This window comes from Christiangramia sediminicola (genome assembly GCF_031344135.1).
GTDB classification, from domain to species: domain Bacteria; phylum Bacteroidota; class Bacteroidia; order Flavobacteriales; family Flavobacteriaceae; genus Christiangramia; species Christiangramia sediminicola.
The window spans coordinates 230,687-288,357 of sequence record NZ_JAVJIU010000003.1 but is presented as its reverse complement, the minus strand read 5'-3'; the positions used below and the strand labels follow the sequence as shown (position 1 = coordinate 288,357).

At 38.5% G+C, this 57,671-nt stretch carries 45 protein-coding genes (2 of these 45 running past the window's edge); 38 read left to right on the top strand and 7 right to left on the bottom strand.

Features of this window, described 5'->3' with window-relative positions:
• On the top strand, positions 1–1,207 hold the 3' portion of the coding sequence (locus RE431_RS08560; protein WP_309561567.1) for a solute:sodium symporter family transporter. It extends 383 nt beyond the left edge of the window; the window shows 1,207 of its 1,590 coding nt (coding positions 384–1,590); its start codon lies beyond the left edge, outside the window; its stop codon occupies positions 1,205–1,207.
• 72 nt (positions 1,208–1,279) lie between these two features.
• On the opposite strand, the gene RE431_RS08555 is transcribed toward RE431_RS08560, so the two are convergent.
• Together RE431_RS08555 and galK are read right to left on the bottom strand one after the other, a co-directional pair.
• Entirely contained in the window at positions 1,280–2,329 is a 1,050-nt protein-coding gene (locus RE431_RS08555) for a UDP-glucose--hexose-1-phosphate uridylyltransferase (protein ID WP_309561566.1), read from the bottom strand.
• A gap of 3 nt (positions 2,330–2,332) precedes the next feature.
• Entirely contained in the window at positions 2,333–3,496 is a 1,164-nt protein-coding gene (galK, locus tag RE431_RS08550) for a galactokinase (protein ID WP_309561565.1), read from the bottom strand.
• A 110-nt stretch (positions 3,497–3,606) separates the two neighbouring features.
• On the opposite strand from galK, the gene RE431_RS08545 reads away from it, so the two are divergent.
• From RE431_RS08545 to RE431_RS08535, 3 genes are all read left to right on the top strand, one after another.
• On the top strand, positions 3,607–4,311 hold the full coding sequence (locus RE431_RS08545; protein WP_309561564.1) for an NUDIX hydrolase: 705 nt from the start codon (positions 3,607–3,609) through the stop codon (positions 4,309–4,311).
• Between the two features lie 77 nt (positions 4,312–4,388).
• Positions 4,389–5,282: a hydroxypyruvate isomerase family protein gene (locus RE431_RS08540; protein ID WP_309561563.1), complete on the top strand. Its 894-nt coding sequence runs from the start codon at positions 4,389–4,391 to the stop codon at positions 5,280–5,282.
• A gap of 21 nt (positions 5,283–5,303) precedes the next feature.
• Positions 5,304–7,883 carry a cellulase family glycosylhydrolase gene (locus RE431_RS08535; protein ID WP_309561562.1) on the top strand — a complete coding sequence of 860 codons (2,580 nt, stop codon included), beginning with the start codon at positions 5,304–5,306 and terminating at the stop codon, positions 7,881–7,883.
• A 74-nt stretch (positions 7,884–7,957) separates the two neighbouring features.
• On the opposite strand, the gene RE431_RS08530 is transcribed toward RE431_RS08535, so the two are convergent.
• The 5 genes from RE431_RS08530 to RE431_RS08510 form a co-directional block, all read right to left on the bottom strand.
• Positions 7,958–10,513, bottom strand: a complete 2,556-nt coding sequence (locus RE431_RS08530) for an adenosylcobalamin-dependent ribonucleoside-diphosphate reductase (RefSeq protein WP_309561561.1) — start codon at positions 10,511–10,513, stop codon at positions 7,958–7,960.
• 370 nt (positions 10,514–10,883) lie between these two features.
• Positions 10,884–12,341: an alpha-amylase gene (locus RE431_RS08525; protein WP_309561560.1), complete on the bottom strand. Its 1,458-nt coding sequence runs from the start codon at positions 12,339–12,341 to the stop codon at positions 10,884–10,886.
• Between the two features lie 65 nt (positions 12,342–12,406).
• Positions 12,407–13,552, bottom strand: a complete 1,146-nt coding sequence (locus RE431_RS08520; protein WP_309561559.1) for a SusE domain-containing protein — start codon at positions 13,550–13,552, stop codon at positions 12,407–12,409.
• An 18-nt stretch (positions 13,553–13,570) separates the two neighbouring features.
• Positions 13,571–15,181 (bottom strand): RagB/SusD family nutrient uptake outer membrane protein, encoded by a 1,611-nt coding sequence (locus RE431_RS08515; protein ID WP_309561558.1) that lies wholly within the window; start codon positions 15,179–15,181, stop codon positions 13,571–13,573.
• 26 nt (positions 15,182–15,207) lie between these two features.
• On the bottom strand, positions 15,208–18,138 hold the full coding sequence (locus tag RE431_RS08510) for a SusC/RagA family TonB-linked outer membrane protein (protein WP_309561557.1): 2,931 nt from the start codon (positions 18,136–18,138) through the stop codon (positions 15,208–15,210).
• 223 nt (positions 18,139–18,361) lie between these two features.
• Here RE431_RS08510 and RE431_RS08505 point away from each other — a divergent pair, with 223 nt between their 5' ends.
• From RE431_RS08505 to argH, 34 genes are all read left to right on the top strand, one after another.
• A complete protein-coding gene (locus RE431_RS08505; RefSeq protein ID WP_309561556.1) occupies positions 18,362–19,390 on the top strand; it encodes a LacI family DNA-binding transcriptional regulator in 1,029 nt (342 codons plus the stop codon).
• Positions 19,391–19,517: 127 nt separating this feature from the next.
• Complete coding sequence (locus tag RE431_RS08500; RefSeq protein WP_309561555.1) at positions 19,518–21,038, top strand: MFS transporter; 1,521 nt, start codon at positions 19,518–19,520, stop codon at positions 21,036–21,038.
• Positions 21,025–21,690 (top strand): beta-phosphoglucomutase, encoded by a 666-nt coding sequence (gene pgmB, locus RE431_RS08495; protein WP_309561554.1) that lies wholly within the window; start codon positions 21,025–21,027, stop codon positions 21,688–21,690. Before RE431_RS08500 ends, pgmB begins: the two co-directional genes overlap by 14 nt.
• Entirely contained in the window at positions 21,690–23,996 is a 2,307-nt protein-coding gene (locus RE431_RS08490) for a glycoside hydrolase family 65 protein (protein ID WP_309561553.1), read from the top strand. Before pgmB ends, RE431_RS08490 begins: the two co-directional genes overlap by 1 nt.
• Positions 23,997–24,048: 52 nt before the next feature.
• A complete protein-coding gene (locus tag RE431_RS08485) occupies positions 24,049–25,908 on the top strand; it encodes a glycoside hydrolase family 13 protein (RefSeq protein WP_309561552.1) in 1,860 nt (619 codons plus the stop codon).
• A gap of 17 nt (positions 25,909–25,925) precedes the next feature.
• Complete coding sequence (locus tag RE431_RS08480; RefSeq protein ID WP_309561551.1) at positions 25,926–27,371, top strand: alpha-amylase family glycosyl hydrolase; 1,446 nt, start codon at positions 25,926–25,928, stop codon at positions 27,369–27,371.
• A gap of 125 nt (positions 27,372–27,496) precedes the next feature.
• Complete coding sequence (pfkA, locus tag RE431_RS08475; protein ID WP_309561550.1) at positions 27,497–28,483, top strand: 6-phosphofructokinase; 987 nt, start codon at positions 27,497–27,499, stop codon at positions 28,481–28,483.
• A 16-nt stretch (positions 28,484–28,499) separates the two neighbouring features.
• A complete protein-coding gene (gene gap / locus RE431_RS08470; protein WP_309561549.1) occupies positions 28,500–29,498 on the top strand; it encodes a type I glyceraldehyde-3-phosphate dehydrogenase in 999 nt (332 codons plus the stop codon).
• A 77-nt stretch (positions 29,499–29,575) separates the two neighbouring features.
• Positions 29,576–30,436 (top strand): BadF/BadG/BcrA/BcrD ATPase family protein, encoded by an 861-nt coding sequence (locus RE431_RS08465; RefSeq protein WP_309561548.1) that lies wholly within the window; start codon positions 29,576–29,578, stop codon positions 30,434–30,436.
• Between the two features lie 149 nt (positions 30,437–30,585).
• Positions 30,586–32,124 (top strand): YifB family Mg chelatase-like AAA ATPase, encoded by a 1,539-nt coding sequence (locus RE431_RS08460; RefSeq protein ID WP_309561547.1) that lies wholly within the window; start codon positions 30,586–30,588, stop codon positions 32,122–32,124.
• Between the two features lie 118 nt (positions 32,125–32,242).
• Positions 32,243–33,406, top strand: a complete 1,164-nt coding sequence (locus tag RE431_RS08455; protein ID WP_309561546.1) for a DUF2891 domain-containing protein — start codon at positions 32,243–32,245, stop codon at positions 33,404–33,406.
• Entirely contained in the window at positions 33,403–34,623 is a 1,221-nt protein-coding gene (locus tag RE431_RS08450; protein WP_309561545.1) for an Nramp family divalent metal transporter, read from the top strand. The genes RE431_RS08455 and RE431_RS08450 overlap by 4 nt, the downstream gene beginning before the upstream one ends.
• Positions 34,624–35,364 carry a 5-oxoprolinase subunit PxpA gene (pxpA, locus tag RE431_RS08445; protein ID WP_309561544.1) on the top strand — a complete coding sequence of 247 codons (741 nt, stop codon included), beginning with the start codon at positions 34,624–34,626 and terminating at the stop codon, positions 35,362–35,364.
• On the top strand, positions 35,364–36,095 hold the full coding sequence (pxpB, locus tag RE431_RS08440) for a 5-oxoprolinase subunit PxpB (RefSeq protein ID WP_309561543.1): 732 nt from the start codon (positions 35,364–35,366) through the stop codon (positions 36,093–36,095). Before pxpA ends, pxpB begins: the two co-directional genes overlap by 1 nt.
• Entirely contained in the window at positions 36,085–36,948 is an 864-nt protein-coding gene (locus RE431_RS08435) for a 5-oxoprolinase subunit C family protein (protein ID WP_309561542.1), read from the top strand. Before pxpB ends, RE431_RS08435 begins: the two co-directional genes overlap by 11 nt.
• 255 nt (positions 36,949–37,203) lie before the next feature.
• On the top strand, positions 37,204–37,590 hold the full coding sequence (locus RE431_RS08430; RefSeq protein WP_309561541.1) for a hypothetical protein: 387 nt from the start codon (positions 37,204–37,206) through the stop codon (positions 37,588–37,590).
• Positions 37,591–37,722: 132 nt separating this feature from the next.
• The gene (locus RE431_RS08425; protein WP_309561540.1) at positions 37,723–38,346 is read left to right on the top strand and encodes a hypothetical protein; all 624 of its coding nucleotides are present in this window, start codon (positions 37,723–37,725) and stop codon (positions 38,344–38,346) included.
• A gap of 70 nt (positions 38,347–38,416) precedes the next feature.
• Entirely contained in the window at positions 38,417–39,223 is an 807-nt protein-coding gene (locus tag RE431_RS08420; protein ID WP_309561539.1) for a sensor histidine kinase, read from the top strand.
• Entirely contained in the window at positions 39,198–39,830 is a 633-nt protein-coding gene (locus tag RE431_RS08415; RefSeq protein WP_309561538.1) for a response regulator transcription factor, read from the top strand. Before RE431_RS08420 ends, RE431_RS08415 begins: the two co-directional genes overlap by 26 nt.
• Positions 39,831–39,914: 84 nt before the next feature.
• Positions 39,915–41,438, top strand: a complete 1,524-nt coding sequence (locus RE431_RS08410; RefSeq protein ID WP_309561537.1) for a GNAT family N-acetyltransferase — start codon at positions 39,915–39,917, stop codon at positions 41,436–41,438.
• A gap of 373 nt (positions 41,439–41,811) precedes the next feature.
• The gene (ilvD, locus tag RE431_RS08405) at positions 41,812–43,485 is read left to right on the top strand and encodes a dihydroxy-acid dehydratase (RefSeq protein ID WP_309561536.1); all 1,674 of its coding nucleotides are present in this window, start codon (positions 41,812–41,814) and stop codon (positions 43,483–43,485) included.
• An 11-nt stretch (positions 43,486–43,496) separates the two neighbouring features.
• On the top strand, positions 43,497–45,230 hold the full coding sequence (gene ilvB, locus RE431_RS08400) for a biosynthetic-type acetolactate synthase large subunit (protein WP_309561535.1): 1,734 nt from the start codon (positions 43,497–43,499) through the stop codon (positions 45,228–45,230).
• Positions 45,230–45,769 carry an acetolactate synthase small subunit gene (gene ilvN, locus RE431_RS08395; RefSeq protein ID WP_309561534.1) on the top strand — a complete coding sequence of 180 codons (540 nt, stop codon included), beginning with the start codon at positions 45,230–45,232 and terminating at the stop codon, positions 45,767–45,769. Before ilvB ends, ilvN begins: the two co-directional genes overlap by 1 nt.
• The gene (ilvC, locus tag RE431_RS08390; protein WP_309561533.1) at positions 45,766–47,241 is read left to right on the top strand and encodes a ketol-acid reductoisomerase; all 1,476 of its coding nucleotides are present in this window, start codon (positions 45,766–45,768) and stop codon (positions 47,239–47,241) included. Before ilvN ends, ilvC begins: the two co-directional genes overlap by 4 nt.
• The gene (gene ilvA / locus RE431_RS08385; RefSeq protein WP_309561532.1) at positions 47,241–48,515 is read left to right on the top strand and encodes a threonine ammonia-lyase IlvA; all 1,275 of its coding nucleotides are present in this window, start codon (positions 47,241–47,243) and stop codon (positions 48,513–48,515) included. The genes ilvC and ilvA overlap by 1 nt, the downstream gene beginning before the upstream one ends.
• Positions 48,516–48,850: 335 nt before the next feature.
• Entirely contained in the window at positions 48,851–49,489 is a 639-nt protein-coding gene (locus tag RE431_RS08380) for a GNAT family N-acetyltransferase (protein WP_309561531.1), read from the top strand.
• Between the two features lie 9 nt (positions 49,490–49,498).
• Entirely contained in the window at positions 49,499–50,686 is a 1,188-nt protein-coding gene (locus RE431_RS08375; protein ID WP_309561530.1) for an argininosuccinate synthase, read from the top strand.
• Entirely contained in the window at positions 50,683–51,648 is a 966-nt protein-coding gene (gene argC, locus RE431_RS08370; RefSeq protein ID WP_309561529.1) for an N-acetyl-gamma-glutamyl-phosphate reductase, read from the top strand. The genes RE431_RS08375 and argC overlap by 4 nt, the downstream gene beginning before the upstream one ends.
• Positions 51,649–51,729: 81 nt before the next feature.
• Complete coding sequence (proC, locus tag RE431_RS08365) at positions 51,730–52,524, top strand: pyrroline-5-carboxylate reductase (protein ID WP_309561528.1); 795 nt, start codon at positions 51,730–51,732, stop codon at positions 52,522–52,524.
• A gap of 2 nt (positions 52,525–52,526) precedes the next feature.
• On the top strand, positions 52,527–53,684 hold the full coding sequence (locus tag RE431_RS08360) for an aspartate aminotransferase family protein (RefSeq protein WP_309561527.1): 1,158 nt from the start codon (positions 52,527–52,529) through the stop codon (positions 53,682–53,684).
• Between the two features lie 66 nt (positions 53,685–53,750).
• A complete protein-coding gene (locus tag RE431_RS08355; RefSeq protein ID WP_309561526.1) occupies positions 53,751–54,692 on the top strand; it encodes an N-acetylornithine carbamoyltransferase in 942 nt (313 codons plus the stop codon).
• Positions 54,686–55,486 (top strand): acetylglutamate kinase, encoded by an 801-nt coding sequence (gene argB, locus RE431_RS08350; RefSeq protein WP_309561525.1) that lies wholly within the window; start codon positions 54,686–54,688, stop codon positions 55,484–55,486. The genes RE431_RS08355 and argB overlap by 7 nt, the downstream gene beginning before the upstream one ends.
• Entirely contained in the window at positions 55,486–56,553 is a 1,068-nt protein-coding gene (locus RE431_RS08345) for a M20 family metallo-hydrolase (protein ID WP_309561524.1), read from the top strand. Before argB ends, RE431_RS08345 begins: the two co-directional genes overlap by 1 nt.
• An 80-nt stretch (positions 56,554–56,633) precedes the next feature.
• Positions 56,634–57,671: the 5' portion of an argininosuccinate lyase gene (gene argH / locus RE431_RS08340; RefSeq protein ID WP_309561523.1), read on the top strand. 240 nt of this gene lie beyond the right edge of the window; only the first 1,038 of its 1,278 coding nucleotides appear in the window; its start codon is at positions 56,634–56,636; its stop codon lies off the right edge, out of view.

The window sequence follows — 57,671 nt, the reverse complement described above, 5'->3', positions numbered from 1 at the left end:
GATCATTTTCCTTCCTATTGTATTGTATTCAGGAAGTTTAGCGATTAGTACGATGTTCGATGTTCCGGAGATGCTTGGTGTTAGTGAAACTACTTCATTATGGATCTGCGTTTGGGGAATCGGTATTATCGGATCCATTTATGCGATCTTCGGAGGTTTAAAGGCTGTTGCGGTTTCAGATACCATTAACGCTATCGGGTTATTGATTGGGGGTCTTATGATCCCTGTATTCGGACTTATGGCGATTGGAGACGGAGATATGCTAACCGGTCTTACGACACTTGTTGATTCCAATCCTGAAAAATTTGATTCTATTGGAGGTCCAGATGCGTCAGTACCTTTTTCAACAATATTTACTGGAATGATGCTGGTACAATTGTTCTATTGGGGAACTAACCAGGCTATTATTCAAAGAGCACTTGCAGCCAAGAACCTTAAAGAAGGTCAGAAGGGATTAATGCTTGCGGCTTTCATTAAGATATTAGGACCAATCATCGTAGTGCTTCCAGGTATCATTGCCTGGCATATGTTCCAGGGAGATCTTGATAATGCAGACCAGGCTTATCCTGCGTTGGTAAATGAAGTCCTTCCGCCGGTACTTGTCGGGTTCTTTGCCGCGGTACTTTTCGGAGCGATCTTAAGCTCATTCAACTCAGCCTTGAACTCTTCAGTTACTCTTTTCGGAATCGATATTTATAAGCATCATTTTAACCCAGAGGCATCAGAAAGAGAAGTTGTAAAGAAAGGGAAGACCTTTGGTATTTTTATCGCGATCGCATCAATGTTTATCGCACCGCTTATAGCTAATGCTCCGCAAGGACTATTCGGATATCTTCAGGAAGTTAACGGGTGTTATAGTATTCCAATTCTAACAATTGTAGTAGTAGGATATCTTTCTAAAAAGATCCCGGCTATTGCGGCGAAAGTTGCACTATTTAGTGGTGTAGGGTTATACCTGGTATATCTTGGTTTAAAATATTTCATCGTAGGCGAAGACGCTTTACCACATTACCTTCATGTAATGGCTATTCTGTTTGTAATGAATATCGCTATCATGTGGATCATTGGAAGAGTGAAGCCAAGATCTACCGATTTTGTACTTGAACATACTAAGCAGGTAGATATCAAACCGTGGAAGTTTGTACTTCCGGTTGGATTGGTAATCTGCGCTCTGGTGATCTTTGTGTACGTATATTTTGCACAATAATTATCAATCTTTATATCATAAAAAATCCGCTCCAAAAAGGGCGGATTTTTTATTTAATCTCATCTGGAAATTTTAATCTGAAGAAGCTTCGGAATAATGTGTTTCAGACAATTCATTAAGTCTTTTTGCTGCTTGTTCTGCGGTGATGTCGCGTTGAGGTCCGGCAAACATTTCGTAACCTACCATGAATTTCTTTACCGTTGCTGAACGCAATAGTGGCGGATAAAAACTCATATGAAAATGCCATTCGGGATACTCCTCACCATCTGTCGGAATTTGATGAATTCCTGAAGAGTAAGGGAAGGAGGTTTCAAAAAGATTGTCATATTTAATGGTAAGTTTTTTCAATATTTCAGCATAAGCTTTTTCCTCAGATTCTGAAAGCTGACCAATATGTTGAATATGTCTTTTAGGAATGATCATAGCCTCAAATGGCCAGACCGCCCAGTATGGAATTAATGCTACAAAATGATCATTTTCTTCCAGGATTCGCTCTCCAGCTTCCAATTCCTGTTCTAAGTAATCTGAAAGAATACTTCTTTTGTGCTGTTCCCAGTAATCCTTAAATCTTGTAGATTTTTTCAGGATCTCGGTTGGAATAGAAGACTGAGACCAGATCTGTCCGTGAGGATGCGGATTGCTACAGCCCATAATGGCTCCCTTATTTTCAAATATCTGCACGTAATTAATACCTTCGGTAGATCCCAATTCTTGATATTCCTTTTTCCACATTTTAATCACTTTCGTGATATCTTCAACTTTCATTAGCGGAAGGGTAAGGGAGTGATCTGGAGAAAAGCATACAACCTTACAAATGCCTTTTTCGCTTTCAGCTTTAAGTAACCCATCCTGGAAATCAATTTTAGGAGCATCTGGCAATAAAGATGAAAAGTCGTTTACAAATGAATATGGTTCCTTGTAATCTGGATTTTTCTCGCCACTGGTGCGTTCATTTCCGGGGCATAGGTAACAGGAAGGATCATACTTCTCAGTTTTCAGAGTTTTGCTCTCTTCAGTTTTACCCTGCCATGGCCTTTTGGTTCTGTGGGGAGAGACCAGGATCCATTCTCCGGTTAGAATATTATATCTTCTGTGTGGCGTATTATTCAGTTGGGTATTCATCAACTATTCTTTAAAAATTTTGGTTCCTTCATCTGGCTGAACAATTATCGCATCAAGCTTTATATTGAACTTTGCGAAATATGCAGCGGAAACTTCGTCTATGTACTCATCGATCTTATCTTCTTCAATAAGATTAATGGTGCAGCCACCAAAGCCGCCGCCCATCATTCTGGAACCGTATATAAAATCTTTATCCCTGGAATAATCAACCAGGAAGTCAAGTTCCTTACAACTCACTTCGTAGTTATGTTGTAAACCTTCATGAGAACCATACATTAGCTCTCCAAATTCTTTCAGGCTACCAGATTTCAAAGTTTCAGCTGCCTTAAGAACGCGCTCATTCTCTTTTAGAACATAAAGACATCTTTCGTACATTTTCGCCTTTAGCTTGTCTTTAAATTGGTCTAATATTTCGAAATTTAGATCTCTGACCGATCTAATTTCTGGTAATTCTTTTTGAATGATCTCAACGGCTGCTTCGCATTCTGCTCGCCTGGAATTATAATCGCTATCGGCGATACTATGAGAGACATTTGTATTCAAAAGCAATAGCTTGCAATTTCTGAAATCTGCAGGAATGAATTCCGCTTTCAGATCTCTGCAATCCAGAAGTATGATATGATCTGGCTTGCTCATAACAGAAGAATATTGATCCATGATCCCACAATTGGAACCTACAAAGTCATTTTCAGCTTTTTGAGATAATTTTACTATTTCCAGATCTTCCAGACCAAGGTCGAATAAGGCATTAAGTCCGCTAGCCAATCCACATTCTAGAGCAGCAGAAGAACTTATGCCGGCACCAAGTGGAAGCTTACTTTCAATAATACAGTCAAAACCTTCTAATTTCGCGCCATTATCCTGTAGCTCTTTTACAACTCCCAGAATGTAGTTTTCCCAACCTTCAGCTTTGGTAAACGCTTTATCCAGGTGAAACTCGAATCCTTTACCAAAAGTTTCGCTATATACCCGACAGTAATTATCTGTTTCATTCTTCTGAAACCTAAGAATGATCCTTTTATCTATGGCTGTGGGCATTACAAAACCTTCGTTATAATCTGTATGCTCACCTATCAGGTTAATTCGGCCAGGAGATTCTACTCTAACAGCATAACCGGTATCTTTAAAGACCGAAGGTTTAGTTGAAATAGCTCTGATATTCGTCAAGACTTAGTATTTTTATAATGTAATTCAAATATAATAAATGTAAAAAATACATTCATTATTTATTGAATAAATTTTTAGAATATATATCTTTATAAAAACCAGTACTGAGGATGACTCAAATTACCAATGATCTTTACCAGGTAAAAGAAAAAATGTATGTCGCAACCGATTGTATTATTTTCGGTTTCCATCAGGGCAAATTAAAACTTCTGGTTTTTAAAAGAAAATTGGAACCTTTACAGGGAGAATGGTCTTTAATTGGCAGTTTTGTTCAGCTGGATGAAGATCTTGAAGTTGCGGGACAAAGAGTCTTAAAGGAAACTACCGGGTTGGAGGATGTCTTCATGCAACAGCTTAAAACCTATGGAAGAAAAGATCGTGATCCCGGTTATCGCTGTATTTCCATTGCTCAATACGCCTTAATTAGGATTGATGAGTACGATGAAAAATTAGTGGAAGAACATGGAGCCAGATGGTATGAAATTGATGATCTGCCGGTTCTCATTCTGGATCACAACGAAATGGTTCAGGATGCCTTACTTCAATTAAAACATAATGCCAGGTATAAGCCAATAGGCTTTGAACTATTACCTGAGAAATTTACGATACCGCAATTACAGAGTCTTTACGAAGCGATTTACCAGCGAGAACTTGATGCACGTAATTTCAGAAAGAAAGTATTGTCTCTAAATGTCATCGAGAAACTTGATGAGAAAGATAAAACAACCAGTAAAAGGGGAGCCTTTCTTTATAAATTCAATTATGATAATTATCAGAAACTTTTAAAATCGGGTTATAACTTCGAGATAGCCTGAATTTATTAGCCAAAAGTTTTTCTGTTTATTAATTGTAATATTTACGTTTATTATTATTTTTAGAAAAATATTCAATCATGTCTGATAAGATCAATAGAAGGAAATTGCTTAAAAATCTGGGACTTGGTGCTGGAATTGTTAGCCTTGGTGGAGTAGGAGATATCGTAGCTGGAAATGGCAAATTCGAAATTCTTAAGGCAAATTCTTTTTCGGGTAAAATCAATCATTCCGTTTGTAGATGGTGTTACCAGGACATTCCACTTCAGGATTTCGCTAAAGCCTGTGCTGAAATGGGAATCAAAGGTATTGATCTTTTAAAACCTTCAGAATGGGAAACTGTTGAAAAGGAAGGACTTGTTTGTTCTATGGCAACAGATGATTTTGCAAGTATAACAGATGGTTTTAACGATCCTGCAAATCATGCTTCACTTCAGGAGAAATATAAAGGTCTTATTAAGAAGGCTTCAGAACATAATATAAAAAATGTGATCTGTTTTTCAGGTAATAGAAACGGGATGGATGAAGAAATGGGTATTAAAAATTGTGTTACCGGGTTAACGCCGTTACTTGAATATGCTGAAGAACTCGATGTGAACCTGGTAATGGAATTGCTTAATAGCAAGGTAGATCATGCAGATTATATGTGTGATCATACCGAATGGGGAGTAAAACTTGCCAAAGCCTTAGGTAAACCAAATTTTAAACTGCTTTATGATATCTATCATATGCAGATCATGGAGGGGGATGTGATCAGGACGATTCGGGAAAATCACGAATATATAAATCATTATCACACTGGGGGAAATCCGGGTAGAAATGAGATCAATGATTCACAGGAGCTTAATTATCCTGCGATTATAGAAGCGATATATGACACTGGATTTGACGGATTCGTGGCTCAGGAATTTATTCCGACTTATGACGACAAGCTTTCTGCACTTCAGGAAGGTATCAACATCTGCGATATTTAATTAAAACTTATTCAAAAACTTATGAAACTGAAATTGAATTTTAGTCAGATTCTCATTGCATTTTTTTTAATCTCTGGCTTTTCAAATGCGCAGTCTACCTCGAAAAATGATGTTTATGTGGATGATGAAGGAATTATGCGCTGGAGTGGAAATGATGAAGAGGTACATGGATTTGGCGTGAATTATTCAGCTCCCTTTGCACACGCCTATAGATCTGCTCAAAAAAAAGATCTTGATATTAAAGCTGAAATTGATAAAGACATTTACCATTTTACGAGATTGGGTTTTGACTTATATCGCCTGCATGTCTGGGATACCGAAATAAGCGATGAGAAAGGAAATTTACTGGAGAATGAAAATCTTGAAACTTTTGATTATTTACTTAGTGAACTAAAAAAGCAAGATATCAATTTCGTGATCACACCCATCGCCTATTGGGGAAACGGCTGGCCAGAGCCTGATGAAGACACCCCGGGATTTTCAAATAAATATGGAAAGGAGAAAAGCCTTACCAATCCTGAGGCGATTAAGGCACAGCAGAATTATCTCGAACAGTTCTTGAATCACGTGAATCCGTATACCGGTATTGCTTACAAGGACGAACCTAATTTGATCGCTTTTGAAGTAAGCAATGAACCGCATCACCGGGGCAAACCAAACGAAGTCAAGGATTTTATCAATAAGATGGTGGCTGCAATGAGAAAAACAGGCACTGAGAAGCCTATCTTCTATAATGTGAGTCATAGCGTTCAGCTGGCAGAGACCTATTTCACTTCAAACATCCAGGGTGGAACATTTCAGTGGTATCCAACAGGACTCGGGTTTCAAAAGGAACTGGAGGGAAATCTTCTACCAAATGTGAATGATTATAATATTCCATTTAATGATGTGATCGAAAGGAATAAAAAAGCGAAACTGGTTTATGAGTTCGATGCTGCCGATGTGAATAAATCTTATATGTATCCTGCGATGGCGAGAAGTTTTAGAGAAGCCGGAATTCAGATCGCCACACATTTCGCTTATGATCCAACTTTTCTGGCCTATGCTAATACCGAGTATAACACGCATTACATGAATTTGAATTATACTCCGCATAAAGCTTTGGCATTAATGATTGTCTCCAGGATTTTTCATGAGGTCCCTATGAGAGAAGATCTGGGAACTTATCCTGAAAACCTGGAATTTGACAATTTTAAGATCAGCTATGAAGGCGATGTGGCTACTTATAACTCTGAAAACAGTTTTATTTATACGAATTCAAATAACATCAGTCCAAAATCTAAATCAAAACTGGAAAAGATCGCTGGTCATGGAAATTCTGAATTGGTAAAATATGACGGGAAAGGAGCCTATTTTCTGGATAAGCTTGAAGAGGGAATCTGGAGACTTGAGGTAATGCCAGATCCAATTCTGATTCAAAATCCTTTTGGAAGCAATAGCCTTGATAAAACGGTTTCTATCATTAGCTGGAAAGAAAATAAAATGGAGCTGAATTTGACTAATCTTCCTGAAAATTTTCAAATTACCGGGTTAAATGATGGGAATGCTACAGAATTAAATGCTAATAAAAAAAGCTTTAAGATCGCCCCCGGAACTTATTTGCTAAAATCCCCAGTAAAAGATTTCGATGTTGATTCTTATAATAACGATTGGAACTTCAAGATCAGGGATTTTGAAGCTAAAGAAAGCACGGTTGATAAAACATATATGATCCACGAGTCTGCAAAGAGTATTTCTGAAGATTCTAAATTGAATATTAAGGCGACGATAGTTTCGAATGAGAATATTGAAAAAGTGCAAGCCTGGTTCCAGAATGGTAATATCTATGAGTCAGTTGAATTAAAAGCCGACAATAATTATGATTATAATGCCGAAGTTCCTGAAAATCTCATCAAAAACGGGTTTCTCAATTATAGAATCATTGTTTCTACTGGAGAAAATGAGTTCACATTTCCTGGTGGAGTAGAGGGAAGCCCATCTGACTGGGATTATCATTCAGGTGATCAATATGAAGTTAGAGTTTTGAAAAAGAACACTCCGGTTTCTATATTTAATCCTGCGACAGATTCTGATAACATGGTGATTGGTTGGTCGCCAAAGAATAATCTTATTCCGCTAAATGAAAATGAGGCTGAATTCCAGGTTAAAATAGATAGCATTTTCAAAGAAGATGCAGAAAATACTAATGCAGAGCCCATCTATGATTACTCTTTCAGATATAATTTTCAGAAGAAGATCGCTAACAGAGATTTGAATGGAAGAGAAAAACTTGTTATACATGCCAGAGCTCTCGGTGATACTTCAGAAAAGCTGCAGGTAGCTCTGGTGATGAATAATGGTGTGTCATTCGGGAAAACGATAGATCTAACGACGGATGTGCGGGAGATCGAAATTGATCTTTCAGAATTAAAACCGGTTAAAACGGTAACATTACCGAGACCTTATCCTGGCTTCCTGCCTTATTATTTTGATCATTCTTTTTCAGGAGAATTACAATTGGAAAATATGGAAAGTATTCAGTTTTCAATAGGGCCTGGTTTGAAAGAAGAAAACTATCAAAAGCCTCATTCCATAGGCATCAGGCAAGTCACAATAGAATAGATGATTTTAATAATAATTGTAACCAAAAAAGGCCTTCGAAATTTGAAGGCCTTTTTTGCAGTTATAACAGAAAATTAACCACATTTCGAAGAACCGCAGTCCTTACAGGTCAAGCATCCTTCCTGGTATATCAGATTTGAGGAGTTACAATTGGTACATTTTTCCTTTTTAGCCACCGTTCCATCGGCGATGTAACGCTTAAGTGCTCTAACCACACCATTCTTCCAAGTGTTGATTGACTCACTATCTAACTGTAAGCTGTTAATCAGGTCAACTACATTATCTATAGACATTCCGTGACGTAGCGTACTTGAAATAAGTTTTGCATAGTTCCAGAATTCTGGGTTGAATTTGTGAGACAGTCCTTCAATAGTTGTTTTGTATCCACGCTTATTCTCATACTGGAAATCATATCGAGAAGTTCCATCTTCATTTCTGGCTTTGATAATATAACCTTCGCTTACCCATCTTGGGATCAGGATACCTTCTTCATCGTCAGCAAAACCGGTGAAGATCTCGTAAGGACGTCCATCCACAAGTCCGATGAAAGCGATCCATTTATCTTTATTATTCTGGAAACGAACTACATCAGCAGTGAGAACATCAGGTCTTTTCAGTGGGAAAGTTCCCGGAGTTTCTTCAGCTTCTTCCTCTTTCTTCTCATCATTAGAAATAAGAACTCCTGAACGTGAACCGTCGCGATAAACCGTCACACCTTTACAGCCGGCTTCCCATGCCTCCAGGTATAGTTTACCAACTAATTCTTCATCGACATCGTTAGGAAGGTTAATAGTAACACTAATGGAGTGATCTATCCACTTTTGAACAGCTCCCTGCATTTTCACTTTGCTTAACCAGTCCACATCATTAGAAGTAGCCTGAAAATATGGAGACAATTTCACAAGTTTGTCAAGTTCTTCCTGAGAGTAATTCCTATCGGTATCATGACCGTTGGCTCTCATCCATTCTTTGAAGCGGTGGTGGAATACCACATATTCTTCCCAAGAATCTCCAACTTCGTCCACGAAATCTACTCTCGCATCCTTGTCGTTTGGATTCACTTTTCTTCTACGTTTATAAACAGGAAGGAAAACTGGCTCGATACCAGAAGTAGTTTGAGTCATTAAACTCGTAGTTCCGGTTGGAGCGATGGTAAGAAGTGCAATATTTCTTCTACCATATTCCAGCATGTCATAATAAAGTTTTTCATCAGCCTCTTTAAGTCGAAGGATGAAAGGATTGTTTTTCTCTCTTTCAGATTCGAAGATTGAAAATGCACCTCTTTCTTTCGCGGTATCTACAGAAGCTCTGTAAGCGGCAAGAGCAATATTTTTGTGGATGTCCACAGAAAAATCAATTCCTTCCTTGCTGCCGTATCTTATTCCAAGTCCGGCAAGCATGTCACCTTCCGCAGTGATACCAATTCCGGTTCTTCTTCCTTCGTATGCTTTTTTACGGATATTCAACCAAAGGTTTTTCTCTACAGCTTTGATCTCTTCGTTTTCAGGATCTGCATCGATCTTGGCAAGAATATTATCGATCTTTTCAAGTTCAAGGTCAATGATATCATCCATAATTCTTTGAGCGGCACCAATATGTTTTTTGAAAAGCTCATAGTTGAAATGTGCCTTATCTGTAAATGGCTCTTCTACATAAGAGAAAAGATTGATCGCTAATAAACGACAAGAATCATACGGGCATAAAGGAATTTCACCACAAGGGTTTGTTGAAACCGTTTTATAACCAAGATCTGCGTAACAATCTGGAACCGACTCATTGATCACGGTATCCCAGAAAAGGATTCCCGGCTCGGCAGATTTCCAAGCGTTGTGAACGATCTTTTTCCAAAGCTTTTCAGCCTCTACATCTTTAGAAAATTTCGGCTCTTTGCTGAAGATCGGGTATTTTTGAGTATAACTCCCGCTGTTTTTAACAGCTTTCATAAACTCGTCATCGATCCTAACGGAAACGTTGGCGCCTGTAACCTTGCCTTGTTCCATTTTAGCATCGATAAAATCTTCTGCATCCGGGTGGTTGATAGAAACCGAAAGCATTAATGCACCACGACGGCCGTCCTGCGCAACTTCTCTTGTTGAATTTGAATAACGCTCCATAAAAGGAACCACTCCGGTAGAAGTTAGGGCAGAATTTTTTACTGCCGATCCTTTTGGACGTATGTGTGAAAGATCATGACCTACACCACCACGGCGTTTCATCAACTGCACCTGTTCCTGGTCTATTTTCATGATCCCTCCATAAGAATCTGAAACACCATCGTTTCCAATTACGAAACAGTTAGAAAGAGAACCAACCTGGTACGGATTTCCAATTCCAGCCATTGGACTTCCCTGAGGTACTATATATTTAAAGTTCTTAATAAGGTCGAAAACTTCATCCTCACTCATAGGATTAGGATATTTCTTTTCAACTCTTGCAATTTCTTTTGAGATACGCCTGTGCATATCGTCCGGAGTAAGTTCGTAGATATTTCCTTCGGAATCTTTAAGGGCATATTTGTTTACCCAAACTCTTGCGGCCAGATCATCTCCTTTAAAATATTTTAGAGATGCTTCATAAGCCTGTTCCTGAGTATAAGTTTGTGGAACGACTGGTTTTTCTTGTACAGGCATATAAATGAGATTTTTAGGTTAGAATTTCGTTATTCAAGCGGTATAAAACTAAACAAAGAAATGAGACAATTAACAATTTCTTTAGAAAAAGTTATCAAGAAAAAACTGTTAATATATTGATATTCAAATAATTAAAAATTTACTAACAATAAAAAGTTGACAAATAATGAAAATTAAAATTTCTTTACTTGAAATATTGTGTTTAAACTTTAGTGCTGTAATAAGTATAGAAAAGCAAACGAAAACTTCGAAAATTCTAAAGCTTTTGGTTTATAAACTGGGAGAGTAGGACATGCAGAAAAAAAAGAGGCTCCGCATTTGCGGAGCCTTCTTTGAATTAACACCTATGAAAATTCAAAATTAAAAAGGTTTATTCTGTAATCGAGTAAATAGCATATCCATTTGCTGGAGCTTCGATCTGAACCATTCCGCTTTCATCGGAGGTAGGGTTATATGTTGTGTTACCACTATAATCCATCAGGGTAACATTATTCCAATTTGAACTTACAGTCCTTCTTTTAGTACTGTTATTAATGCTAATATACAGAATTAATCCAGGATTCGTACCTGTTCCGCTTCTTTTCATAACATACTCATCTTCATCTACGTAAAGCACTTCTGTGTCACCAACAGCCAGGCTGTTATGAATAGAGATAAGAGTTTTTAGCTCTTCCTGGAAACTTTCATTCTCATAATCTGAGTAGAAAATTGTAGGGTATCCTGGATGCGTTAGGATGAATGAGTAGGCTTTCATCTTATTGCTGCGCTTAATATAGTTATCTATGTTATCATCCTTTTCCGTATCATGATTTGCGGTAAAGGTCACTGCCTTTTCAGGATAAGTTTGCCATAGACCAGCATCGGTAAGATTGTTCAGGTCTTCGTATCTGTCCAATCCTTCTTCAAGGTTATAAAAGGTTGCGAAGTCAAAAGCTCCTGCGCCAGTTTCCTCTACATAATCTTCCAAAACTGAGGCACGACCATCCCAAAGTTCTACTACAGAGAATCCGCCAACTTCATCTAGCCATTCTTTTACCACCCATGGTTCAAAACCTAGAACATAGTCAAATCTCCAACCATCGAAGCCCATCACATTCTTATAATATTTTGCTACAGAATTGTCTTTCTTCCAAAGCCAGTCCTGAACTCTTTCTCTGTGATGATCAAGATTAGTTTCTGAATAGAATAAACTTCCCGGGTCATATTCACTTACACTGTTTGGATAAAAATCCTCATAAGTTCTATTGAACATTCCAGAAGCATTTCCATGGTCTTCGTCAAATAAGGTATAAGTATCGTAATCTCTATATGGATTATATTGTAATCCGCCACCAGAATTGTGGTTAATCACTATATCTGCAATTACCTCTACGTTATTATCATGAGCTGTAGATATTAAGTTTTCCAGTTCTGCTCTGGAACCAAATCTGGTTTCTAAAGTCCCATGCTGCGTATAATTTCCAAAGTCATAATAATCTGAGACATCATATCCCATTGAATAACCACCAGACTGACCTTTTGTTGCTACAGGTAACCATAACCTGTTAATACCAGCATCAGACCAATCAGCTACTTTAGAAGAAAGGTTGTCCCACCAGGCAAATCTTGGTTCTACATCCCAGTAAAAAGCCTGCATCATAACTCTGCTTCCATTATCGTAAGAAGAAAGGTTGATTGCTTGCGGCTCTGTTGGCTGAGGATTTGGTTGCGGAGTTTCTCCTACATCATCTGTTGGATCTACAGGATCTCCTGAATCATCTGTTGAACATGATCCCAATAGAAGGCTTATGCTCAAAAGAAGTAAAAATAAATAATTGTGTTTTTTCATAATTAAAGTTCAATTAAAGGATAAAAAAAGGGGCTAGTAATAGCCCCTTTAAAATGAACTAGAATTTAGTTCTTAGTTAATGTATATGTATACATTCTAGGATTACTTAAATCTAAAGTGATCGTATAGTTTCCAGATTCTGGAACTCCAATGTTCTCACCACCAAATTCCATAGTTCCATCTGCACCAGTATCTCCAAGGTTAAGATCCCAAGCATCGTTGGCTCTAAACTTGATACCGTTATCTGGAGCTTCTTGCGCGGTAAGGTCCAAAGTAATTGTCCAAATCATGTTTTCAGCATCGTAAGTCATATCAGAATCAGAATCCCATCCTGTTGGAGTAGCGTTACCAATAACACCCCAGTTAGTTTCAGTTAGAGAGTAAGTAAGATTCTCAGTATCAGCTTTTACAAGGAAGTATCCTCCTGTTCCATCAGGAGTACCAGCATTCACTTCTCCATCCTGAAGAAGTTCTTCTGTGTAATCTCCATTTTCAGCACCAGCATCACCGTAATCTCCATCCCATCCAGTATTCTGTGGAAGGAACTTGTATTCTGGGGCATCAACATTCATGTAAATGAATCCTTCGTAATCTGTTCTACCTTCAGCAGAAGCAGCCAATGGCACACCAGCTTCAGGACTCCAGTCTGCAGCGTATCCACTTGCAGCACCAAAGTTACCAGTTACATATATCTTCGGAAGTTCATCGGCACCACCTTCTTCAGCAGCTTCAGGTAGTACTACCGTTAAAGACATCACTTCGGAAGTAGCGTTCAAACCGTTACTTCCGTCAGTTCCTGCATAAGCACGAACTCTAAAGTAGATATCTCCAGTGTTTGGCATTTCAGTCTCCGGATCGTTATCCAGACCTGCTTCAGCTGCCAAAGACATTAATTGGCTAACAGTAACTCCTAAATTATTATCTCCTGTAGTTCCGATAACATCAAAACCAGAGAATGATGAATCTGATGAACCCTGTAATTCATAAGTTACAGTTGTAGGTGCATCAAAATCAACTTCATTCCATACAAAACGCTCTGCGATATTGTTTGAAGTTTGTGCAGTAAGTGTATAAGATTCTGCAGTTGCATTCGTGAACATGATTCCGTCTGAATCTGGTTGCGCAACGAATACTACGTCATCATCATGATCGCAGGAAGTGAATCCTACAAGTGCGATCATCGTTAATAAGAAAATTGAAAACTTTTTCATTTTGATTATAGTGTTTTATTAGTAACCTGGGTTTTGTGTTAAATTGGTGTTTACACCTAGATCTGAAGCCGGAATCGGGAAAAGATCTCTGAAAGCTTCAGTTGTAGTTCCTTGTGGAACCCCACCTTTAAATGGCCATACGCCACCGTCTGAGAATTGTCCGAAACGGATAAGGTCTGTTCTTCTGTGTGCTTCCCAATAAAGCTCTCTAGCTCTTTCGTTCAGAATGAAGTTTAGAGAAAGATCTGCAGTAGAAATGTTGTTATCAGCATTTCCAAAAGCACGTTCTCTTAATTCGTTAATGTAATCTACAGCATTTGCCTGGCTTCCACCAGCTCCTCTAACAACTGCTTCAGCATACATTAAGTAAGCATCAGCAAGACGGAACATTGGAAAATCTGTATCAGGAAAATCTCCAGTTGGATCTGATCCTGCATTTCCATTAACATCAACGTTCTTATATTTCGCCACAGCATAACCGTTGGTGAAATTAGAGATGTCATTGATTTCCTTAGACTGACCATCTGTATAGAACAATGCTCTCTGGTCTGCAACTTCTTCGATTGCATCATCTTCGCTATCAAGAAATTTGTTTACCAGGGCAGAAGTAGTTCTAAGTCCGGCCCATCCACCGTTGATTCCAAAGTTATCCGGATCCATAGATCCTCCAACAGCTGCGTGAATAATAAAGGTCATACCTCCATAAGCCTGAGTGTTGATCCCGTCAAATGTAATAGGGAAAATGATCTCATTCTGAGCTCCGTTGCTGTTATTATCTGCAAGGAAAAGTTTCTGATAATCATCTACAAGACTGTAATCTGCAGCGATTACTTTATTAGTATACGTAATTACATCTGCATATCTCGGAGTACCGGTATATTTTTCAGCATTCAGGTAAAGCTTAGATAGCAACATCCATAGAGCCCCCTGGTCTGCACGACCATATTCGTTTGCTCCAGCAGCTACCAACTCACTTTCGATAGCAAGTAATTCACCTTCGATATAGTTGAAAAGTTCCGCACTTGTGATCTGTTCTGGAAGGAATGCTCCAACCGGATCTTCTTCTGTTACAAATGGAGGGTTTCCATAAAGGTCTAGCGCATGCCAGTAACTTAAGGCTCTTAGGAATCTAGCCTCAGCTCTGTAAGTATCTATCTCAGCTCTAAGTCCGCTGTCAACTCCACGTCCGTCAAGAACAGAAGTTTCAGTTTGTCTTAAATACTCATTAGACTGAGCGATCTGGTACATGACTCTTGAATACATTGTTCTAATGAATTCATTTCCTGATGTCCAGTTCTGGTTATGAAGGTCTTTAATTGTACCATCATTCCACCCAATTACAGCCTCATCTGTAGTAAGCTCCTGTAATTTAAAGTATAATCTCATATACTGAGAGAAACCTTCATCTAAACCTGAAAGATCGGCATCACCTGCAGGTCCATCCTGTCCGCTTATTGCAAAACCTGCATAAAGCTTAGCAAGGAATTGTTTGTAAGCTGCCGGATCTTCAAATGCTGAAGCGGCAGTTTCCCTGTTGTCCTCGGGTACGAGGTCTAATTCGCTTTCGCATGACCATAAAACAGCCAATCCAAAGAGAACAAGGAAAGTTGATTTTATCTTATTAAACATAGTTCTAGTAATTTTTCTATTATTCATTAAAATGCAAAGTTCAGCCCAAGTACGAATCTTCTTGATCTAGGGTAGAAATTGTTGTCTATTCCACCAAATACTTCAGGATCTAATCCTTCGTAATCTGTGATCACAAGAACGTTGCTGGCAGTTAAAGAAGCTCTGAAGTCTACTTTTTCTCCAGGAATCGTATACCCAATGCTTATGTTATCAAGCTTTACGAAATCTGCAGCCTCAAGGTAATAATCTGAGAAAAACTGACTGTTTTCAAATCCTGTAGCCAAAACATTCGAATTGAAGTTTGAGTAGTAATCTGAAGGAGTGTTAGTTCCTGCTTCTACAAATCCGTTTGCAGATTGCGTGTTATTGTAAATATAATTTCCAAAACTTCCTCTAAATGTAAAGCTGAAGTCTAGATTCTTATAGTTCATCGTGTTTGTAAGACCCATATAATAGTCTGGAGTTGCTTTCTTGTATGGCTGCTTATCTGCTTCTGTGATCTGGTTATCACCGTTCACATCTACATAAGCACCTTCAATTGGCTGTCCCTGGTCATTATAAACCTGTCTGAAAACGAAGAAGGTTGTTGGATCATATCCTTCTTTCCAAAGTTGAATGTTGTTACCAACACCACCGCTAATTCCTCCCTGAGGAATAAAGAAGTTAGGATCGTCACCAAGAGTTAATTGAGTAATCTCAAGATCCTGGAATGAAATGTTGTAATCTAAGGTCCAGTTAAAATCTTCAGATCTTGCAAGGTCTCCGCTTAGTCCAACTTCAATACCTCTACTCACGGTAGTCCCTACGTTTGTAAGTAACTGGTCTGAAAGGTTAGCTCCAGCTGGAACCGGTACAGTTGCAATAAGGTCTTCAGTTTCTCTGTAATAAGCATCAACAGATCCGCTAAGTCTATTACTGAAGAATCCGAAGTCGATACCCGCGTTATAGTTGATTAAACTTTCCCACTTAAGGTCTTCGTCATACTCTTCTGGTCTTAAAGTAGGCACAAAAGTGTTGCCAAACTGGTATCTGGCACCTCCCTGACTAGGAGTATAAAGTCCAAGATAACCATAATTTCTTCCAATCTCGTAGTTACCAGTCTCTCCGTAACCACCTCTAAGCTTCAATTCAGAAACTATATTAGAGTTTTGAAGGAAGGCTTCATTATGAATTTTCCAACCTATAGAGGCAGCCGGGAAATAACCCCATCTGTTCTGTGGAGCAACTCTTGAAGAACCATCAGCTCTAATACTACCAGAGATTAAGTATTTGTCATTAATATCAAAACTTGCTCTTGCGAAGTAAGATTCTAATGAGTTACGGTTGATATCTACCGGGAAGTCAACTTCCTGATCCTGCTCAGTTCCATAAACATTAGAGAACGAGTAGAATTCTTGGTATGAATGTCCTGCAGTAAGATCAACTTCTGTAGTATTAAGGAAATTAACATCATTCTTATAGTTAAGATATGTATCTAACAGTAAGTTTCGGTTAATGTTCTCATAGTTGCTGAACTGGTTGATATTTGACGTATTTGAAGCTGCAATTAAAGGAAGGAATGTGCTCCCGTTAGCTTCAGCATAATCAAAACCGGCATTTACCACAGCTTTTAGTTCTGGTAACCAGTGCAATTTGTATTCAGCATTAAGGTTCGTGATAGACCTTCTTGTCTGGTTATTATCCTCATTAAGGTCTAAAAGCGCAACCGGGTTTCTTGTAGCAAGGTTTTGCTGAACGATATCTCCACCTGAATTTCTGTTAAATTCAAAATATCCTCCAAATGGAAGAGTGTCATCATAGATAGGTTGAGTTGGATCAAATGCAACAGCAGAACCAATAGCTCCCTGGTTTGCAAATTTGTTCTTGTCTAAACTGTTCTTAGAAGTTAATGTGAGTTTCAGTTTATTATCGAAAAGATCCTGGTTCAATGAAACATTGAATGCATTTCTTTCGTAATAATCTCCTGTAAGTACTCCTGTTTCAGCAGTCTGGTTAAAGTTCAATCTATAATAGAAATTTCCAATACCCTGAGTAGCTGTAAGGTTGTGAATAGCACCTACTGAAGTTTCATAAATCTGGTCTTGCCAGTCTGTATTTGCATTTCCTAATAAAGATGGGTCTGTTCCCGCAGTGCTATTAATAAGAGTTCTGAATTCTTCAGCATTTAACACGTCTACTTTATCTGTAATGTTACCTATAGAAGTTTTAAGATCATAAGTGAACTGGAAAGGAGTATTTTTTTTACCTTTTTTAGTGGTAATAAGGATAACCCCGTTAGATGCTCTAGAACCATAAATAGAAGTAGCAGCTGCATCTTTTAATACAGTGAAATCTTCGATCTCATTTGGGTTAATAGAGTTAAGGGCATTACGTGATCCTGCAACTCCTCTTTGATCTAATGGCACCCCGTCTACTACGATAAGCGGATCATTGGATGCCGAAAGAGATGAACCTCCACGAATACGAATAGTTCCTCCCTGTCCTGGAGCACCACCACCTGGAGTAACTTGTACACCGGCAGATTTACCCGCGATCAGTTGCTCTGGAGCAACTACAGCACCCTGGTTAAACTGGTCTGAAGAAATCTTTTCTACAGCCCCGGTGGCATCCTGCTCAGAGGTTGCACCATAACCGATCAATACTACTTCATCCAGAGAAGCAGAATCTTCATCTAACTGTAGATCTATTGTAGACTGACCACTATAAGAGATTTCCTGAGTTGCGAATCCTAAAAATGAAAAGGATAATATGTCGCCTTCAGAAACATTGTCAATGGAATAATTCCCATCAAAATCTGTTGTAGTACCGTTTGTGGTACCCTGAACAATTACGTTAACACCTGGAATCGGTAATCCTGTGGCGCTTTCGGTCACAGTACCGCTAACGGTGCTTTGGGCAAAAAAGCTCATTGGCAGCATAAACAGCAAAATCAATGTGCTTTTAAATAAAGTTCTCATAAATTTTCTATTGGTTTTTACTAAAAATTAACCTTATATTTTTACTTCCTGAGGTTAAATGTATGTAAATTCTACACCAAAAATCGGGGAGTCTGCAGTATTACTGCGACGAAAACGTTTTCGTGTTGAAAACTTTTCTTAGTTAAGGGTATCATAATTTAAATGTGGTAAATTTGACGAATCGAAAATGAAACCCTACTCAAAAAAAGAATATCGAATCTAAATGAAGCCAAAACTTACCCTAAAGAAAATTGCGAAAGAACTGGATGTATCAATTTCCACTGTTTCAAAAGCGCTTAGAGACAGTCCTGAAATTGGAGAAGAAACCAGGGAAAAGATCAAGGCTTTTGCCAAGCATTATAATTATAAGCCTAATAACATCGCATTAAGCCTTAAGAACCGTAAAACCAAAACTATAGGAATTATTATTCCGGAAATCGTTCATCATTTTTTCACTACAGTAATAAGTGGTGTAGAGAAGGTGGCTAATGAAATGGGTTATAATGTATTCGTATGCCTTTCAGATAATTCTTTTGATAAGGAAGTACTGAACATGGAGATGCTTGCAAACGGTAGTACCGACGGATTCATTTTGTCACTGGCTAAAGAAACCATGCAAAAAGGTGATTATCATCATTTGGTAGAAGCGATCAACCAGGGTATGCCGCTTGTGTTATTTGACCGTGTAGTAGATGATATTGCATGCGATAAGGTGATCATTGATGATGTTACTGGCGGTAAAAAGGCCGTTGAATATTTAATTGAATGTGGTTGCAAGAACATAGCTCTTATCTCTACGGTTGATTATGTTAGTGTAGGGAAACTGAGAACTCACGGCTACAAACAGGCTCTTGTAGAAAATAATATCGAGATCAATGAAGATCTTATTCTGAAGATCGAGGAGATGGAAGATAGTGAAGCTGAGATCGAACAATTTTTACGCAATAAGAAAGTAGATGGTGTTTTTGCCGTAAATGAACATTTTGCTATTTCAGCAATAAAAACCATTCAGGAACAAGGTAAGAAAGTGCCTGAAGATGTATCGGTGATAGGTTTTACCGATGGAGAATTGTCAAAAAGATTCATTCCTAGTTTAACCACGGTAAGCCAGCATGGAATGAGAATGGGAGAGGAATCTGCCCGGCTGTTAATAGAGAAATTAGAGCGCACGCCAAGCGAGGATGACTACTACAAAACAATCATTGTAGAAACAGAACTGGTGACCCGAAATTCAACAAAATCAAAGAAATAAGGTGTTCGTTTTAAAAAATCTATATATTTGCCGTAATTGAAATTTATCAAAACTTATATTTTTACTTCCTACCTATTTTAAGTTTTGATAAGTCTTAGTGCTTATCGTGATAATTAAAATTTACGATATGCGTAAACGTACCTTAAGCTTCTGGGAGATCTGGAACATGAGTTTTGGATTTCTGGGAATTCAGTTCGGTTTTGCCTTACAAAATGCCAATACTTCGAGAATTTTTGAAACTCTTGGAGCAAGCGTCGAAGATATTCCTATTCTTTGGATTGCGGCACCGGTTACCGGTCTCGTGGTTCAGCCAATTATTGGTTACTTTAGTGACCGAACCTGGACAAGACTGGGAAGACGTCGACCTTATTTTCTTATTGGCGCCATTTTATCTTCAATAGCACTATTTATAATGCCTAATTCGCCAATTTTGTGGGTTGCGGCCGGGACATTATGGATCATGGATGCTTCCATAAATATTTCCATGGAACCATTCAGGGCATTTGTTGGAGATAATTTACCAGACAGACAACGAACGCTCGGTTTCGCGATGCAGAGTTTCTTTATTGGAGTAGGAGCCGTGGTTGGTTCCCTTCTTCCTTATATGTTCACTAACTGGTTCGGAATAAGTAATACAGCCCCGGAAGGTATTATACCAGATTCAGTAAAATGGTCTTTTTATGTAGGTGGTGTCGTCTTTTTCCTGGCAGTTATTTGGACGGTAATAAAATCTAAGGAATACTCTCCAGAAGAACTCGACGCATTCGAAAAAGAAAAGCTTAAGGATAAACCAGCAAGAGTTGAAGTTGTAGATAAGACAAAGAACATTCGCAGTCAGTTTATCACTGGAGCGATAATGGCCGTAATTGGAGCCATAGTTTCATTTCTGATATTTCAGAATGGTCTAACTAAGGAATTATACATTTTATTTGTAGGCCTTATAATAGCCGGTGTTCTATTTATGGTGGTATCAAGCCTGCGTAAAAAACAGGTTCGTAATGGATTTACCATTATCATAACAGATATGCTGAATATGCCTCCGGCCATGAAACAATTAGCCTGGGTGCAATTCTTCTCCTGGTTTGCATTATTTTCAATGTGGATCTACACAACACCAGCTGTAACGGGACATGTATTTGGAACTACTGATACTACTTCAGAATTATATAATGATGCAGCAGATTGGGTTACCGTAATGTTCACTGTTTATAATGGAGTAGCTGCAGCTGTAGCATTTTTACTACCTGTGCTGGCTAGAAGAACAAGTAATAAGATCACGCACTTATTAGCCTTAACCATGGGTGGATTGGGTCTTATCTCTGTGTACTTTTTAGGAGATAAAGTGGGATTGTTATTAGCGATGGTTGGAGTAGGTGTGGCCTGGGCCAGTATCCTTTCTATACCTTATGCGATGTTATCTGGTGCGTTACCATCTTCGAAAATGGGATATTATATGGGAGTTTTTAACTTCTTTATCGTGATCCCTCAAATTGTTGCGGCAACCATTCTTGGTTTTCTAGTAAAAGAGCTATTTAATGGAGAGCCAATCTACGCGTTGATCGTAGGAGGTTTTTCCATGATCTTATCAGGACTTTTAACCCTAAGAGTTCAAACAAATAAAAGAATAAATATAGATGAGCAATCATAAAGCATTCATATTCGATCTGGATGGTGTGATAGTAGATACCGCCAAATTTCATTTTCTGGCGTGGAGAAAGCTGGCAAATGATCTTGGTTTCGATTTTACCGAAGAGCAGAATGAGCAGTTAAAAGGAGTAAGTCGTGTAGAATCTTTAAAAAAGATATTGAAGTGGGGAAATATGGAGCTTTCTGAAGAAGAATTCAATAGACAGATGGCTCTTAAGAATGAGAATTACCTTTCTTATGTAGAAGAAATGGATGATGCAGAAATTCTTCCTGGAGTGCCTAAAGTGCTGAATTATCTAATTGAAAATAAAATTCCATTCGCGCTCGGTTCTGCAAGTAAAAATGCCAGAACCATTCTAAAAAAAATTGATCTGTACGAAAAATTCGATGCTATCGTAGATGGTACAGATGTTAGTAAAGCAAAGCCAGATCCGGAAGTTTTCCTTATCGCGGCTGAGAAATTAAATGCTGAACCACATAATTGTGTGGTATTTGAAGATTCGGTTGCCGGAGTTCAGGCAGCCAATATTGGTAAAATGACCAGCATTGGTATTGGTGATGAAAAGGTGTTGAATGAAGCCGATTATGTTTTTACAGATTTCACCGAGATTGAAATAGAGTTTATTGAAAAATTATTGAGAAACCAGAAGTAATGAATCAAGATTATATAAAACCTGATGAGTGGTCTATCATTGAAGAAGAGTTTGACCCGGGAAGAGTAAAATCATCTGAAAGTCTTTTCAGTATTGGTAATGGCGCAATGGGTCAGAGAGCCAATTTTGAAGAGCAATATTCAGGACCAAGTTTTCAGGGAAGCTATATTGGAGGAGTTTATTACCCGGACAAAACAAAAGTTGGCTGGTGGAAGAATGGTTATCCGGAATACTTCGCAAAAGTATTGAACGCTCCAAACTGGATCGGGATCAACGTATTTGTGAATGAAGAAGCTTTAGATCTTCATACCTGCAAGAATGTTCATAATTTCCGTAGAGAACTTAATATGAAAGAAGGTTTTCTAGGGAGATCTTTTGAAGCTACTCTACCTAATGGAGTAGAAATTGAAGTGAAAGCTATCCGTTTTCTTTCTATTGTAGATGATGAACTGGGAGCTATCAAATTTGAAGTTACTCCTTTAAATCAGGATGCAAAGGTTCGTTTTGATCCATATCTGGACGGAAGCATCACTAATACAGATGCCAACTGGGAAGAACGTTTCTGGGAAACTCTGGAAGTGAAATCTAAAGATGATCAGGCGTTTATCGTCTCAAAAACCTTGAAAACTGAATTTCATGTAGGGACTTATATGCAATCTGAATTATTGTTGAACGGAACCAAACAGGAACAATCTCCTGAAGTAAGAACAGGAGAAGACAGAGTTTCTTTCAAATATTCAGTTGAAGCCAAAAAAGGAGAGACTGCTAGTATTATTAAGTATGCTGGTTATGTGACCGATATGAATCATAAAAGACCAGATCTTATTTCAGCTGCAAGTCTGGTATTAGATAAAGCCACAAATAAAGGTTTTGAGAGGTTAAAGCAAGAGCAAAAAGATGCCTGGGCAGCGATCTGGGAAATGGCAGATATTACTATTTCTGGTGATGTTAAAGCTCAACAGGGAATTCGTTTTAATATTTTTCAATTGAATCAAACCTATCTTGGAAAAGACGAAAGACTGAATATTGGCCCGAAAGGATTTACCGGGGAAAAATATGGAGGAAGTACCTATTGGGATACCGAAGCATATTGTATTCCTTTTTACATGGCGACCAAAGATCAGAAGGTTGCCAGAAAATTACTTGCTTACAGACATAATCACTTAGAAAAGGCCAAAGAGAATGCTTCAAAATTAGGATTTTCTAATGGTGCTGCCCTTTATCCTATGGTGACCATGAATGGTGAAGAAAGCCATAATGAGTGGGAGATCACTTTTGAAGAAATTCACCGTAACGGTGCTATGGTCTTCGCGATCTATAACTACGTTCGTTTTACCGGAGATTTCAGCTATATCCCGGAAAAAGGACTTGAAGTAATGATCGCCATAGCCAGGTTCTGGCATCAGCGTGCAAATTTCAGCAAAAAGAAAAATAAGTTTGTGATCCTTGGTGTCACCGGACCTAATGAATATGAAAATAATGTTCATAATAACTGGTACACGAATTACATTGCTAAATGGTGTATAGAGTACTGTTTAGAGATGATAGACAAGGTGAAGGATGGTCACCAGGAAGATTATCTTCGAATTATGGGTCTAACTTCATTGAACGAAGGAGAGCTTTCTAAGTGGAAGGAAGTTGCGGAAGAGATGTATTTCCCATATTCAGAAGAGTACGGAGTTTATCTTCAGCAGGATGGATTCCTGGATAAGGAGATCATTCCTGTTGCTGAACTGGATAGAAAACAAAGACCAATTAACCAGAAATGGAGTTGGGACAGGATCTTAAGGTCGTGTTATATCAAACAGGCAGATGTGCTTCAGGGATTCTATTTCTTTGAAGATCATTTCAGCAAGGAAGAACTGGAAAAACATTTTGATTTCTATGAGCCGCTAACCGTTCATGAATCATCGCTTTCTCCTTGTGTGCATAGTATACAGGCCGCCGTTCTCGGAAGAATGGAGCAGGCCTACGAATTCTATGTTAGGACTTCGAGACTGGATCTTGATGATTATAACAAAGAAGTGGAAGAAGGTTGTCATATCACAAGTATGGCCGGAACCTGGATGAGCATCGTTGAAGGTTTTGGAGGAATGCGTGTGGAGAATGACCAGCTTTCATTCAAGCCTCAAATTCCTGAACAATGGCAGGCTTATTCATTCAAAGTGAATTTCAGGGACAGAATTCTAAAAGTTGATGTCTCTTCAGGTAAAACTGAATTCACGCTGGAAGGTGAAGATTCTTTGGATATTCTTGTAAATGGGAAACCGGTTGAGGTTGTACCAAATACACCTGTAAGTGCTTAAATATTATAGGGCTTTCTGAATTTCAGAAAGCCCTTTTTTAATTTATACTGAAATGAAATCTATTTTATACTTATTAATCGGTCTTTTCAGCATTTCTTCATTTGCACAAATAGAAAGACTTGAGCCGCCAAACTGGTGGATTGGATTTGAAGATCCTGAATTGCAATTAATGGTCTATGGTGAAAATATTGGAAACGCCACTCCGGAAATTGATTATGATGGGGTAAGCATCGAAAAATTTAATTCAGCAGATAGTCCTAATTACTTGTTCATTGACTTAAAAATTTCCGAATCGGCAAAACCGGGAAAATTCAAGATCAGTTTTGAACTTGAGAATGGTACAACCGAGGATTATGAATATGAGCTGAAAGAAAGGTCAAAACCGGCAGAAAATTATGTGGGTTTTGATAATTCAGACGCGATTTATTTAATTACTCCAGACAGGTTTGCCAATGGAGATCCTTCAAATGACACCGATGAATCTTTAAATGAAAAAATCCTTGATCGCGATGATGATTATGGCCGTCACGGTGGCGATATAAGAGGAATTATTGATCATCTTGATTATATAGATGATATGGGCTTTACAGCGCTTTGGTCTTCTCCTTTATTGATCAATGACATGAAATCTGGTTCTTACCATGGCTATGCGATGACCGACTTTTACAGAGTTGACCCTCGTTTTGGAACACTGGAGGAATATAAGGAGCTGGCAGATAAAGCAGGTGAAAGAGGAATAAAAATCATCATGGACCAGGTTGCGAACCATGCCGGAATTGAACACTGGTGGATGAAAGACCTGCCTTTTAAAGACTGGATCAATTACCAGGAGCTTTATGAAAATGGTGAAAAGATCAAGTATTCAAGTCATAAGAGAACAACCAATCAGGATCTCTATGCTGCAGAATCAGATAAAAAGAGAATGAGTAATGGATGGTTCGTAGATACGATGCCAGACCTTAATCAACGTAATCCATACATGGCGAAATATTTAATCCAGAATAGTATCTGGTGGATAGAAACGCTAAACCTTGGAGGAATTCGCCAGGACACTTATCCCTATCCTGATAAAGCATTTATGAGCGATTGGGCTGGAGCCATCATGGCAGAATATCCAAACTTCAACATTGTAGGTGAAGAGTGGAGCAATAATCCTCTGCTAATTAGATACTGGCAGGATGGCGTAGATAACGGCTATGATTCAAATCTTCGAAGCACCATGGATTTCGCCATGCAATCAAACATCGTTGAAGGTTTGAATGAAGATGCCGGCTGGGAGCAGGGACTGGATAAATTGTATGCCGGCCTGGCAAATGATTTTGCCTATGCTTCGCCGGAGGATATTATGATCTTCCCAGACAATCACGATATGAGCAGGATCTACACTCAGCTAAGAGAAGATATCCCTAATACTAAAATGGCGTTAAGTTATATTCTAACTCTTCCAAGAATTGTTCAGATCTATTATGGAACCGAAATTTTGATGGACGATACCGAAAAGCCGGGAGATCACGGGCTCATTAGAACCGAATTCCCGGGAGGATGGGAAGATAGCGAAGTGAATGCTTTTACCGGAGAAGGTTTGACCGAAGATCAGAAAGATATGCAGTCATTTCTGAAGAAGATTTTAAATTATAGAAAGGATAGTGAAGCCATACAAACAGGGAAAACTATTCATTTTGCTCCGGAAAATCAGGTTTACCTGATTTCCAGAATTTCAGATACTGAAAAGGTAGTCCTGATCCTGAATAAAAATGAGGAAGCTGTTGATTTAGATCTTTCAAGATTTGAGGAATTAGGTTTTTCAGGAATGGAATTCAAAAACCTAATTACCGGTAAAAAAATGAAATGGGAAGATTCAATTTCTCTACCACAGCGCGGAGCCTATTTTTTAACCACAAAACTTAATTAACACTAAAACAAATATTAATGAAAAAACTTGTATTGATCTTAATGGTATTCAGTTTTCTGGTATCATGTAAAAATGAGCCAAATAAAGAGGAGTCTTCAGCCGAAGAAACCCAAAAAGATAGTCTGGCTCCGGTGAGCGATGATATGATGGAATCGGCGGTTATTTATGAAGCCAACATCCGTCAATATTCTCCGGAAGGAACTTTTGATGCGTTTACAAAAGATATTCCGCAGTTAAAGGAACTGGGAGTAAAGGTGATCTGGTTAATGCCGATGTATCCTATTTCTATGAAAAACAGAAAAGCAACCGGAGAGAAGGATGTTGAAGATATTGAAGACCCGGAAGAACGTAAAAAATATTTAGGTAGTTATTATTCAATTTCAGATTATTCTGCGGTAAATCCTGAACACGGAACCATGGAAGATTTTGATGAATTGGTACAGACTGCACATGAGAATGGAATGTATGTAATTCTTGACTGGGTTGCCAATCATACTGGCTGGGATCATGCCTGGATCACGGAGCATCCTGAATATTATACCAAAGGGAAAGATGGTGAAATCACAGATCCTATTAATGACGCGACTGGAGAACCATGGGGATGGACAGATGTTGCCGACCTGAACTTTGATAATCAGGAATTGCGTGAAAAGATGACCGAAGAAATGCTATTTTGGGTAGAAGAACATGATATCGATGGTTTTAGAGCAGATGCGGCGCATTCAGTTCCAACCGACTTCTGGGAAGCTGCCGCGAAGACTTTAAATGAAGCAAAACCTTTAATCATGCTTGCTGAAGCTCAGGATCCTAAAGATCTTTTTCATAATGCCTTTGAAATGGGATATAACTGGGAAGGTCATCATTTAATGAACGAGATCGCTCAGGGTCAGAAAACTGTGAAAGACTGGGATAATTATATGAAGAAGATCGATACTACTTTTCAAGAGGATGATTTTCTAATGAATTTCGTGACCAATCATGATGAGAACTCATGGGCAGGAACTGTAGAAGAACGAATGGGAGATGCTTCAGAAGCAATGCTTGCCATGAGTTATACAATTCCGGGAATGCCTTTGATCTATAGTGGTCAGGAGTACGATATGGATAAAAGGTTATTGTTCTTTGAAAAGGATACGATCCCAAAAACTAAAGGAAAAGTATATCCGTTACTGGAGAAACTAGGAGAATTAAAGAATTCTAATGCTGCTTTAAATGGAGGAAAAAACAAAGCCTCTTACACAGCTGTAAATAATTCTGCGGAAGAGAAAGTTCTGCTTTTCAAGAGAGAGAAAGATGGGCAGACCTTATACTTTGTTTCAAATATGTCAGGTGAACCCGTGAATTTCACAGCAGAAATGGAAGGTGATTTTTCAGATTATATGAATGATGCAGATATCAGTATTTCAAGAGGTCAGGAAATGAAATTTGAGCCCTGGGAGTACAAAATTTTGATAAATAAGTAATTAAAGTCATAAATATTTGCAAAAAGCCACTTAAATGTGGCTTTTTTTATTAGTTATTAACCGAAAACGTTTTAGTTTTTTCCGAAATTAGGTTATCGGTTTTAAAGAGATTAGTTTTGAGCTAAATGGTTGAAAATATTAGAAACATCGCAGTTCTAACCTCCGGAGGAGATGCTCCGGGAATGAACGCTGCCATTAGAGCAGTTGTTCGTGCCTGTTCATTTTACAAAATTGAGTGTACAGGAATTTACAGAGGATATCAGGGGCTTATCGAAGCCGACTTTGAAACTCTGGATGCACGTTCGGTTAGAAATATCATAAATAAGGGTGGAACTTTTTTAAAATCTACTCGTTCCAAAGAATTTCAAACTAAAGAAGGAAGAAAAAAAGCATTCGAAAACTTAAAAGCGAATAATATTGACGCTTTAATAGTGATTGGTGGAGATGGTACTTTTACGGGTGCCGAGCTTTTTAGTCAGGAATTTAATATTCCAACCGTAGGTATTCCTGCTACTATTGATAATGATATTAATGGTACAGATTATACCTTGGGTTACGATACGGCCTTAAATACAGTGGTTGAAGCCATTGATAAGATCCGTGACACGGCCAGTTCTCATAACAGGTTATTCCTTGTTGAGGTAATGGGACGTGATGCCGGAGATATCGCTTTGAATAGTGGTATTGGAGCCGGGGCTGAAGAAATCCTGATTCCTGAAGAAAATCTTGGAGTAGAAAGATTGATAGATTCCCTTAGAAAGAGTAAAAAATCTGGTAAGACCTCTAGCATTATCGTGGTTGCTGAAGGTGATAAGAGCGGAAAGAACATTTTTGAACTTGCCTCTTATATAGAAGAGAACATGGATGAGTACGAGATCAGAGTTTCTGTTCTCGGGCATATTCAGCGTGGTGGTTCACCTAGCTGTTTTGATCGTGTTCTTGCCAGTAAACTTGGAGTTGGTGCGGTAGAAGCACTTATGAACAACAAGTCTGAGATCATGATAGGAATACATCACCAGAAGGTTGTCTATGTAGATTTAAAAACCGCTATAAATGGTGATGCGAAATTAGATAAAGAATTACGAAGGGTGGCAGACATCACTTCGGTATAATTAAAAACCAAAGAATATGAGTACAAAAATTGGAATTAACGGATTTGGACGTATCGGAAGAATTGCCTTCCGTATTGCTGCCCAGAATGAGAATGTAGAAGTTGTAGCTATTAACGATTTACTAGATGTAGATCATTTGGCTTATTTGCTTAAATATGACTCTGTACACGGTAAATACAAAGGTTCTGTTGAAGTAAAAGATGGTGATCTTTTCGTAGACGGAAAAAAAATAAGAACTACTTCAGAAAAGAATCCTGCAGACCTTAAGTGGGGAGATGCTGGAGTAGAGGTAGTAATGGATTGTACAGGGATTTTCACAGATCTTGACAATGCAAAGGCTCACCTTGATGCCGGAGCTAGAAAAGTTGTGATCTCTGCACCTTCTAAAACGGCACCAATGTTCGTAATGGGTGTGAATCACCACGAAGTAACTGCAGATCAGAACATCGTTTCTAACGCATCATGTACAACTAACTGTCTTGCACCACTTGCAAAAGTGATCGACGATGAGTTTGGACTTGTAGAAGGTTTGATGACAACTGTACACGCAGCTACTTCAACTCAGTTTACAGTAGATTCTCCATCAAAAAAGAATTTCAGATTAGGAAGAAGCGCCATGGCGAATATCATTCCTAGTTCAACAGGAGCTGCAGTAGCTGTAACTAAAGTAATTCCTTCACTTAAAGGAAAACTTACCGGAATGGCCTTTAGAGTGCCAACCACAGATGTTTCTGTTGTTGACCTTACTGTAAGAACTGAAAAATCTGCAAGCTACGACGATATCAAAGCTGCTTTCAAAAAAGCTGCTAATGGAGACTACAAAGGAGTGATCTCTTACACAGACGAAGAAGTAGTAAGCCAGGATTTCGTTTCAGATGCACATACTTGTAACTTTGATGCTGGAGCTGGTATTGAGCTTAACGATAATTTCTTCAAGTTGATCGCTTGGTATGATAATGAGTATGGATACTCATCTAAGCTAGTAGATCTTGCTGCACACGTAGCATCTTTATAATATTTTTTAAATCTGAAGTATACAGCCCGGGAAGCCTGGCTGTATACTTTACAGGTTTAAATTAATCATCTGAACACATGATATTAATTGCTGATGGAGGTTCCACCAAATGTGACTGGATACTTCTGAACAATGAAGGGGAGCAGGTATTCAAGACCAGAAGTAAAGGTTTGAATCCCGCTGTATTCCAGGAAGCAGTTCTGGAAGAAAGACTTGCTGAAAATCCTGATCTTGCTGAAGTAAGGGATACAATTGAAAAAGTACATTTTTACGGAGCCGGTTGCGGTACTCCAACTCCTAGAGAATTACTGAAAAGTATCATCGCTAATTACTTTACAAATGCAGATGAAGTATTGGTGATGGAAGATACGGTTGCTGCTGTATATGCTGCTACCACCGAGCCAGGAATCGTTTGTATTCTTGGAACAGGATCTAACAGCTGTTATTTTGATGGGGAGAAAATTCACCAGGCAGTAGATTCATTAGGATATATTTTAATGGATGAGGCTAGCGGAAACTACTTCGGAAAAAGACTTATTCGAGATTACTACTATAAACGTATGCCTCCTGAGATCGCAGAAAAATTTGAAAAAGAATTTGATCTGAACTCAGACGTGATCAAGATGAATCTTTACAGAAAGGATAATCCAAATACGTATCTGGCACATTTTGCAGAATTTATCTTCAAGAACGAAAGAAATGGATATTTCTACAAATTGCTTCACGAAGGTCTCACAGATTTTGTTCATTCCAGAGTTCTGGCATATCCTCAGGTAACATCAGTTCCTGTGCATTTTATAGGAACCATTGCTTTCTTTAGTGAGGATATTATTAAAGCAGTTGTTCAGCCTTACGGAATTGAAATTGGTAATATTGTGAGAAGACCTATTGATGCTTTGATCGAACATTATAGAAAGAATGTGATAAAAGTTTCTTAAACTCATATTTCTGAAAACATTAAAGGCTCGCATTTTTGCGGGCCTTTTTTATTTTAAAATGTAATCATCTGGAAATGTATTTCTTACCGAAAATAGTTTACATTTAATTCAATAATCATAAAGCCCTGCCTTTATTAATTTTTGAAAAAATGCTTGTAAAAGTATATGGCAGTGCTGTTTTTGGTGTGGAAGCAACCACTATCGCTGTAGAAGTAAATATTGCTTCAGGCATCGGTTATCATTTGGTGGGTTTGCCAGATAATGCGGTGAAAGAATCGAGTTATCGAATTACTGCAGCGCTTCAGAATAATAATTTCAAACTACCCGGTAAAAAGATTATTATCAATATGGCGCCTGCAGATCTTAGAAAAGAAGGATCGGCTTACGATCTTACCTTTGCCATGGGTATCCTCGCTGCTTCTAATCAGATCAAAGCCGAAAATATATCAGACTATCTTATAATGGGGGAGCTTTCATTAGACGGAAGTCTGCAGCCTATTAAGGGAGCTTTACCTATCGCTATACAGGCACGAAAAGAAGGATTTAAAGGTTTTATTCTTCCGGAACAAAATGCTCGAGAAGCGGCAATAGTTTCTGGGCTCGAAGTTTATGGCGTAAATAATATCAAACAAGTGATTAATTTCTTTGATCAGGAAATTGTTCTGGAAAGAACAGAGATCAATACCCGAGAAATCTTTTATGAAAACCTGAAAGATTTTGAATATGATTTTGCTGACGTTAAAGGTCAGGAATCTATAAAAAGATGTATGGAAATCGCTGCTGCAGGAGGTCATAATATTATTCTTATCGGTCCGCCGGGAGCGGGTAAAACCATGCTAGCGAAAAGACTTCCAAGTATTTTGCCTCCAATGACTCTCCAGGAAGCTCTGGAAACTACAAAGATCCATAGCGTTGCTGGGCGTATAAAAGATAATGTTGGCTTGATGTCTCAACGACCTTTTAGAAGTCCGCACCATACGATTTCTGATGTGGCGCTTGTTGGCGGCGGAGCATATCCTCAACCGGGAGAGATCTCACTCTCTCATAATGGTGTACTATTTTTAGATGAATTACCTGAATTTAAGCGAGGAGTGTTGGAGGTGATGCGGCAACCACTTGAAGATAGAGAAGTGACAATTTCCAGAGCTAAGTTTACCGTAACTTATCCGTCAAGCTTTATGCTTGTTGCAAGTATGAACCCAAGCCCTGGAGGATATTTTAATGATCCTGACGCACCGGTTACATCTTCACCTATAGAAATGCAGCGATATTTGAGCAAAATAAGCGGTCCTCTTCTGGATAGAATCGATATTCACATTGAAGTAACTCCAGTACCTTTTGAGAAATTAAGCGAAGATAGAAAGGGCGAGAGTAGTCTTTTGATAAGGGAGAGAGTGACTCGGGCCAGAGAGATTCAGTTTAAAAGGTTTAGTGAATTTGAAGCCATACACTACAATGCTCAGATGGGACCAAAGCAAATTCGTGAAAACTGTAAGCTTGATGAGACTTCAAAGTTATTGCTTAAAACTGCAATGGAGCGATTGAATCTTTCTGCAAGGGCCTATGACAGAATTCTGAAAGTTTCCAGAACGATCGCTGATCTAGAAAATAGTGAAAATATTAAAGGCGATCATTTAAGCGAAGCGATTCAATATAGAAGTTTGGACAGGGAAGGCTGGCTGGCCTGAATATCTTGAGTTTTAATTAACTAAACCTAAAATGCTTTTTTATATTTTTGGGTAGACTGAAAATAACCAATCCACAATTTCCGGTTTGAAGATCTTCGGAAATCAACAACCTAAACCAATGAAAAGATTTTTTCTTATTCTTCTATGCCTTGGGATATTCTCTTGTAAAGGCGATCAATCCCAGGATACAGATGTTACTGAAACTTCCACTGACACCTTAAATACAGAAGATTTAATTCCTGATGCACTTAAAAACTCAAAACCAGTTATTCTTAATCTAGAGGAAGCAAATAAACTTGCAGAGCTTCCGCTAAGCTGTATAGATACTGAATATCCAAACAAACTAGGCCAGACCTTAGAAAATAAGGATGCGTTGGGGGAGCCTAGCGAGCTGCATCCAGCGTTCTACGGATGCTTTGACTGGCATTCATCAGTTCATGCTCATTGGTCGTTAGTGAGCTTACTGAAACAGTTTCCCGATGTTGAGAAAAAAGAAGCGATCAGGGAAAGCTTAAAAAACTCATTAACTTCAGAAAATATCCAGGCAGAAGTAAATTATTTTAATAGAGAGCAAAGCGGTTCTTATGAAAGGACCTATGGCTGGGCTTGGTTGCTAAAATTAGCCCAAGAGCTAAAAACATGGGAAGATCCGCTTGGGGAAGAACTTTCAGCTAACCTTCAGCCTTTAACCGATATTATTGTGCAGAAATACATGGAATTTTTGCCAAAGTTGAACTATCCAATTAGGGTAGGAGAGCATACCAATACTGCATTTGGATTAACTTTCGCCTATGATTATGCTGAAACGACTGAGAATTCAGAATTACTTGAACTAGTGAAAAAACGAGCTCAGGATTTTTATCTTAAAGATGATGATTGCCCGGTTTCCTGGGAGCCTGGAGGATATGATTTTTTATCCCCATGTCTTTCTGAAATAGATATTATGAGCAGAGTTCTGCCAAAGAATGCCTTTAGTCTTTGGGTTGATGATTTTATGCCTCAGCTTAAAGATGAAGACTTTCAAATGGAAGTTGGTGAAGTATCAGATCGTACAGATGGTAAGCTTGTACATCTTGATGGGCTTAACTTTAGTAGGGCCTGGGTTTTCTATAGACTCGCGAATAAATATCCAGATACTTTTGGACACTTAAAAATGCTTGCCAATGAGCATATTTCTTATTCTTTTCCAAACGTTGCCGGAGATAGCTATGAGGGGGGTCATTGGTTAGGAACTTTTGCGCTTTACGCTCTCAAAGAATCAGGGAATACGCCTAAGGCTTGAAAAATTTTATTAAAAATTTAGGTCCCGGTATTCTGGTGTCAGCTGCATTTATTGGCCCGGGAACCGTGACCGTATGCAGTATTGCCGGAGTAAATTTTGGATACTCTTTACTCTGGGCACTATTGGTTTCTATCTTTGCCTGTATAGTGCTTCAGGAAATGTCAGCCCGACTTGGGTTGATTTCAGGTAAAGGTCTAAGTGACTGTATTAGAGATGAAATGAAAAATCCAGCAATTAGGATTTTTACTCTATTCCTTATTTTTTCAGCAATAGTTATCGGGAATGCGGCTTATGAAGCTGGTAATATTTCAGGAGCTGTACTTGGCATTGAAGCAGTTTTTGATTCCAATAGTTTTCAACTGGGAGCTTTTGATTTTAATATTTGGAGCCTGATAATTGGAAGTATTGCTTTTATATTATTACTTCTTGGAAGTTATAAAAAGCTGGAGAAGGTTTTTATTGTTCTTGTATTATTAATGAGCATAGCATTTCTTTTAACCGCTGTATTAACTGGACCAGATTTAATTGATATTTTTAATGGTTTTGTACCGGGAAATTTTGATGCAGGCCTGCTAACCATCATAGCATTGGTAGGAACTACCGTAGTGCCTTATAATTTGTTTCTACACGCGTCACTTGTTAGTGAGAAATGGAAAGGCAGTAAACAACTTGGGATGGTTAGAAAAGAATTGATTTTTTCTCTATTTCTCGGCGGACTTGTTTCCATGGCGATTGTAGTGTGTGCTGCAGCCTCCAATATAGATAAGATCGAAGATGCAGCTGACCTTGCTATAGGTCTTGAGCCTTTATTTGGAAGTTCAGCTACAGTATTTCTTGCTATCGGACTTCTGGCTGCAGGGATCACTTCTTCAATTACAGCGCCTCTCGCAGCTGCTTACGTGGTAAAAGGTTGTTTGGGTTGGAAAGGAGGAATGAATTCAAAGAAGTTTAAATTAGTATGGATGAGCATTATCATTCTTGGCGTTATGTTCTCTTCCCTGGGTATAAAACCGGTTGAAATTATTCAATTTGCTCAAATTGCCAATGGTCTGGTTCTTCCAATTATTGCAACTTTCTTATTTTGGGTAGTCAACCAGAAAACTGTTCTAGGGAAGTATAGGAACAGTTTACTGCAAAATATCATTGGTTTTGTAGTGATTGCTCTGGCTGTATTTTTAGGAGCGAAATCAATCTTTAATGTAATTCAGAACTTTTAGATGGAAAAAACGATACATATAAATTGTGATCTGGGTGAAGGCGGAAAATTTGATGAAGAGTTAATGCCTTTAATATCTGCCTGTAATATTGCCTGTGGTGGTCATGCAGGCAACCTGGAAACGATGCATAGAACCGTCAGGCTTGCAATGGAACATAATGTTGAGATTGGTGCACATCCATCTTATCCAGACAGGGAAAATTTTGGAAGAAATCATTTAGAAATGTCTGAAGATGATCTAAAACTTTCCATAGAAGGACAGATTCTAAGCCTTAAACAAATTGCCGAATCTGAGGGTGGAAAACTTACTCATGTAAAGTTTCATGGAGCTCTTTATAATGATGCCGCAATAGATGAAAATATTGCCAGAATAGTTCTTGAATGTCTGGAAGAATTAGGTGTAGATTTTAAACTTTATGTGCCTGTAAATTCCAAAATTTCTGAACTTGGAATGGGAAAATTTCATTTGTTTTTTGAAGCATTTGCAGACCGCAATTATAACGAAAATTACAGCCTTGTATCAAGGTCTGAAAATGCTGCTTTGATCACTAAAGAAGAAGAAGTTTTTCAGCATGTTTTTTCTATTTATAACGACGAAAAGATCACCACATTTTCTGGAAAGAAAATTACAGGAAAAGCTGATACTTTTTGCCTACACAGTGATACCCCATCATCAGTAGAGATTATCCAATTTCTTCATAAAAAACTTGCTCAAAAAGGAGTAGAAGTAAAGAATACATAATGCAAAAAATTCCTGAAATAACACCTCTTGGAGATCGGGGAATTCTTATTGAATTTGAGCCGAAAATCTCAGAAGATGTTCTTCAAAAAGTCCTTTTTTATAAGGAAAAATTAGAAAATTTAAAGTTTAAACAAAATGTTGAAGTAATCAACACATATAACTCGATATTAATTAGTTATGTATTAACTATAGAAGATGTCTATGGTGAAATTTCAGCCTTAAAGGAGCTATTTAGAGAGGCTAATATAACAAAAAATAAAAACTATAAAATTTACGAATTACCAGTGTGTTATGATCTGGAATTCGGACTCGATCTGGAGCATATTTCTGAGCAAAAAAACATGCAGGTAAGTGAAATTATCCAATTGCATACAGCTCCGGTTTACCAGGTTTATTTTATCGGTTTTCTTCCCGGTTTTTTATACCTCGGAGGCCTTGATGAAAGACTGGAAATTCCACGTAAAAATAACCCTAGAAGATCGGTCGAAAAAGGTGCCGTGGGGATAGGTGGAAATCAGACCGGAATTTATCCTAAAAATAGTCCGGGCGGATGGCAGATTTTAGGCAAATGTCCTGTTGAATTATTCGATAAAAATTTGCCTGAGCCGAGTCCTTTTTCTTCTGGTGATAAAATAAAATTTAAATCTGTTTCCAGGACAGAATATCTTGAAATTGAAGAGCAGATTTCAAACGGAAATTATGAGTTAAAAATCATTGATCATGAAAGCTGAAATTGAAGTTTTACAACCCGGTTTATTTTCCAGTATTCAGGATCTTGGAAGGTTAGGATTTCAGAAATTTGGTGTTCCTCATAGCGGAGTTATGGACAGGTACGCCATGCGCATTTGTAATTTGATTTTAGGTAATTCTCAGAATTGTTCTGTAATGGAAATTACCATGCAGGGACCTCAATTGAAATTTAATGACGCCACCAGGATTTGTATTTCGGGTGCGAATCTTTCTCCTAAATTGAATGATAGTTCAGTAGAAATGAATTCGAGTATTAAAATATCTGAAGGAGATATTTTGAAATTTGGAACGCGGGAAAACGGATTCAGGAGTTATATTGGAATAGCTGGAGGTTTTGAAAGTGAGTCCGTAATGGAAAGTAAAAGCTGGTACGAAGGTATTACTGAAAACGCTCGAATGGTTAAAGGGATGAAAATGCCTTATAAGCAGGTTTTTGATAAAAACGTTTCAACTTATTCTTCTCTTAAAATAAATACCGAATATTTAGCTTCCGATGAAATAGAAGTTTATCCAGGACCCGAGTTTGAAAATTTGAATACCACTCAAAAGGAGCAATTATTTGGTTCAAGTTTCAAAACAGACCAAAGTAGTAACCGGATGGCTGTCCAGTTCATGGAGGATCTTGAGAATGAACTTGCGCCTATAATTACCGCACCGGTGATGCCGGGAACAGTACAATTAACTCCATCTGGCAAGATAATCTGCCTAATGCGTGATTGTCAAACTACTGGCGGTTATCCCAGGATATTGCAACTTTCAGAAAAAGGAATTCAGGTATTATCTCAAAAATTAGCTGGAGAAAAAGTTAAATTTAAGAAGAAAGAATACAGGTAGAGAATGATGAATATGGGACAATAAAAAAGTGCTATCTCGGCGATCGCTATAGAAAAGACCCTACTCAGAACTATAACATACCTAAACAACACTTTTTTGCCCCAAAACACTTTAGCTTTACTAAAATGACTGAAACAAATATAGCTGAGGATGTCATCCTGTGTAAGGGGAAAATTCCCCTTTTTATTCTTTAAATGTGCGCTTTACGCTTTATATTCCTAATTTTAGGACTTCTAACCAATCACTTATTCAATTATGGAAAAACCGGAAAAATGTATTTCAATCTCAAGAGCAAAGGAAATTCAGAAAGAATGGTGGAATACCCGTCTTGAAGTTACTACCAACGGAAAGACACATGAAGATACCTGTGAATTTCATTTCACGCTTGATGAACTACAGCAATACCTAGATTATGTAAGGGAAAAATCTGAAGAAGCAAATATTTCAAATCCAGGTATAAATATTTGGCTAGGAGCCTACAAAGAAAAGGAGAACAGGCCTAATCTCACTACGATTTTTCTATCTGCGACCAAAAAAAAGAATTCTGTAGAAGATGATGGCTCTGGAAGGGATTACGAAGAAAACACTGAAATAGACCCATTTAACGAAAACGGTGGGCTTTGGCCACCATTTGGCTACTAACTAAACAAGACCCTGTAAGTGCTGGATTTTATTATTGACAATAAGCTTTACATCATTCCAATTTTTGAGTTTCTGGCGATGTGTATAGCCTTAAAATATTATTTTAAATTTCGAAAATCCTTAAAAACAGAGATGAAGGTTTTTGTCTTTTATCTCTGTTTTATTTTTGTTGTTGATACCATTGGACTTTATCCAATCTGGGCGTTTTTTGATAAGTATGAAACTTTACCATTCCTGAAAGATTCTCCTTTTCATAGAAATTTCTGGCTCTATAATATTGTAAGGGTTATAAATTATCTTGTATTTGGCTACGTATTTTCGAGTCAGATTCATTCTCTCAAAAAGTATCACCTTAAAAAGATTCTCCACGCAGCTTTGATTTTATTCGGAATATATAGTCTTATATGTTATAGCACTTTTGGAAATTTCTTATATGCCGAGGAGTTTTCAGTGATATTCATTGGTACCATTATCGTTTTCTTTTGCCTTATCGCTTACTTTTTCGAGGTACTCCTTTCAGACAAAATTTTAAGTCTTACTTCAGATGCGTTATTCTACTCTGGGACTGGCGTTTTATTGTGGCAGTTATGCGTAGTTCCATTAAAGATATATACATCTTATTTCAATACATCCAACCCGGAATTCATCAAAATGTATGGTACGGCATTGATGTACGCAAACATCTTTCTTTACTCGATGTTTATTATAGGTTTTTATGTGGAAATGAGTTCCAGACTCAAGGCAAAAACCGCTTAGAAAGCGACACTCACCTACGTTTATTATTATAAATTTTATGTATACTTGCTAAATAACCTACCGTTAAAATATGCTTCAAAAGGAAGAGATCTTACTAATAGTTTACTTTATCCTGGTAATCTTTTTTCTGGCTGGTTTCACCGTTCTATTCTTTATAACCTATCAAAGAAGAAAGAATAAATTACTTCAGGAGAAATATGCTGCCGAGCAGAACTTCAGAGATGAACTTTCAAATGCGCGTATAGAAATTCAGGAAGCTACACTTAAGAACGTGAGCTGGGAACTTCATGATAATATTGGTCAGTTGCTGGCCGTTGCGAGTATGCAATTGAATATTCTCCAGAAGAAAGTGAAAGAGGACAACAGTGTAAGTTTTCAGGAGGCCCGTAAAATGGTTGCAGATTCACTTGCTGAAGTTAGAGCCCTTTCTCGCTCATTAAATACCGAAGTAATCGAGTATGTGGGTTTAGAGGCTTCAGTGCGCAATGAAATTGAGCGATTCAACAGGTTGGAAGTAGTAGACGCTAAGATCATTGTTGAAGGGGAGCATTATCCAATTGAACAGGAGGATAGTATTATACTTTTCAGGATTCTTCAGGAATACTTCTCTAATGTGATCAAATATGCTGGTGCTTCAGTATTGGATATCAGGTTTAAATATCTGCCAGAGTATCTTGAGATATACGCATTTGAAGATGGAAAAGGTTTTGATTCTGATAATGTAGAAGCCGGTGCAGGATTACTAAATATGCGCAGTCGTGCAGAGATTATAAATACCGATTTTGAGCTGAATTCTTCTATTGGTAAAGGAACTTCGTTATCTTTACGATATCCAACCAAGACTAAACCACATGAACAGAACGATAATAATCGTTGACGATCATAAACTTTTTGCGCAATCACTTCAAATTCTAGTCAATTCTTATGAGGGTTTTGAAGTTACCAATGTCTATAAAAATGGAGAGGAACTTTTAAAACACTTCAGTGATGGCAAGGCATCTCCAGATCTTATTCTATTAGATATGCGTATGCCGGTAATGGACGGATTGGCGACAATGAAATGGCTTAAAGAGAATAATCCGCAGCAAAAAGTTCTCACTTTAACTGTAGACCAGGAAGATGAAAACATCATCAAAATGTTACGCTTAGGTTGCAGAGGATATCTTTTGAAAGATATAGATCCTGAAGAATTTGAGCTTGCACTAAACGCTATAGATCGAACCGGTTATTATTCCAATACAACCATTTCTGAAGCATTGAGCCGCGAAGAGAGAAAACAGAAATATGAAGAGCTTACCACCAGGGAATTAGAGTTTTTAAACCATGCCTGTAGCGAGCTCACCTATAAAGCCATTGCAGCTGAAATGAATTTAAGTCCAAAAACAGTAGAGAATTATAGGGAAAGTCTTTTTAGTAAACTGCACGTAAAGAGTAGAGTAGGCTTAGTCATCTTCGCTATAAAGGAAGGTATTTGCGAAGTTTAAGAATACTTTAATTCAAATCTCTATTTTCAAATTATAAAACTGCATATTCTGCAGTATCTTCGTGTATCCAAAAATTAAATTGCCGTGATAGATTCAGCAAAAATTGAACTAAGAAATTTACAGGTTAAAGACTATGAAGAATTAAAGATCTCCATGGTGAAGAGTTATCAGGCCATGCCCGATGAATACTGGAGCAAAGGCGAGATCAAAACACTTGTAAATAAATTTCCTGAAGGTCAGTTATGTATAGTGATCGATAATAGAATTGCCGGTTGCGCTCTTTCTATTATTGTGAATTATGACAAGTTTGATGATAATCATAACTACGATGAAATCATTGGTGGAGAGAATTTTTCAACCCATACTAAAAATGGAAATGTACTCTACGGAATAGATGTGTTTATTCATCCTGAATTCCGCGGAATGCGCCTCGGACGTAGATTATACGAAGCAAGAAAAGAGCTTTGTGAACATCTTAATTTAAAGGCTATTATTTTTGGCGGTAGAATTCCGAATTATTCTAAATATGCTGAAGAGTTAACTCCTAAAAAATATATTGAAAAAGTAAAATTACAGGAGATTCATGATCCTGTTCTATCATTTCAGCTCAGCAACGATTTTCACGTGAAGAAAGTGATCAAGGGATATCTTTCCGGAGATCATGAAAGCAAGGAATTTGCCACATTAATGGAGTGGAATAATATCTATTATACCAAACCTCAAAAATTGGTAAATACTACTAAAACGGTAGTTAGATTGGGTCTTGTACAATGGCAGATGCGACTTTTCAAAGATTACGATGCTTTGGTATCGCAGATCGAATTCTTCGTAGATGCAGTGAGCAATTATCAGAGCGATTTTATACTATTCCCAGAATTATTTAACGCCCCTCTAATGGCTCAGTTTAACCATTTATCTGAACCGGAAGCCATACGTGGACTTTCAGATTATACGGAAAGGCTTTTAGAGACATTTAGAGAATTCGCCATCAATTATAACATCAACATCATTACGGGAAGTATGCCGCTTCCGGTAGGCGAGCATATGTATAATGTGGGTTATTTGTGTAGACGTGACGGAAGTTATGAGCGCTACGAAAAACTTCATATTACTCCGGCTGAAGAAACTGCCTGGGGAATGAAAGGTGGAAACAAGCTCGAAACTTTTGATACTGACTGTGGGAAAATTGGAGTATTGATCTGTTACGATGTCGAGTTTCCTGAAGTATCAAGAATTCTGGCAGAAGAAGGAATGAATATTCTATTTGTGCCTTTTATGACCGATACACAAAATGGGTATTCCCGAGTTAAGATCTGTGCGCAGGCCAGGGCGGTAGAAAATGAATGCTATGTAGCCATTGCGGGTTCTGTAGGGAATTTACCGAAAGTCGATAATATGGATATTCAATATTCACAAAGCGCGGTACTAACGCCTTCAGACTTTGCTTTTCCTGTAAACGGTATTAAAGCTGAAGCGACCCCGAATACAGAAAGTACCTTATTGGTAGATGTGGATCTCGATCTTTTAAAGGAACTGCACAACTTTGGCAGTGTTAGAAATATGAAAGACAGAAGAAAGGATCTATACTCTTTAAAGAAGAAAAAATAAAACTAACAATTTGGTAATGTGGTTCTTAGCTATATTTTTTCTAATTTAGGGTCATGATTACAGCAATCCAGAACATTATTACATCTCTACTTGATGTCATTTTCATTATTGAGAATCGACCCTGGTAAGATGTGCGTTCTTTTCAGTATAAATCAAAGCCATCTTTTTAGATGGCTTTTTTTATGTCCTGAATTTAAGTTTTGTCCGATTAAAAATCATTAGCTATCGTAACCAGACAATACATAAAACGCTGAAAATCAATAATATAAAATAACATATATTACGTTGGGATTAATTCGCCCTGCAGAAATTTCTGTAAATAGTACACTTAACCAAGTATTTTTAAATCTTAATTGAAATTGAAATCAGTTTAATGAATACCAAATATAGCAGCAAAATAACGCTAAGTGACTCGCAACCTGCCTCGCAGGCGATGCTTCACGCCATAGGTTTAAGCAAAGAAGATCTTAAAAAACCTTTTGTGGGAATTGGAAGTACCGGTTATGAAGGGAATCCCTGTAATATGCATTTAAATGATCTTGCCAAAGAGGTTAAAAAAGGAACTCAAAAAGCAGGATTAAATGGTTTGATCTTCAATACTATTGGGGTAAGTGATGGTATTTCCATGGGAACTTCTGGTATGCGGTTTTCTTTACCATCCCGTGATCTTATTGCAGATTCGATGGAAACTGTGGTAGAAGGAATGTCTTATGACGGGCTGGTAACGGTAGTAGGCTGTGATAAGAATATGCCGGGTGCCTTGATGGCTATGTTGAGGTTGAATAGACCTTCAGTTTTGGTCTATGGCGGAACAATCGCTTCCGGTTGCCATAATGGGAAAAAATTGGATGTAGTTTCTGCTTTTGAAGCCTGGGGTTCTAAAGTGTCAGGAGAAATGCAGGAAGAAGAATACCAGCAAGTAATTGAAAAAGCATGCCCAGGAGCTGGAGCCTGCGGCGGAATGTATACAGCAAATACCATGGCATCATCAATTGAAGCTTTAGGGATGAGCCTGCCTTTTAATAGTTCTAATCCGGCAACAGGTTCAGAAAAAACGGCTGAAAGCGTAAGAGCGGGCGAGGCTATGGAACTTTTACTGGAGAAAGATCTAAAACCAAAGGATATAGTAACGGCTAAATCTTTGGAAAACGCAATCAGATTATTGACGGTATTAGGCGGTTCAACTAATGCGGTTCTGCACTTTCTGGCGATCGCCAAAGCTGCAGATATCAGTTTCGGATTGAAAGATTTTGAAAGGATATGCGAGGAGACACCATTCCTGGCAGATCTTAAACCAAGTGGAAAATATTTAATGGAGGATATTCACAGGATTGGAGGAATCCCGGCTGTGATGAAATATATGCTTGAAAAAGGATTACTTCATGGCGAATGTATGACCGTTACCGGAAAAACGATTGCTGAAAACCTTGAAAATGTAAAAGCCTTACCAGATGACCAGGATGTGATTCATCCTGTAGAAAAACCTATAAAAGCCACCGGTCATATCAGAATTCTATACGGAAATTTGGCTTCTGAAGGTTCCGTAGCTAAAATTACGGGGAAGGAAGGTTTGGAATTTAAAGGAAAAGCAAAAGTGTTTAACAGTGAATTTGAAGCTAACGAAGGGATTTCATCCGGAAAGGTTCAAAAAGGAGATGTCGTTGTCATTCGCTATGAAGGTCCTAAAGGCGGTCCGGGTATGCCTGAAATGCTTAAGCCTACTTCGGCAATTATGGGAGCTGGCTTAGGTAAGGAAGTCGCACTAATTACCGATGGAAGGTTTTCAGGAGGGACCCATGGTTTTGTGGTGGGACATATAACTCCTGAAGCTCAGGAAGGCGGACTTATCGGCCTACTGAAAGATGGTGACGAGATAAGTATCAATGCTGAAACGAACACTATCGAAGCTAATTTAAGCGATGAGGAAATTAGAAATAGAAAAGAAGCCTGGAAAGCCCCTGCTTTCAAGGTAACTGGAGGTGTACTCTATAAATACGCAAAGATGGTGGCATCAGCTTCAGAAGGCTGTGTTACAGATGAATTTTAATATGTTGAATTATGCAGGTTAAAACAGCAAGTTTCGAAAAAGAAAGCACAAAGAATACCTTGACCGTTTCGGGTGCCGAAGCCGTTATAAAATGTTTGCTTGAAGAAGGTGTTGAAACTATTTATGGTTATCCGGGAGGGGCGATCATGCCCGTCTACGATGAGCTCTATAAATATCAAAACGAAATTCACCATGTGCTTACCAGGCATGAACAGGGTGCTACACATGCTGCACAGGGTTATGCCAGAGTTTCAGGAAAAGTAGGTGTTGCTGTAGCAACTTCAGGACCTGGAGCGACCAATCTTGTTACCGGAATTGCTGATGCCCAGATAGATTCTACACCAATGGTTTGTATTACAGGCCAGGTAGGATCACATTTACTTGGAAGCGATGCATTTCAAGAGACCGACATTGTAGGTATTTCTACTCCGGTAACCAAATGGAATTACCAGATCACCAAAGCTGAGGAGATTCCTGAAGTGATAGCCAAAGCCTTTTACATTGCTAAATCCGGAAGACCGGGACCAGTTTTAATAGACATTACCAAAGATGCTCAATTCGCTTCGCTGGAATTCAGTTACAAGAAATGTTCTGGAATTAGAAGTTATAAACCGGTTCCGGAATTAAATCTTTTAGAGGTAGAGCGTGCAGCAGATGTGATTAATAATGCGAAAAAGCCTTTGATCGTGTGGGGCCAGGGAGTTATCCTAGGTGGCGCCGAAGAGCTTCTAAAGCAAGTCGTGGAAAAAGCAGGAATTCCTGCGGCATGGACAATCTTAGGATTATCGGCATTGCCAACAGATCATCCGCTTAATGTTGGGATGGTTGGAATGCATGGGAACTATGCTCCAAATATGCTTACTAACGAATGTGATGTTCTAATCGCAATCGGGATGAGGTTTGATGACCGGGTAACCGGAAATCTTGAAAAGTATGCAAAACAGGCAAAAGTGATCCATTTTGAAATAGATCCTGCCGAGATCAATAAAAATGTAACTGCAGATTATCCTGTTTTGGGCGATGTTAAAGAAAGTTTGAAGGCGCTACTTGAATTAATAGAGCCAAATTCTCATAAAGTATGGCATCAAAAATTCAAGGACATGTATAAAACTGAATTTGAAAAAGTTATTAAAGGGAATCTTGATGTTAACAAGAAAGACCTTGGAATGGCTGAGGTAATCCAACAGATCAATAAACAATCAGGAGGAGATGCGATCATCGTTTCAGACGTAGGTCAGCACCAGATGGCAGCTTGCCGTTATACCAATTTTAATAAAACCAGAAGTAATGTGACTTCCGGCGGACTTGGGACTATGGGCTTTGCACTTCCTGCAGCAATCGGTGCTAAAATGGCCAAACCAGAAAGAGATGTGGTTGCTGTAATTGGTGATGGTGGTTACCAGATGACCATTCAGGAGCTGGGAACAATTTTTCAAACGAAAGTGCCTGTAAAAATTGTCCTTTTAAATAACGGTTTCCTGGGAATGGTAAGACAATGGCAGCAACTGTTTTTTGACAAACGATATGCTTCAACCACCATGGTAAATCCAGATTTTATTACCATCGCCAAAGGATATCATATTGAAGCAAAACAGGTGACTGAGAGAAGTCAGCTTGCAGATGCTGTAAAAGAAATGATGGATTCTGATGATGCTTATTTCTTAGAAGTTAAAGTTGAACAGGAAGAAAACGTGTTCCCAATGATCCCAACGGGAGCAGCAGTTTCAGATATATTACTAGAGTAATGGAAAAGAAGAATTTCACCGTATCTATATACACAGAAAATAACCTTGGGTTGCTTTCAAGAATCGCCGCAATTTTTCTTAAAAGGCATATTAATATTGAAAGTATCACGGCTTCGCCTAGTGAAGTAGCAGAGGTAATGCGTTTTATCATTATTGTAAATGTGACCGAGGAACAAATAAAAAAAATTATTGGTCAGCTTGAGAAACAGATCGAGGTGATCAAAGCTTTTTATCATACCGATGATGAAACTATCTATCAGGAAACCGCGCTTTATAAGATTAAGTCTGAAGATTTTCTGGACGATCATAATATTCAGGATTTTATTAAAGAAACTAATGCCAGAATTGTAACGGTTACAAAAAAATTCTTTGTGATCGAGAAGACGGGAAAACGTTCTGAAGTAGATCAGCTTTACGAAACCTTGAAACCTTACGGATTAATGCAATTTGTAAGATCTGGAACCATTGCGGTGACCAAAAATGAAATGCCAATATCAGGAATACTAGAAAAATTTAATACGACAAACTCATTATCATGACCAATTATTTTAACAGCCTGTCTACAAGTGAAAAAATAGCTCAATTAGGGACTTGCAGATTTATGGAGCTTGAGGAGTTCGACAACGGAGTGGATGCTTTAAGAGATAAGAAAATAGTAATTGTTGGCTGTGGTGCGCAGGGTCTTAATCAGGGACTTAATATGCGCGACAGCGGACTCGATATTTCATATGCTTTACGAGAAGGTGCGATCAAAGAGAAACGCCAGTCCTGGAAAAATGCCGCTGAAAATGATTTTAATGTCGGTACCTATGAAGAACTGATCCCGGAAGCAGATCTTGTGATCAATCTAACGCCAGACAAGCAGCATACTTCGGTGATCAAAGCTATTCAGCCATATATTAAAAAGAACGCAGTTCTATCTTATTCTCACGGTTTTAATATCGTGGAGGAAGGCATGAAGATTCGTGAAGATATTACGGTGATCATGGTAGCACCGAAATGCCCTGGCTCAGAAGTTCGCGAAGAATATAAACGTGGGTTCGGTGTTCCAACATTGATCGCCGTGCATCCTGAAAATGATCCCAAAGGAATAGGGCTGGAATGGGCGAAAGCATATGCTTATGCTACAGGTGGTCACAGAGCTGGAGTGCTTGAATCCTCCTTTGTAGCTGAAGTAAAATCAGATCTTATGGGTGAGCAGACCATTCTTTGTGGAGTGCTGCAAACCGGTTCTATTCTCACCTTTGATAAAATGGTTGCTGAAGAGGTAGATCCAAATTATGCAGCAAAACTTATTCAGTATGGTTGGGAAACAATTACTGAAGCTTTGAAGCACGGTGGAATTACCCAAATGATGGACAGGCTTTCTGATCCAGCTAAGCTAAGGGCTTATGAAATTTCAGAAGAATTGAAATCTAAGATGCGTCCACTTTTTCAGAAACATATGGATGAAATCATTTCAGGTGAGTTCAGTAGCCGAATGATGAAAGACTGGGCCAATGATGATACCGAGTTACATACCTGGAGAGCGGAAACCGAAAATACTGCTTTCGAAAAGACAGAAGCAACTTCAGAAGAGATCTCAGAACAGGAATATTTTGATAAGGGAGTTTTACTGATCGCTTTTGTGAAGTCGGGGGTAGAGCTGGCCTTTGAAACTATGGTAGACGCGGGAATCATTGAAGAATCGGCTTATTATGAGTCGCTTCATGAAACTCCGTTGATCGCTAATACCATCGCCAGGAAAAAATTATACGAAATGAATCGTGTCATTTCAGATACGGCAGAATATGGTTGCTATCTGTTTGATCATGCTGCGAAACCACTTATAAAGGATTACGTGAATTCCCTGGAACCAAAGGTAGCAGGTAGAGATTTCGATTCAGGTAATATGGAAGTGGATACAAGCAAACTGGAGAAAGTGAATTCTCAAGTAAGAAATCATCCTGTTGAAGAGGTCGGTGCAAAATTAAGATCTGCGATGACCGCAATGAAGAAAATATACGCGTAATGGATACTTTGCTGGAAAAAGAAAAAATATACAAACCTAGTCTCGAAGCTGTAAAACAGGCTTCAGAAAGAATCTCAAAAGTGGTATTTAAAACCCCTTTAGCCGAATCTTTCACTTATAGTAAACGCTTTCAGGCAAAAGTGATGCTGAAACGTGAAGACCTGCAACAGGTTAGATCGTACAAAATTAGAGGGGCGTATAATAAAATTTCCAGCCTTCCGGAGGATCAACTTGACAAAGGTGTGATCTGTGCCAGTGCCGGGAATCATGCCCAGGGAGTTGCATTTGCCTGTAATAAGCTAAAGGTTAAAGGAGTAATCTATATGCCCGGAACCACACCAAAACAGAAGGTTGAGCAAACACAAATGTTTGGCGGGGAATGGGTTGAAGTGGTTTTAAAGGGCGACACCTATGATGATTCATTTAAAAGCGCCATGAAGCAAATGCATGAGCAAGGCCTGGTTTTTATTCATCCTTTTGATGATGAAAAAGTGATAGAAGGCCAGGCGACCATTGCTTTGGAAATTTTGGAACAATCAGATGAACCCATAGATTACATTTTTGCACCTCTTGGGGGCGGGGGACTACTGGCGGGTGTTTCATCCATGTTCAAGAAATTATCACCTAATACTAAAATTATTGGTATCGAGCCGGAAGGTGCTCCTTCTATGAAAACTTCTTTAAAAGAAGGCAGAGTCATAGAATTGGATAGTATTGAAAGATTTGTTGACGGAGCTTCCGTGCAGAAGGTAGGCACAAGGAACTTTGCGATCTGTAAAGAAAATCTTGATGAGATGATCACGGTTCCCGAAGGCAAGATCTGTCAGACTATTCTTGATCTTTACAATCAGGATGCCATCGTAGTAGAACCGGCCGGAGCTATGGCAATCTCAGCTTTAGATCTATATGCTGAAAAGATCAAAGGAAAAAATGTAGTGTGCATTGTTAGCGGTAGCAATAATGACATCATCAGGATGGCTGAGATCAAGGAGAGAGCCATGTTATATTCCGGACTTAAACATTATTTCGTAGTCGTTTTTCCCCAGAGAGCCGGAGCTTTAAAAGAGTTTGTGGCAAAAGTCCTGGGACCTAATGATGATATAACCCATTTTGAATATTCTAAAAAACACAATCGTTCAAACGGACCTGCCGTGGTAGGTATTGAATTAAAAAACCCCACAGACTTTGGTCCTCTGGTCGATAGGATGAAAAAAAAGAATTTCTATGGCCAATATCTAAATGATAATCCAAATTTATTTCAATTTTTGATCTAGTAACTAACTGTGCATTAATTTTTTGTATACATTTGTAGCATGATTTCGATCAAACAAATAATATTCCGTCGTTTCAATTTTAGGCCCCGCCGCTTCTAGGCAGTGACCCTGAAACGATTTTTCTATTAATATTATTTGATTTTTTCCATTTTGAATTACCTGAACAGCATAGAATATAAACTTAATATCAGAACTTTCTCTGATATTTCTCCTATGCGCCGACGTTTTCCCCGTCGCACGTAAGTGCGTCTATATATCTATGGAACTTAGGTGAGTCCGGTTCCGCCCTCGAAAATCCAGATCAAAACATTTTATTCAACATAAATTTTTAGCAGATGAAAATTATCATTGCTAATAAATCTCATGCTTCTTATGCTGAGATCATTTGTAATACTATCGAAGAGTCGGCAAAAGTCCGTGGGACTGGGATTGCTCGAAGAACTCCTGAATATATCATTAATAAGATGGAGAAGGGCAATGCTGTAATCGCTCTGGACGATGAAAAGTTCGCCGGTTTCTGCTACATCGAGACCTGGAGCCATGATAAGTATGTGGCAAATTCAGGACTTATCGTGCATCCTGATTATAGAAACCACGGACTTGCCAAAGAGATCAAGAAAGTGATTTTTGAGCATTCCAGAACCAAATATCCTGAGGCCAAGATTTTCGGGATCACTACCGGACTGGCAGTGATGAAGATCAATTACGAGTTGGGGTATCAGCCGGTTACCTTTTCCGAACTTACCGATGATGAGACATTCTGGAAAGGCTGCCAGACCTGCAAGAATTATGATATTCTCACCAGGACTGAAAGAAAGATGTGCCTTTGTACAGGAATGTTATACGATCCGGAAAAGAAAAAAGAATTAAAGAAAATTGAAAAGCCTAAGAGTAAATTCAATGACAAGGCCTTTCAAAGATTAAAACATATTAAACAGACGCTTTTCTACAAAAAGGAAAAGCTCGAAAAGTAATTATAAGTGATGAAGAAAGTAGTCATAGCATATAGCGGTGGGTTAGACACCTCATACTGTGCAAAATATTTATCGGAAGAAGAAGGATTTGAAGTTCACGCAGTGAGTGTGAACACTGGTGGTTTTTCTAAAGAAGAGATTAAGAAGATCGGTGAGAACGCTAAAAAGATAGGAGCGAGCAGTTATCAAAATATCGATGCGGTTACTTCTTTTTATCAAAAAGTAGTGAAGTATCTCATCTTTGGAAATGTTCTGAAAAATGATACATACCCATTATCGGTAAGTGCGGAAAGGATCATTCAGGCCATCGAGATCGTAAATTATGCAAAGAAGATCGGTGCCGGTTATATCGCACATGGGAGCACTGGCGCCGGAAATGACCAGGTGAGATTTGATATGATCTTCCAGATCATCGCGCCGGAAATTAAGATCATAACGCCTATCAGGGATAAACAACTCAGCAGACAGGAGGAGATCGAATATCTAAAAAGCAAGGGAGTGGAAATGAACTGGGATAAAGCGAAATACTCGGTGAATAAAGGGCTTTGGGGAACCAGTGTGGGAGGTGCTGAAACGCTGACTTCGGGAAAAGCACTGCCAGAAAATGCCTATCCTTCTCAATTAAAAGAAAAGGAACTAAAACAAATTACCTTAAGTTTTACTAAAGGGGAGCTTACTGCAGTTGATGGCGAGCAGAATTCTCCTGAAAAGAATATCGAAATACTTGAATCTATCGCATCAAAATATGCGATTGGGAGAGATATTCATGTTGGGGATACGATAATCGGTATTAAAGGAAGAGTTGGCTTTGAAGCGGCTGCGGCGTTAATTACGATCAAAGCTCATCATCTGCTTGAAAAGCATACCTTAAGTAAGTGGCAGCTACAACATAAGGATTATACTTCAAATTGGTACGGAATGCATTTGCACGAAGGTTTGTACCTCGATCCGGTAATGCGTGATTTTGAAGCTCAATTAGAGAGTTCTCAGGCCAAGGTTAGCGGAGAAGTATTTGTGACCTTAAAACCTTATCATTTCTCATTAGACGGAATAAGTTCTTCAAACGATCTTATGAACAGCAGTTTCGGGAATTATGGAGAGGAGAATAAAGCCTGGACGGCTGATGATGCGAAAGGATTTATCAAGATCCTTTCGAATTCCGGAAAGATCTATCAACATGTAAATCAGGATTCATGATCGAAGCAGGAATTATAGGAGGAGCAGGTTATACGGCCGGGGAATTGATTAGAATACTGCTGAATCATCCCGAGGTGAATCTGAATTTTGTATTCAGTACTTCACAGCCAGGAAAACAGGTTTATAGTATTCATCAGGATCTTATTGGGGAGACTGATATTAAATTCACCGATAAGATTAACGCTGAAGTTGAAGTGGTATTTCTTTGTCTGGGCCATGGTAACTCTAAAAAGTTCCTTGCTGAAAATCAGTTTTCAGATAAGACTAAAATTGTTGATCTCAGCACCGATTTCAGAATGAATTCTGAAAATCAGGATTTTGTATACGGACTTCCGGAATTAAATAAGGAGAAGATAAAAGCAGCTGATTTTATAGCTAATCCCGGATGTTTTGCCACAGCTATCACTTTGGCAATCCTTCCACTTGCAAAAAACAGACTTTTGAACGATGAGGTTCACGTGAATGCAGTGACCGGAGCTACCGGAGCAGGAACTTCGCTTTCGGAAACCACGCATTTTACCTGGAGAGATAATAATTTTTCGGCTTATAAATCTTTTGAACATCAGCACCTGAATGAGATCGGGCAGAGTTTGAAACAATTGCAGGCCGATCATGATGCTGAGATCAATTTCATTCCGAACAGGGGAAATTTTTCCAGGGGAATACATGCAACAGTATATACTAAATATGAAGGTAGCCTGGAGGAAGCGAAGAAGCTTTATGAAGAATTTTATAAAGATGCGGCATACACTTTTCTCACGGATGGGGAACTGCATTTAAAACAGGTAGTTAACACCAATAAATGCTTATTGAAATTACAGAATTTCGGTGATAAATTATTGATCACAAGTGTGATGGATAATTTGCTGAAAGGAGCTTCGGGACAGGCAGTACAGAATATGAACTTGATGTTCGGACTGGATGAAAAGACGGGGTTAAATTTAAAAGCAAGTTATTTTTAAATAAAGAACGTCAAGCTGAATTTGATTCAGCTTCTCTAAGATCTTGAAACGAGTTCAGGATAACTATTTAAACAAAGAACTATGAAAATAGCAATTATCGGTACCGGTAATCTTGGAGTTTCCATTGCGAAAGGTTTGATTTTCAGCAATGCATATACCTCACTTTATCTCACCAAAAGGAAAACTGAGGATATCCAGGAATTTTCAGAATATAATAAAGTAATCATCACTTCTGATAATATAGAAGCGGTGAAAAATTCTGATATCCTGATATTTGCAGTTCAGCCTACTCAATTTGAACGAATTTTAGAGGAGATCAAAGATGAGCTTACCGATAAACATGTGCTGATTTCGACTGTCACCGGATTCAAGATTCCACGGATGGAAGAGATCGTTGGAAAGGATCATTTTATCATACGATCTATGCCGAATACTGCGATAGCGGTTGGCAAATCCATGACCTGTCTATGTTCTAACGAAGCTGGCCAAAAAAGAATAAAGATTGCCGAAGCTATTTTCAACCGGTTGGGAACTAGTATCATTATTCCTGAAAACAAAATGCAGGCAGCAACCGTGATCTGCGCTAGTGGAGTCGCTTTCTGGATGCGTTTGATACGCGCAACCACTCAGGGGGCAGTGCAGCTCGGTTTTGATGCGAAAGACGCTCAGGAGCTCTCTATGCAGACTTGTCTGGGTGCAGCGAGCCTGTTGATTGAATCTGGAAAACATCCGGAAGAGGAGATAGATAAAGTAACTACGCCAAGAGGATGCACCATTGAAGGTCTGAACGAAATGGAACATAATGGACTCAGTTCTTCACTCATCAAAGGAATTCAGGCGTCTTTTAAAAAAATAAATAATATCTCAGATCAATAATTATGGAGTTATTTGATGTATATCCGCTTTACGATATCACACCGGTAACAGGTGACGGTTGCTATGTTTTTGATGAAAACGGCAAAAAGTACCTGGACCTCTATGGAGGGCACGCGGTGATTTCTATAGGACATGCCCATCCAAACTATGTAAAGGCAATTCAGGATCAGGTAGCGAAACTTGGATTTTATTCGAATTCTATCAAAAATCCTTTACAACAGGAACTGGCCGATAAATTGGAAAAGGTTTCCGGTGTTCAGGATTACTCTTTATTTCTATGCAGTTCCGGCGCTGAGGCGAATGAAAATGCGCTAAAAGTGGCTTCTTTTCATACCGGAAAGGACAGGGTGATCTATTTTGAGAATGCTTTTCACGGAAGAACTTCGGGAGTTGTTGCGATCACCGATAATGATTCTATTAAGGCACCATTTAATCTTGGTCATAAAGCGACTAAACTTACTTTTAATAATATCAATGCTTTAAAGGCTGAAATAGAAAAAGGAGATGTAGCTGCCGTAATTTTTGAAGTAATCCAGGGAGTTGGCGGACTCGATGAAGCAGAATCAGAATTCTACAAAACTGCTGCTGAAATTTGTAAAGAAAACAAGGTTATGCTTATCGCAGATGAAGTTCAATCGGGTTATGGAAGAACCGGTGATTTTTTTGCGTTTCAGAAGCATGGTATCAGGCCTGATATTATATCTATGGCGAAAGGAATGGGAAATGGTTTTCCGATTGGTGGGATTCTAATCGATAATAATGTCGAGCCGAAATACGGAATGCTGGGAACCACATTTGGTGGGAATCACCTTGCCTGTGCCGCTGGAATTTCTGTATTGGATGTAATTGCTGAAGAAAAGCTGATGAAAAATACTGCAGAAGTTTCAGAATATGCAATGGCTGAAGCTGTAAAAATTCCGGAGATCAAAAAAATAAAGGGTAGAGGTTTAATGATCGGGCTGGAATTCGATTTTGAAATCGCCGCATTAAGAAAAGAATTGTTGTTTGAACATAAGGTCTTTACCGGAGCTTCTTCCAATAAAAAATTATTGAGGATCCTTCCGCCGTTGAATATTAAAAAAGAGCATTTTGAGGTTTTCTTTCACGCAATAAAGGAAGTTCTGAAAAACCAAGAACATAAAGCATTAAAGTCATCCTGAAGTTGTTTCCGGATCTATTTAGAAGCTGAAACGAGTTCAGTTTAACCAATATTGAAATATTAGAAAATGAAGAAATATACCAGCATATCAGACATTGACGACCTTGAATCGATAATTAGAGAAGCCAGAGGTCTCAAATCTCATAATCCTGAATATAAAGTTGGGACAGGGAAGACCCTTGGAATGCTATTTTTCAACAATAGCTTACGTACACGTTTAAGTACCGAAAAAGCTGCAAAATTGTTAGGGATGGATGTGATGATCATGAATGTAGATAAAGATGGATGGGCTTTGGAATTTGAGGATGGTGCTGTGATGAATTCAGATAAAGCCGAGCATATAAAGGAAGCCGCCGCGGTGCTTTCTCAATATTGCGATATTATCGCGGTACGGGCTTTTCCAGGCTTAAAAGATAAAGAGAAAGATGAATCTGAGCATATTCTGAATAGTTTTCAAAAATATGCATCTGTTCCAATAGTGAATCTTGAAAGTGCTACCGGTCATCCTTTACAGGCGTTAACTGATGCGATCACAATTCAGGAATTCAATCAGGTTGAAAGACCAAAGGTGGTTTTAAGCTGGGCCCCGCATCCTAAAGCACTACCTCAGTCGGTAGCTAATTCTTTCGTTGAGGTAATGCAGCGTCTGGATGTTGATTTTGTAATCACGAATCCTGAAGGCTATGATCTTGCTTCACATATTAAAAAAGATACCAGGGTTGAACACGATCAGGAAAAAGCTTTTGAGGATGCTGATTTTGTGTATGTAAAGAATTGGAGTAGTTATGAAAGTTATGGGGAGGTTCTAAACGTAGAGAAGAACTGGATCGTAGATCAGGCGAAACTAAAAGCGACTAATAATGCGAAAGTGATGCATTGTCTTCCGGTAAGAAGAAATGTGGTGATTGCAGATGATGTTCTGGATAGTGATAATGCGATAGTGATCGCTCAGGCTAATAACCGGACTTATGCTGCCCAGGTAGTTTTAAAAAGAATTCTTGAATGCTAGAAATAGTTCACAATCCAAAGATGGAGGCGCTAAAGGTCATAAAAATAGGAGGGAAGATCATTGAAAATAACGCTTTACTGACCTCCTTTTTGGAGGATTTTGTGAAGCTTCAAGGTCCAAAGATCCTTGTGCATGGTGGTGGGAATAAAGCGACTGAAATAGCCGGGAAACTTGGCTATGAGACCAAAATGGTGGACGGTAGAAGGATCACCGATAAGGATTCAATGGAAGTGATTACCATGGTTTATGGAGGCTTATTAAATAAGAGTATCATTGCGAAACTTCAGGTGAAAGGCCAGAATGCGATAGGACTTTGTGGAGCCGACGGGAAAGCGATTATTTCGAAAAGGAGAGAAGTGAAAGAAATCGACTATGGTTTTGTGGGTGATATTGAAAGAGTGAATTCTGGTTTTATCAATAGTTTGCTTAAGCAGAATATCGTGCCTGTATTTTCCGCAATTTCGTGTACAGAAGAAGGAGTTTTGCTAAATACAAATGGCGATTCTGTAGCTTCTGAGATCGCGATTGCTATGAGTAAGATTTATGAGACCCAACTTTATTATTGTTCTGAAAAGAAAGGGGTATTGAAGAATATTGAAGATGATCAATCTGTGATTGCTGAATTGAATTCTGATAATTATAAAGAACTGGTTAATTCTAAAGTTATTACAGATGGGATGCTTCCTAAACTTCATAATTGCTTTCAGGCGATTGATAGGGGAGTTTTGAGTGTTTTTCTCGGTGATGCCGGATTATTAGGAAGCAATTCTATACATACTAAAATTGTAGAATAATGCAGTTAAATGAACTTCAGCAAAAAGCGATAACATTACTGAAAAAACTGATCGAAACACAGTCTTTTTCTGGTGAAGAAGATAAGACTGCTGAACTTTTAGAAGAATGGTTCAGAGATCATGGTATCCCACATAAACGTCAACAAAACAATGTTTGGGCGGTGAATGAATGTTTTGATGCATCCAAACCGACTTTATTACTAAATTCTCACCATGATACGGTCAAGCCAAATTCAGCTTACACTAAAGATCCATTCAAGGCTGAGATTGAAAATGGTAAATTATTTGGTCTTGGAAGCAATGATGCCGGTGGTTGCCTGGTATCACTTTTAACCACTTTCACATATTTGTATTCTGAAGAAAATCTAAGAAATAATATTCTTTTTGCTGGAACTTCTGAAGAGGAGATCAATGGTAAGAATGGAATTGCGGCTTTACTTCCGGAAATTCCAAAGATCGATGTTGCCATTGTAGGAGAACCAACCTTGATGAATCTTGCGATAGCAGAAAAAGGGTTAATCGTTTTTGATGCCGTGGTGAAAGGTACTCCTTCGCATGCTGCGCATCCAAATAATGATAATTCGATCTACAAGACCGCGAAAGTTCTGGAATGGTTTGAAGATTTTAAACTGGATAAGATTTCTGAAACATTAGGTGAAGTAAAAGTTACGGTAACGCAGATCAATGCCGGGAGTCAGCATAATGTGGTGCCTGCAAAAACACACCTGGTGATCGATGTTCGGGTGAATGATAAATACAGTAATATGGAGATCGAACAGATCTTAAAAGAAAACGCTCCTGTAGACGAGATTCAGGCGAGAAGTTTAAGACTGAATTCATCCTCAATACCGGTAGACCATGAACTGGTGAAAGCCGGAATTGAACTGGGTATGGAAACTTACGGTTCACCAACCTTATCAGATCAGGCTATGTTAAGTTGCCCTTCCCTAAAATTAGGTCCTGGTGATTCTACGAGATCACATTCAGCAGATGAATTCATTTACATAAATGAGATTGAAGAAGGAATTGATAAATACATCAAACTGCTTGAAAAGGCGCTTAAATAAAAATAAGGTCATCCTGAACTTGTTTTAGGATCTAAAAGAAGCTGAATCAAGTTCAGCTTGACGATAAAACTCAAAATATTATGAAACTCTGGGACAAAGGTATTTCAATAGATAAAAAGATCGAAAATTTCACTGTAGGGAACGACCGAGAACTGGATATGCATTTAGCAAAATATGATATTCAGGCTTCAAAAGCGCATGCGAAAATGCTTGGGAAAGTCGGCATTCTGGCGCAAGATGAGGTGGATTATATTATTGAAGAACTGGAAGTTTTAAAAGCTCAGCTTGAAAACGGTCAGTTTCATATTGAAGAAGATTTTGAAGATGTTCACTCCAAAATTGAGTTTGAGCTGACCAAAAAGCTTGGAGATACCGGAAAAAAAATTCACACGGCCAGATCTAGAAATGATCAGGTGTTAGTAGCGCAGCAATTATATTTTAAGGATAATCTTCAGCAGATCTCTGGAAAAACAAAAGATTTAATTGAAGTCCTATTAGGACTGGCAGATGAACATAAAGAAAAATTACTTCCGGGATATACGCATTTACAGGTAGCGATGCCATCTTCCTTCGGACTCTGGTTTTCGGCTTATGCTGAATTACTTATTGATGATCTTTATTTGCTTGAAGCCGGATTGAAAATTGTTGATCAGAATCCATTAGGTTCTGCAGCTGGATACGGCTCCTCATTTCCAATTGACAGAGAATTTACGACCGAGGAATTAGGTTTTTCAACACAGAAGTTTAATGTTGTGGCAGCACAGATGAGCAGAGGGAAATGTGAAAGAACGGTCACTTCAAATATTGCTTCGGTTGCAAATACACTTTCAAGGTTTGCGATGGATATCTGCCTTTATATGAGTCAGAATTTTGATTTTATCACTTTTCCAGATGAGCTTACGACAGGTTCCAGCATCATGCCGCATAAAAAGAATCCTGATGTTTTTGAACTGGTGAGAGGGAAATGCAATAAACTTCAGGCCATTGCTAACGAGATGATTCTTATCACCAATAACCTCCCGAGTGGTTATCACAGGGATTTTCAGCTCATCAAAGAGAATAGTATTTACGCAGTGGAAAATATGAAAGAGATCCTGGATGTTTTTACTCATTCTATC

Bases quoted from the DNA above. Each gene is read 5' to 3' on its own strand.
- RE431_RS08555 (WP_309561566.1), bottom strand. From the start codon at position 2,329: ATGAATACCCAACTGAATAATACGCCACACAGAAGATATAATATTCTA.
- RE431_RS08545 (WP_309561564.1), top strand. From the start codon at position 3,607: ATGACTCAAATTACCAATGATCTTTACCAGGTAAAAGAAAAAATGTAT.
- RE431_RS08540 (WP_309561563.1), top strand. From the start codon at position 4,389: ATGTCTGATAAGATCAATAGAAGGAAATTGCTTAAAAATCTGGGACTT.
- RE431_RS08535 (WP_309561562.1), top strand. From the start codon at position 5,304: ATGAAACTGAAATTGAATTTTAGTCAGATTCTCATTGCATTTTTTTTA.
- RE431_RS08530 (WP_309561561.1), bottom strand. From the start codon at position 10,513: ATGCCTGTACAAGAAAAACCAGTCGTTCCACAAACTTATACTCAGGAA.
- RE431_RS08525 (WP_309561560.1), bottom strand. From the start codon at position 12,341: ATGAAAAAACACAATTATTTATTTTTACTTCTTTTGAGCATAAGCCTT.
- RE431_RS08520 (WP_309561559.1), bottom strand. From the start codon at position 13,552: ATGAAAAAGTTTTCAATTTTCTTATTAACGATGATCGCACTTGTAGGA.
- RE431_RS08515 (WP_309561558.1), bottom strand. From the start codon at position 15,181: ATGTTTAATAAGATAAAATCAACTTTCCTTGTTCTCTTTGGATTGGCT.
- RE431_RS08510 (WP_309561557.1), bottom strand. From the start codon at position 18,138: ATGAGAACTTTATTTAAAAGCACATTGATTTTGCTGTTTATGCTGCCA.
- RE431_RS08505 (WP_309561556.1), top strand. From the start codon at position 18,362: ATGAAGCCAAAACTTACCCTAAAGAAAATTGCGAAAGAACTGGATGTA.
- RE431_RS08500 (WP_309561555.1), top strand. From the start codon at position 19,518: ATGCGTAAACGTACCTTAAGCTTCTGGGAGATCTGGAACATGAGTTTT.
- pgmB (WP_309561554.1), top strand. From the start codon at position 21,025: ATGAGCAATCATAAAGCATTCATATTCGATCTGGATGGTGTGATAGTA.
- RE431_RS08490 (WP_309561553.1), top strand. From the start codon at position 21,690: ATGAATCAAGATTATATAAAACCTGATGAGTGGTCTATCATTGAAGAA.
- RE431_RS08485 (WP_309561552.1), top strand. From the start codon at position 24,049: ATGAAATCTATTTTATACTTATTAATCGGTCTTTTCAGCATTTCTTCA.
- RE431_RS08480 (WP_309561551.1), top strand. From the start codon at position 25,926: ATGAAAAAACTTGTATTGATCTTAATGGTATTCAGTTTTCTGGTATCA.
- pfkA (WP_309561550.1), top strand. From the start codon at position 27,497: ATGGTTGAAAATATTAGAAACATCGCAGTTCTAACCTCCGGAGGAGAT.
- gap (WP_309561549.1), top strand. From the start codon at position 28,500: ATGAGTACAAAAATTGGAATTAACGGATTTGGACGTATCGGAAGAATT.
- RE431_RS08465 (WP_309561548.1), top strand. From the start codon at position 29,576: ATGATATTAATTGCTGATGGAGGTTCCACCAAATGTGACTGGATACTT.
- RE431_RS08460 (WP_309561547.1), top strand. From the start codon at position 30,586: ATGCTTGTAAAAGTATATGGCAGTGCTGTTTTTGGTGTGGAAGCAACC.
- RE431_RS08455 (WP_309561546.1), top strand. From the start codon at position 32,243: ATGAAAAGATTTTTTCTTATTCTTCTATGCCTTGGGATATTCTCTTGT.
- pxpA (WP_309561544.1), top strand. From the start codon at position 34,624: ATGGAAAAAACGATACATATAAATTGTGATCTGGGTGAAGGCGGAAAA.
- pxpB (WP_309561543.1), top strand. From the start codon at position 35,364: ATGCAAAAAATTCCTGAAATAACACCTCTTGGAGATCGGGGAATTCTT.
- RE431_RS08435 (WP_309561542.1), top strand. From the start codon at position 36,085: ATGAAAGCTGAAATTGAAGTTTTACAACCCGGTTTATTTTCCAGTATT.
- RE431_RS08430 (WP_309561541.1), top strand. From the start codon at position 37,204: ATGGAAAAACCGGAAAAATGTATTTCAATCTCAAGAGCAAAGGAAATT.
- RE431_RS08425 (WP_309561540.1), top strand. From the start codon at position 37,723: ATGAAGGTTTTTGTCTTTTATCTCTGTTTTATTTTTGTTGTTGATACC.
- RE431_RS08420 (WP_309561539.1), top strand. From the start codon at position 38,417: ATGCTTCAAAAGGAAGAGATCTTACTAATAGTTTACTTTATCCTGGTA.
- RE431_RS08415 (WP_309561538.1), top strand. From the start codon at position 39,198: ATGAACAGAACGATAATAATCGTTGACGATCATAAACTTTTTGCGCAA.
- ilvD (WP_309561536.1), top strand. From the start codon at position 41,812: ATGAATACCAAATATAGCAGCAAAATAACGCTAAGTGACTCGCAACCT.
- ilvB (WP_309561535.1), top strand. From the start codon at position 43,497: ATGCAGGTTAAAACAGCAAGTTTCGAAAAAGAAAGCACAAAGAATACC.
- ilvN (WP_309561534.1), top strand. From the start codon at position 45,230: ATGGAAAAGAAGAATTTCACCGTATCTATATACACAGAAAATAACCTT.
- ilvC (WP_309561533.1), top strand. From the start codon at position 45,766: ATGACCAATTATTTTAACAGCCTGTCTACAAGTGAAAAAATAGCTCAA.
- ilvA (WP_309561532.1), top strand. From the start codon at position 47,241: ATGGATACTTTGCTGGAAAAAGAAAAAATATACAAACCTAGTCTCGAA.
- RE431_RS08380 (WP_309561531.1), top strand. From the start codon at position 48,851: ATGAAAATTATCATTGCTAATAAATCTCATGCTTCTTATGCTGAGATC.
- RE431_RS08375 (WP_309561530.1), top strand. From the start codon at position 49,499: ATGAAGAAAGTAGTCATAGCATATAGCGGTGGGTTAGACACCTCATAC.
- argC (WP_309561529.1), top strand. From the start codon at position 50,683: ATGATCGAAGCAGGAATTATAGGAGGAGCAGGTTATACGGCCGGGGAA.
- proC (WP_309561528.1), top strand. From the start codon at position 51,730: ATGAAAATAGCAATTATCGGTACCGGTAATCTTGGAGTTTCCATTGCG.
- RE431_RS08360 (WP_309561527.1), top strand. From the start codon at position 52,527: ATGGAGTTATTTGATGTATATCCGCTTTACGATATCACACCGGTAACA.
- RE431_RS08355 (WP_309561526.1), top strand. From the start codon at position 53,751: ATGAAGAAATATACCAGCATATCAGACATTGACGACCTTGAATCGATA.
- argB (WP_309561525.1), top strand. From the start codon at position 54,686: ATGCTAGAAATAGTTCACAATCCAAAGATGGAGGCGCTAAAGGTCATA.
- RE431_RS08345 (WP_309561524.1), top strand. From the start codon at position 55,486: ATGCAGTTAAATGAACTTCAGCAAAAAGCGATAACATTACTGAAAAAA.